The following is a 57066-nucleotide window of genomic DNA, read 5'->3' as shown; positions in this document are numbered from 1 at the left end:
AGCAGGGTGTTGTCGTGCCCCGGCAGGGTGTCGATGATAAAGTCTTCATCCGGGGTGTTGTCGTAGGTGCACGCTGCGCCGTAAAGCAACCCGCCTACGCCCGGCAGGATATTACGCAGGAACGTGAAGGCTTCGGAACCATCCTGCGGATAAGCTCCGTACGGTTTGCGTTCTTCCGCAGAGGAAATTACCTGCCCGCCGTTATGTTTGCCAATCTTGAGCGCGTCTTTTTCCGAGGGGAAACCGTAGAACTGGTCGCCATTAGGTAACTCGCCTGTAAACGCCGGGAATTTGTTCTGACTGCTGTAACGCCCGTCAGACTGGAACCAGGAGAAGACTTTGCGCACCGGCTGGATGGGCAGGTCCGGCAGCAGTTTCGTCACCCACGTTCCCGCACTCACCAGCAGACGCGTGGCGGTATAATCACCTTCAGACGTGGTGACGGTTGAACCCCCGGCATGGTGGGTGATGCCCGTGACCGGACAGTTAAACAACTGTGCGCAGCCCGCTTTGGCGGCGAGATCAATCCAGGTCTTAATGGCCGTTTCGCTGTGCAGTACGCCAGAGTTGGCTTCAAACAACCCAATGTAGTCTTCAGGGACAGAAATTTCCGGCCAGCGCGCCATGATGCCGTTCGCATCCAGACGTTCGACGTCCAGGCGGTAGGCTTTCGCGCTCTCCTCGACGGTCGCCAGAAACGTGGAGCTGGCTGGCCCCAGGTTAACGACCCCGGTGCGCTCAAAAATGCGTTCTTCAGTGAGGGCGGCCAACTCATCCCACAGCGTCTGAGCCCGAAGCACCAGCGGTACATAGCGCTCACCTTCGCCATAAGCGTGACGGATCAGACGGGTATCGCCGTGATGGCTTCCTTCAGAGTGGGGGGGACGATGGGCGTCAATCATCAGCACATTCAGACCCGCCTGCGTGGCGTAATAACCGGCGGCAGATCCTACGGAGCCGCTTCCGATAATGATCAAATCGTATTTCATAGGCTTCTCTTTACTAACGCTTTGTTAGCAGAGTAATTAACTATGTAGGCTTATACAAGAACGAAATAAATAAGGCACCGCGAGGGTGCCTGTTGAGTGAAGAGGCATAAGTTTAATGCCGTTTATACTCATTTTCCTGGTATTCGCCAGATTCTATTTTTGCGATGCCTGCTTCCAAAATAGAGATAAACTGACGGGCGACGTCTGTTGTAAGCCACAGCGTCTGTCCAACTTCCGCTTCATCACGGTTTAGCTGATTTGGGGTCTGGTAGTGCAAACGCAGCATCAGCGCATCGTAGCTGTCTACGGTGCTGATATCCCAGCCAACAAGCGGATGGGTCTGGATCACTTCACTATTCTTTTCCATTATAACCCCCTTAATGCGTGTTAGAAGACAACGACTTTGAGGTTCAATGCATGTTTTTCTGAAAGCAATTTCAGTATATCAATTAATAAGGGTTCAGCAGGAAAAAATAAACGGGTAGCAACACATTTTTCTGCTTTTTAGGATTGTTCGAGCAATAAAACGCCATCTTGTTCACGATTTTCTAAGAAGATGCTGAAATATTTTGAACTTTCAGGAGACGAAACGAAAAAAAGCCGGGGCGACCCGGCAAAAAACACAATGAGGGAGCAAATTTTAATCAGTGATGAACCAGTCGTCGGCGCTTTCCCATGTTTCCTGCAAAATTTCGCTGATGCGTTCTTTGTCTTCTTTCGCACCGCCGATGACGGAAAGATGGTTTGCTGTCGCATAACGTACCGTTACGGCGCCATCGTTTTCAGGAAAAGTGCTGTTAATACGTCGGGATAGTTCACCCGCCAGAGCGTCGAGTGCGCCAGCAGGCAGGACGGTGGATTTGGCAATGGTGACTTCAATACGCATAAATGCCCCCTGTGTAATATACTGTTTATTTATACAGTTATATTGTCGGTTTGACAACAGGGGGCGACACTTTTTTAGCGTTTTACCGTCCAGTTTACGGTTTCACCGGCCAGGAAGGGGATCAGCGTATCGTCGGTGAGCGCAATCGACGCTTCAACCTGGCTTTCTTTGCGCTCCAGCTCAATGAACGTGTCATTGATCGGCAGACCGTAGAAACGCGGGCCGTTAAGGGAGCAGAAGGCTTCGAAATGGTCTAACGCATTCATCTCTTCAAACACGGTTGCGTAACTTGCCAGGGCGGTCGGGGCGTTAAAGCAGCCTGCACAGCCGCAACTCGCCTCTTTACGGTGACGGGCATGCGGGGCGGAATCTGTGCCGAGGAACGCGCGCGGGAAGCCGCTGGCGACCAGCTCACGTAGCGCCTGCTGGTGGATGTTGCGCTTGAGGATCGGCAGACAATACAGATGTGGGCGAACGCCGCCCACCAGCATGTGGTTACGGTTAAACATCAGGTGCTGCGGGGTGATGGTGGCGGCAATCAGCTCGTTTCCATCCCGGACATACTCTGCGGCATCTTTAGTCGTAATGTGTTCAAACACCACTTTCAGCCCCGGAAGACGCTGGCGCAGCGGCTCCATGACCGTTTCGATAAAACGTGCTTCGCGATCGAAAATATCAATGTCAGCGTGGGTCACTTCCCCGTGCACCAGCAGCGGCATGCCCAGTTTTTGCATACGCTCCAGAACGGGCATGATGGCGTCGATACTGGTCACCCCATGGCTGGAGTTGGTGGTGGCATTCGCCGGGTAGAGCTTCGCGGCGGTGAACACACCTTCGTTAAACCCGCGCTCAACCTCATTGGGATCCAGCGAGTCCGTCAGGTAGCAGGTCATCAACGGGGTAAAATCGTGCCCGGCCGGAACGGCGTCAAGGATACGCTGGCGATAGGCAATCGCGGCCTCGACGGTAGTGACTGGCGGAACCAGGTTAGGCATAACAATCGCACGGCCATAAATTTCGCTGGTATACGGCACGACGGTTTTCAGCATGTCGCCATCACGAAGATGGATATGCCAGTCGTCTGGGCGGCGGATTTTGAGAACCTGGGATTGTACAGTCATGGAAGCTCCGGCTTGAAAGAGATCAGTCATAAGATGGCTGTTTTTGCCGGACACAAATCATAAGCGGAAACGTTTTCGTTTGCACACTATTCCGTTAAAAAAAACGGGCGCCTGAGCGCCCGGAGTATTTAGTCGGTGAAAGGGATGATGATTTCACCCGGTTTCACCTCTATCCCTTTGGCATATTTTTTCGCCAGAGATTCACCTTTGCTTTTGTCTTCGCTCAGAACATAGGCAGGCTGTTGGTTAAAGTAGTTCTGCAACGACTGGTTGAGATACGGCATCAGCGTTTGCAGCACCGGTTTCATTTTATCCGGCGTTACAACCGCATCGACGATTTCCATCTCTTGCAGGAAAATTGCCCCTTTCTCTTTATTAAAGACCGGCAGCGCCTTGAGCTTCAGCTTGATATCCGCTTTCTGATTGCCGAAGAGCGAGGTCATATCGAGGCTGGCATCGCCGGAAAGGGTGACTTTGTTAGGCTCCTCGCGACCAATCTGGCTGGCGAGATTCGTCAGGACGATATGCGCATCCGCAAGGCCGGGCACGCCGATATCTTTTGAAAAGTTATTATGTTTTTCCAGCGCCTGATTAATTTCCTGCTCACTGACGGTGTACTGCGTAAGCTGGTTACATCCCACCAGCAGACCACTGACAATTAACGCAGCGGCAATAACGATCTTTTTCATGGCGTTCCTCAACATAAAATCGGCGCATCTGTCCTGATACGCCAGTATGTCAGGGTGATCCTACAGAAACCAGCAGAAAAAACTGATAATGCAAGAGGTCAGGCGCCAGGCTCCAGCATCCCGCGGGTGCTGCGTTTATCACTGAACTGCCACCAGAGGGCAATCAGCGTCATAAAGCCGACCATGCCGAGCATGACCCACGGCAGCTCCGGCTGATGGAGCGCTTTTCCGGCATCAAACAGCCAGCCGCCACCGGTGTAACCCAGCGCGCCGCCAAGCGCCAGCCCGAGACGGCTGAAGCCCATGTAGCTGCCCCGGGCCCGGGCGTCGGCAAGTGACGCGCTCAGCGTTTCACGGGCTGGCTCGGCAATGATTGAGCCAATATAGAAGGTGCAGATCAGCATAAACAGCTGCTGAAGCGAACTTACCAGACCGATGGGCATCATGCTCAGCGTCATCAGCAACAGCCCGGCCATCAGACGGTGCTCAAGCCGGAAACGGCGCTCGCTCCAGCGGGCAATTGGATAGAGCAGAGTCAGTGAGAGGCAGGCCTCTATGGCATACATCCATTTCACCGCTGCCGGCGTGCCGGCAATATCGTTAACCATAATGGGCAGCATCAGCATGACCTGCACGGCGAGCATGTAGTAGCCGGTCAGGGTTAACACATAGGTGACGAAGCGTTTATCGCTCAACACACGGTCAAGCCCTTCCCGCACAGGTGCTTTCACCGTCGACAGCTTCCATGCGGGCAGAAACAGACCGTTAAACAGCGCGCAGAGAATAAACAACACCGCGCCGGTGGCGCAAACCAGGCGGAAATCGTATTGCAGCAGCCAGCTTCCCAGCAGGGCGCCCACTACCGCGCCAGCGCTGTCCTGCATCATCAAAATCGAGAAGAAGCGCCCCCGATGTTGCGGACGGATAAGCTTAACCACCAGCGCGGTACGCGGTGGGTCGAAAAGGGTGCCGCCAATCCCGGAAAGGAAACAGGAGAACCACAGCAGCCAGGGTTCATGAGCGATTGCCATGGTGGCGAATCCCGCCGCACGTAACAGCATGCCGGTGACGATCATCGGTTTCGCGCCGAAGCGGTCAGCTATTGCGCCGCCAAACACGCCCAGACCCTGTTGTACAAACTGGCGTAGACCCAGCGCGATCCCGACCATCAATGCCGCCCAGCCCATTTGATCGACAAAACGAATTGATATAAGCGGAAAAACGACAAAAAAGCCGAGCACGACCAGCATGTTATCGACGAGCAGGAAATATTTACCCAGGCTCCTGGCCTGTGATACGCGGGACATTTTCCCTCCAGGGAAAATAAAAGGTGAGCACGCTAACATTCTGCGGTGTCGCCGCTCTTTTTCCCATACCCGCTGGCGACAATATTTTTTTATCAAAAAGGTGCTTTGATAGAGAGTTCTCATCGAAAAATGTGAAAAGCGATCAAAATGGTATGTCACTGTTTTCACAGAAGGCGCAGGCACAGGTATAGTAAAGCTAACAGGCAGAGCAGAAGCGACGGGAAGGAGTGGTAACGATGTTTGGCTATCGCAGTAATGTGCCAAAAGTGCGTCTGACGACGGACAGGCTGGTCGTTCGTCTGGTGCATGAGCGTGATGCCTGGCGTCTGGCGGATTATTACGCCGAGAATCGCCAGTTTTTAAAACCCTGGGAACCCGTTCGGGACGAGAGCCACTGCTACCCCTCTGGCTGGCAGGCGCGCCTCAGTATGATTGCGGAATTTCATAAACAGGGAAGTGCGTTTTATTTCGCGCTTCTCGATCCGGAAGAGAAAGAGATCGTTGGCATTGCCAATTTTTCAAACGTGGTACGCGGGTCGTTTCACGCCTGCTATCTCGGGTATTCCATCGGCCAGAAATGGCAGGGACAGGGGCTCATGTTTGAGGCGCTGACGGCGGCGATTCGCTACATGCAGCGCACGCAACATATCCATCGCATTATGGCTAACTACATGCCGCACAATAAGCGCAGCGGCGATCTGCTGGCCCGCCTGGGGTTTGAGAAAGAAGGCTATGCCAAAGATTATCTGCTGATTGACGGCGAGTGGCGGGACCATGTGCTCACCGCGCTCACCACACAGGAGTGGACCGCGGGTCGTTAAGGAGAAAAGATGAAATATCAGTTAAATGGCGCCGAAGCGCGCGTGATCGGCTGCCTTCTGGAAAAGCAGGTCACCACGCCGGAACAGTATCCTCTGTCCGTGAATGCCGTCACGATGGCCTGCAACCAGAAGACGAACCGTGAGCCGGTGATGAACCTTGGCGAGCACGAGGTGCAGGATATCCTTGATGAGCTGGTGAAGCGCCACTACCTGCGCACCGTCAGCGGCTTCGGTAACCGCGTCACTAAATATGAACAGCGCTTTTGTAATTCTGAATTTGGCGATTTAAAACTCAGCGCTGCGGAAGTGGCTGTTATCACCACGTTGCTGCTGCGCGGGGCGCAGACGCCGGGGGAACTGCGCACACGCGCCTCCCGCATGCATGAGTTTCAGGATATGCAGGACGTTGAACAGACGCTGGAGGGATTAGCCTCACGCGAGGACGGTCCCTACGTGGTGCGTCTGCCCCGCGAACCGGGCAAGCGTGAAAGCCGCTACATGCACCTGTTTAGCGGCGACGTGGAGCCCTCTGCGCTGGCCGTCGTATCCGACACGCCAGCATCAAACGAAAGCCTGACCGCGCGCGTGGCAGCCCTGGAAGACGAGGTTGCCGCGCTGAAGCAGCGTCTGGATGCGTTACTCGCACATCTGGGAGATTAATCGTGACAACATTACGCATTGGTGTTGTGGGGCTGGGAGGGATTGCGCAAAAAGCCTGGCTGCCCGTTTTAGGCGCCGCGTCAGACTGGACGCTGCAAGGGGCGTGGTCTCCCACCCGCGAGAAAGCAGAGCGCATCTGCAAAACCTGGCGCATCCCTTATGCCGGTTCGCTACAGGATTTAGCCCGTGAATGTGATGCGGTATTTGTGCATACCTCAACCGCGACGCACTACCAGGTGGTGAGCGAGTTGCTGAATGCAGGCGTTCACGTCTGCGTGGATAAACCCCTGGCGGAAAATGTACAGGATGCTGAGCGACTGATTGAGCTGGCCGCGCGTAAAAAGCTGACGCTGATGGTCGGCTTCAACCGCCGTTTTGCGCCGCTCTATCAGCAGCTTAAAGCGCAGTCCGGCTCGTTCGCCTCTCTGCGTATGGATAAGCACCGTACCGACAGCGTGGGGCCGAGCGATCTGCGCTTCACGCTGCTGGATGATTATCTCCACGTCGTGGATACGGCCCTGTGGCTGAGTAACGGAAAAGCCCAGCTGCAAAGCGGCACGCTGTTGACCAACGAGCAGGGTGAGATGGTTTACGCCGAACATCATTTTGCCGTTGAGCATTTGCAGGTGACGACCAGCATGCATCGTCGGGCGGGCAGCCAGCGCGAGTCCGTGCAGGCCGTTACGGATGGCGCGCTGTATGACGTCACCGATATGCGAGAGTGGCGGGAAGAGAAGGGCAATGGCGTGGTTGCGTTACCCGTTCCCGGCTGGCAGAGCACCCTGGAACAGCGTGGCTTTGTGGGCTGCGCGCGTCACTTCATCACCTGCGTGCAGAATCAGACGGTTCCTGAAACGTCCGGGGAGCAGGCCATTCTGGCGCAGCGCATCGTGGAACGACTCTGGCGCGAAGCCATGTCGGAATAACTCGCTGTAACATCTGCCGATAGTAATTCGTTGAAATCCGGTTAGACTAAGCGCCGCTTGTTGGCTTTGCCGGGTGGCGCTTTCGCTTATCCGTCCTGGAAATCCGTAGGGTTGTGGAACTTCACGTTAATGAACTTATTAAAATCGCTGGCGGCCGTCAGCTCGATGACCATGTTTTCCCGCGTGCTTGGCTTTGCGCGCGATGCCATTGTGGCAAGGGTTTTTGGCGCAGGGATGGCGACTGACGCCTTTTTCGTTGCGTTCAAGCTGCCGAACCTGCTGCGCCGTATTTTTGCCGAAGGGGCTTTCTCACAGGCATTTGTCCCGATCCTTGCGGAATATAAAAGCAAGCAGGGCGAAGATGCCACCCGCGTCTTTGTGGCTTACGTTTCCGGTTTACTGACGCTGGCGCTGGCGATCGTGACCGTCCTGGGCATGCTGGCAGCGCCCTGGGTAATCATGGTAACGGCACCGGGCTTTGCCGACACGGCGGATAAATTTGCCCTGACGACGCAACTGCTGCGGATAACCTTCCCCTATATTCTGCTGATTTCGCTGGCGTCGCTGGTGGGTGCCATCCTGAATACCTGGAACCGCTTCTCCGTGCCGGCCTTTGCCCCCACGTTCCTTAATGTCAGCATGATTGGCTTTGCGCTGTTCGCCGCGCCGCATTTTAACCCACCGGTGCTGGCGCTGGCCTGGGCCGTGACCGTCGGCGGGGTGTTACAGCTTGCTTACCAGCTTCCGCACCTGAAAAAGATCGGCATGCTGGTTCTGCCGCGCATTAGTTTCAAAGATGCGGGCGCAATGCGCGTTATTAAACAGATGGGACCGGCGATACTCGGCGTGTCCGTCAGCCAGATCTCGCTGATCATCAATACCATCTTCGCCTCTTTCCTGGTGTCGGGCTCGGTGTCCTGGATGTACTACGCCGATCGTCTGATGGAGTTTCCATCAGGGGTGCTGGGCGTGGCGCTGGGGACTATTCTGCTGCCGTCGCTGTCGAAAAGTTTCGCCAGCGGCAACCACGATGAATACTGCCGCCTGATGGACTGGGGACTGCGTCTCTGTTTTCTGCTGGCATTGCCAAGCGCGGTGGCGCTGGGGATCCTGGCAAAACCGCTGACGGTGTCGTTGTTCCAGTATGGAAAATTCACCGCCTTTGATGCCGCCATGACCCAGCGTGCACTGGTAGCCTACTCGGTGGGGCTGATGGGGCTGATCGTCGTGAAGGTGCTTGCGCCCGGTTTCTATTCACGTCAGGACATCAAAACGCCGGTTAAGATTGCCATTGTGACGCTGATTATGACGCAGCTGATGAACCTCGCGTTTATTGGACCGCTGAAACACGCGGGGCTGTCATTGTCGATTGGTCTGGCAGCCTGTCTGAACGCCGGGCTGCTGTACTGGCAGCTGCGCAAGCAGGATATCTTCACACCGCAGCCGGGCTGGGCAAGCTTCCTGCTGCGTCTGGCGATCGCGGTAGTGGTGATGGCGGCCGCGCTGGTTGGCATGTTGTATGTCATGCCTGAATGGGCGCAGGGCACCATGCCTTACCGCCTGATACGTCTGATGGCCGTGGTGGCGGTCGGGGTGGTGGCGTACTTTGCCACGCTGGCGGTGCTTGGCTTCAAGGTGAAAGAATTCACCCGCCGCACGGTATAAACGTCAAAAGGGGAGTTCACCAGAAGGTGCTCCCCGCTTCATGACGTGCCGCTACTGCGTCAAATCGAAATCTTTTTCCCGCCCGTGATACGTGCCGTGGCCGTCTGACCATCCGCACCGTACAGCCCCGGCTCTTTATAGGGCTTTAACACCTCAAGCGCCTGCTGATTACGGATAATCTGACCTTCCAGCAGCCAGCCGTTATGCTGGTTGAGATCGCGAAGATGCTGGGTTTTTTCTGTAATGGTCTGCCAGCGTTCGTTGATCTCATCATTGGCGCTGCGTTTCGCGTCTTGCTCAGCGCGTCGCTGTTTTTCCAGATAATCCAGGGTCGCCAGCAGCGAGCTTTTATCTTCAGTTATGCGTTGCAACGCGCTGCCGTTGATTTGACCAGAAGAGAGGTGGTGCTGTTCGGCATCCATCACCGTTTTCAGGTCGTTCAGGACCACCGTCATCTGATCCAGTATTTCTGACAGTCGACTCATACGGTTAGTTACTCTGGAGGAAACTCTGTGCGTCCTGAATCAGCGCATCAGCGATTTTGCTGGTATCCATTTTCAGTTCGCCGTTACGGATAGCCGTTTTCAGCGCTTCAACACGTTCCATGTTGATATCGCTGCTGCCTGGCTGCATCAGCTTCGACTGCGCATCGCTCAGCGTGACGCTGGTGCTGTTAGCCGTCGACGTTTTTTCCAGACGCGTTTTTTGCGGGGCAGCCTCATTCGTTTCGCGAGGTTGTACAGTGCTAACCGGCTTCAGGGCTGATGTACGATCAATGCTCATAGTGTTGTCCTCATCGAGGGTTCGCGGCGTTTGCGCCTGACATCATCATTTGTTGAATATTTATCGGCAGTCGCCGCGAAATCTTTAAAAAGATTACAGGTTAATCAGAATATTCCCATCAGGACCGACCGTGCCGCTGACCACCTGGCCTGAGGACATTCTGACCCGGGCATTTTGCGCCACTGCGGCATTATTCAGCGCTTTTCCTTCGCTGTTGATACTAAAGCCTTCGCCATTGGCGACCACCATCACCTGTTGTCCCGCTTTCACCCGCCATGCCTGGCGCAGCATGGATAGCTGTATCGCCTGTCCAGGGGCGACATCGCGCAGGCTGACCGCCTCCTGAGCCTGGTTAATGTCCAGCATCGTCCGCGGTGGAAGCTGATCCAGACGGCCTCGCTTCAGCGTTACGCTGTCAGGTTGCAGCAGGCTGCCTCGCGGAATCGGAACGGCGGCGACAACATAATTGCCCGTCGCCTGTACCGCAACCTGTAAATACCGTTTTTCATTGGCGCAACGCGCCAGCACGTTCACGTTACCCCATAACTTTGTGCTGCCGGTCACGCTAAATGACGGGGCTTCGCAGGAAGGGTAAAGGTTAGGCGGGGTGCGCACGGTCACGCGTACGTCATCGCTGAAACCGGCCAGCTTCTGCGCAAAGAATGCATTGAGCTGGTCCTCTAACCCCTCAGCCTGCACCAGAGGGCTCAAAAGCAGTAGGGTCGCCGCCAGGCCACGTTTAAAAGTCCGCATCGCACGTTCCACCATGTCCAGAATTAAGCAAATTCTACCCGCAGTGGTTTTCCATCAACGCAACAAATAGCGACGCATTTTGCGCTTATTCCGTCGATAAGGGAGACGCCTTGAGATTTAAGCTGTGAACTGAAATTTTCTCATCAGCGGAGGAGACATGCTCGATAAACTCGACGCCGCGTTACGTTTTCAGCAGGAAGCGCTCAATTTACGCGCCCAGCGGCAGGAGATTTTAGCCGCCAATATCGCCAACGCGGATACCCCCGGGTATCAGGCGCGCGATATTGATTTTTCCAGTGAACTCAAAAAAGTGATGGAGCGTGGACGTGCCGAAGGAACGGGTGTCTCACTGGCCCTGACATCCTCACGTCATATTCCCGCTCAGGCGATGACCGCGCCAACGACCGACCTGCTTTACCGTATTCCCGATCAGCCCTCGCTTGATGGTAACACCGTCGACATGGACAGGGAGCGCACACAGTTTGCCGATAACAGCCTGCAATACCAGACAGGCCTGACGCTACTCGGCGGGCAAATTAAAGGCATGATGACCGTCCTACAGGGGGGCAATTAGTAAATGGCCTTGCTGAATATTTTTGATATCGCCGGTTCGGCATTAACGGCGCAGTCTAAACGACTGAACGTGGCCGCCAGTAACCTGGCCAACGCCGACAGCGTGACCGGCCCTGACGGGCAACCGTATCGCGCTAAACAGGTTGTCTTCCAGGTTGATGCTGCACCGGGTGCGGCAACGGGCGGCGTAAAAGTGGCGGACGTGGTTGAGAGCCAGGCACCCGACAAGCTGGTTTACGAGCCAGGCAACCCGCTCGCGGATGCCAGCGGCTACGTGAAAATGCCGAACGTGGATGTGGTCGGGGAAATGGTGAACTCCATGTCCGCGTCGCGCAGCTACCAGGCAAACGTCGAAGTGCTTAATACCGTGAAGAGCATGATGCTCAAAACACTCACTCTCGGCCAGTAAAGGAGACACGCATGTCCATCGCCGTATACGTGAATGACCCGACAAATACCGGCGTCAATAGCACCAGCAGTGCGACCGGTTCCAGCTCTCTCACCGGGAGCAATGCCTCCGATTTACAGAGCAGCTTCCTGACCCTGCTGGTGGCGCAGCTGAAAAATCAGGACCCGACCAATCCGATGCAGAACAACGAACTGACCACGCAGCTTGCGCAGATCAGTACCGTCAGCGGCATTGAGAAACTGAACACCACGCTCGGCTCGGTCTCCGGTCAAATCGATAATAGCCAGTCCTTGCAGGCCGCCAACCTGATCGGGCACGGGGTGATGATCCCGGGGACCACGATTCTGGCGGGCACCAGCACCACCGATGGCACGTCCACCACCACCACGACGCCGTTTGGCGTTGAGTTGCAGCAGCCGGCCGACAAAGTCACCGCCACCATCAAAGACGCCAGCGGCAACGTGGTGCGCACGATTGAGATTGGCGAGCTTAAAGCGGGCGTTCATACCTTTACCTGGGATGGCAGCCTGACCGACGGCACTAAAGCGCCTAACGGCTCGTATCAGGTTGCGATTAGCGCCAGCAACGGCACCACTCAGCTGGTGGCTCAGCCGCTACAGTTTGCCCTGGTTCAGGGCGTCATCAAAGGTAGCGATGGTAACAAACTGGATTTGGGTACCTCCGGTACCACCACACTCGACGAAGTTCGGCAGATTATCTAAGCCTTCATACTTATCAGGAGTAAGTCATGGCCTTTTCTCAAGCGGTCAGCGGCCTGAATGCTGCGGCCACCAACCTGGACGTCATTGGCAACAACATCGCCAACTCCGCGACCTATGGTTTTAAATCCGGTTCTGCGTCTTTTGCAGATATGTTTGCAGGCTCTAAAGTGGGCCTGGGCGTGAAGGTGGCGGGTATCACCCAGGACTTCACCGACGGGACGACCACCAACACCGGTCGCGGTCTGGACGTCGCCATCAGCCAGAACGGTTTCTTCCGTATGGTGGATGCCAACGGTTCCGTATTCTACAGCCGCAACGGCCAGTTCAAGCTGGATGAAAACCGTAACCTGGTGAACATGCAGGGGCTTCAGTTAACCGGTTATCCGGTTGCCGGCACGCCACCTACGGTGCAAACCGGTGCGAATCCGCAGGCGATCTCCATCCCAACGACGCTGATGGCGGCGAAGTCCACCACCACGGCCTCTCAGCAGATCAACCTGAACTCCACCGATACCGCACCAACCGTCGCCTTCGACCCGGCCAACCCTGACTCTTACAACAAGAAAGGCACCGTGACGGTGTTTGACAGCCAGGGTAATGCGCACAACATGAACCTGTTCTATGTCAAAAACGCGACGCCAGCTAACTCCTGGAAGGTGTATTCCCAGGACGGCAGCGTAGCAGGAGATGCCGCGAAACTGGCAACCACGCTGACCTTTAACGCGAGCGGCGTGCTGACGGGTGGCGATGATATCAAGATCACTACGGGCACCGTTCCGGGCGCGACGCCAGCCACGTTTGACATGAGTTTCGCCAACTCCATGCAACAGAATACCGGTGCGAACAACATCGTGGCGACGAGCCAGAACGGTTATAAGCCGGGCGATCTGGTGAGCTACCAGATCAACGATGACGGTACCGTTGTCGGTAACTATTCGAACGAACAGACCCAGGTGCTGGGCCAGATCGTGCTGGCAAACTTCGCCAACAACGAAGGCCTGAAATCCGAAGGGGACAACGTCTGGTCTGCCACGCAGTCTTCCGGTGTTGCCCTGCTGGGTACTGCGGGTTCCGGTAACTTCGGCACGCTGACCAACGGCGCGCTGGAAGCCTCTAACGTCGATCTGAGTAAAGAGCTGGTGAACATGATCGTCGCGCAACGTAACTACCAGTCCAACGCGCAGACCATCAAAACCCAGGATCAGATCCTTAACACGCTGGTTAACCTGCGTTAAGCAGCTGACGGGAAAGCGCAATGGATCACGCAATATATACAGCGATGGGCGCAGCAAGCCAGACGCTCAACCAGCAGGCTGTTACCGCCAGCAACCTGGCGAACGCCTCCACGCCAGGTTTTCGTGCGCAGCTCAACGCGCTGCGTGCGGTGCCGGTAGAAGGGCTGTCATTGCCCACGCGTACGCTGGTCACCGCTTCCACGCCGGGCGCCGACATGACGCCAGGCCAGATGGATTACACCGCGCGTCCGCTGGACGTTGCCCTTCAGCAGGACGGCTGGCTGGCGGTGCAAACGGCTGACGGCGGGGAAGGGTATACCCGCAACGGTAATATCCAGGTGAGCGCCACCGGGCAGCTGACGATTCAGGGGCATCCGGTGATGGGCGAAGCCGGTCCGTTGACGGTGCCGGAAGGGTCAGAGCTGACCATTGCGGCAGACGGGACGATTTCGGCGTTAAACCCGGGCGACCCGGCTAACACCGTTGCGCCTGTCGGTCGTCTGAAGCTGGTGAAAGCGGAAGGCAACGAAGTGCAGCGTGGCGATGACGGGATGTTCCGTCTGACCCAGGCGGCGCAGGCCACGCGTGGCGCCACGTTACAGGCCGACCCGACCATCCGCGTGATGTCCGGCGTGCTGGAAGGCAGTAACGTCAAACCGGTAGAAGCCATGACCGACATGATCGCCAGCGCCCGCCGCTTCGAAATGCAGATGAAAATTATCAGCAGCGTCGTTGAAAACGCAGGCAAGGCTAACCAACTTCTGGCTATGAGTTAACAGGAATCCCTATGATCAGTTCTTTATGGATCGCGAAAACCGGTCTGGACGCACAGCAAACCAATATGGATGTGATTGCCAACAACCTGGCAAACGTCAGCACCAATGGTTTCAAGCGCCAGCGTGCGGTTTTCGAAGATTTGCTTTATCAAACGATTCGTCAGCCAGGGGCGCAGTCTTCTGAGCAAACCACGCTGCCGTCCGGTCTGCAAATTGGTACCGGCGTGCGCCCGGTTGCCACCGAGCGTCTGCACAGCCAGGGCAACCTGTCCCAGACCAACAACAGTAAAGACGTTGCCATCAAAGGTCAGGGTTTCTTCCAGGTGCAGCTGCCTGACGGGACCTCCGCCTATACCCGCGATGGTTCGTTCCAGGTGGATCAGAATGGTCAGCTGGTGACAGCGGGCGGCTTCCAGGTTCAGCCTGCGATCACCATCCCGGCGAACGCGCTGAGTATCACCATTGGTCGTGACGGTATCGTCAGCGTCACTCAGCAAGGTCAGGCCGCGCCGGTCCAGGTTGGACAGCTCAATCTGACGACCTTCATGAACGATACCGGACTGGAAAGCATCGGTGAGAACCTCTACACCGAAACGCAGTCTTCCGGCACGCCAAATGAAAGTACCCCGGGCCTGAACGGGGCGGGGCTGCTGTATCAGGGGTATGTGGAAACCTCGAACGTTAACGTGGCGGAAGAGCTGGTGAATATGATCCAGGTCCAGCGCGCCTATGAAATTAACAGTAAAGCAGTGTCGACGACCGACCAGATGCTGCAAAAACTGACGCAACTCTAAGGTGTAGCCCGGTGCGGTAAACGTCGCACCGGCTCCCTGTTTTCGAAGATGAAGGCAATGCAAAAAAACGCGGCGTTTCGTTATCCGATCCTGACTGTTCTGGCCGTCACCCTCAGCGGGTGTGCCTGGATCCCGTCTAAACCATTGGTACAGGGTGCGACTACCGCCCAACCCGTTCCCGGCCCCGCGCCGGTGGTGAACGGTTCTATTTTCCAGACCGCGCAGCCGATTAACTACGGTTATCAGCCGCTGTTTGAAGACCGTCGTCCGCGTAACGTCGGCGATACGCTGACCATTGTGTTGCAGGAAAACGTCAGCGCGAGCAAGAGCTCGTCGGCGAACGCCAGCCGCGACGGCAAAACCAATTTTGGCTTCGACACCGTACCGCGCTATCTGCAAGGGCTGTTCGGCAACGCCCGTGCGGATGTGGAAGCCTCCGGCGGCAACACCTTTAACGGTAAAGGTGGCGCGAACGCCAGCAATACCTTCAGCGGAACGCTGACGGTAACGGTTGACCAGGTTCTGGTGAACGGCAACCTGCACGTGGTGGGCGAAAAACAGATCGCCATTAACCAGGGTACGGAATTCATTCGTTTCTCCGGTGTGGTTAACCCTCGCACTATCAGCGGCACCAACACCGTACCGTCCACCCAGGTGGCGGATGCGCGCATTGAGTACGTCGGCAACGGCTACATCAACGAAGCGCAAAATATGGGCTGGCTGCAACGCTTCTTCCTTAATCTATCGCCGATGTAAGCGAGGTGACCTATGTATAAATTTCTCTTCGCCGTGGCGCTGTCGTTGGTCGCTACCGTTGCGCAGGCCGATCGCATACGCGATCTCACCAGCGTGCAGGGCGTGCGCGAAAACTCCCTGATTGGCTATGGCCTGGTGGTGGGGCTGGATGGGACGGGTGACCAGACGACCCAGACGCCGTTCACCACCCAGAGCCTGAACAACATGCTCTCGCAGCTCGGTATTACCGTACCGGCCGGGACCAACATGCAGCTGAAAAACGTGGCGGCCGTGATGGTGACCGCGTCTTATCCGGCCTTTGCGCGTCAGGGGCAGACCATCGACGTGGTTGTCTCGTCGATGGGTAATGCCAAAAGCCTGCGTGGCGGTACGTTGCTGATGACGCCGCTGAAAGGCGTCGACAGCCAGGTGTATGCTCTGGCGCAGGGCAACATTCTGGTTGGCGGAGCAGGTGCGTCGGCGGGCGGCAGCAGCGTGCAGGTGAACCAGCTGAACGGGGGACGTATTACCAACGGCGCGATCATCGAACGTGAGCTGCCGACCCAGTTCGGCACCGGCAACACCATTAACCTGCAACTGAATAACGAAGACTTTACGATGGCGCAGCAGATCGCTGACACCATCAACCGCAGCCGGGGCTACGGCAGCGCCACCGCGCTGGATGCCCGCACCGTGCAGATCCGCACGTCAACCGGCAGCAGCAACCAGGTGCGAATGCTGGCCGATATCCAGAATATGGAAGTGAACGTGCCGGTTCAGGATGCGAAAGTCATTATCAACTCCCGAACCGGCTCGGTGGTGATGAACCGCGAAGTGACGCTGGACAGCTGCGCCGTGGCGCAGGGCAATCTCTCCGTCACGGTTAACCGCTCGGCCAACGTCAGCCAGCCGGATACCCCGTTTGGTGGCGGTCAGACGGTAGTGACCCCGCAAACGCAGATTGATTTACGACAGAGCGGCGGTTCGTTGCAGAGCGTGCGCTCCAGCGCCAACCTGAACAGCGTGGTGCGTGCTCTGAACGCGCTGGGTGCAACGCCAATGGATCTGATGTCCATTCTGCAATCCATGCAAAGTGCAGGCTGCCTGCGCGCTAAACTGGAAATCATCTAAATGCTGACCGATAGCAAACTGTTGACCAGTGCCGCCTGGGATGCCCAGTCGCTCAACGAGCTGAAAACCAAAGCGGGCAAGGATCCGGCGGCGAATATCCGCCCGGTTGCCCGTCAGGTGGAAGGCATGTTCGTGCAGATGATGTTGAAAAGCATGCGTGAAACTCTGCCGAAAGATGGCATGTTCAGCAGTGATTCCACGCGGCTTTACACCAGCATGTACGATCAGCAGATTGCCCAGCAAATGACCGCCGGAAAGGGGCTCGGCCTGGCGGACATGATCGTGAAGCAGACCGCAGCCGCTCAGGGACTCCCGCCTGAAGAGGCTCCGCCGCAGGTGCCGCTGAAGTTTGATCTGGAAAAGGTGACCAGTTATCAAAATCAGGCGCTAACGCAGATGGTGCGTAAGGCGATGCCGAAGCCGGCAGAAACGCGTGACGAGCCGCTCTCCGGCGACAGCAAAGACTTCCTGGCGCAGCTCTCCCTGCCGGCGCGTCTTGCCAGTGAAGAGAGCGGCGTGCCGCACCATCTGATTCTGGCGCAGGCGGCGCTGGAGTCGGGCTGGGGGCAACGTCAGATCCGCAGGGAGAACGGCGAGCCGAGCTTCAACATCTTTGGCGTGAAGGCCACCTCCAGCTGGAAAGGGCCGACCACTGAAATCACCACCACCGAATATGAAAACGGTGCGGCAGTGAAGGTGAAAGCCAAATTCCGCGTCTACAGCTCGTATCTGGAAGCGTTGTCGGATTATGTCGGGCTGCTGAGCCGGAACCCGCGCTACACTGCGGTGACCCAGGCCGCCACGCCAGAGCAGGGCGCTCAGGCATTGCAGAATGCCGGCTACGCGACCGATCCAAACTATGCACGCAAGCTGACCAGCATGATCCAGCAGCTGAAATCCATGTCTGAGAAGGTCAGTAAAGCGTATAGCACAGATCTCGAAAATCTGTTCTGAAAGTTCTCAAGTCCCGGAGGAGGTTGCCGATAACCTTCATCAGGACTCGTGTCTGAACGTATAAAAGGAACCCCCATGTCCAGTTTGATTAACAGCGCCATGAGTGGCCTCAGTGCTGCGCAGTCGGCACTCAATACCGTCAGTAATAATATTTCAAGCTACAACGTGGCAGGTTATACCCGCCAGACCACCATTCTGGGGGCATCAAACAGCACCCTGACCGGTGGTGGCTGGGTGGGTAACGGGGTCTATGTCTCCGGCGTTCAGCGTGAATATGATGCGTTTATCACCAACCAGCTGCGTGCGGCGCAGAACCAGAGCAGTGGGCTGACCACGCGCTACCAGCAGATGTCAAAAATTGACGACGTGCTGTCGGATACCACGAACTCGCTTTCTGCCAACCTCCAGGATTTCTTTAAAAGCCTGCAAACGCTGGTGAGTAACGCAGAAGATCCGGCTGCACGCCAGACGGTGCTCGGTAAGGCGGATGGTCTGGTAAACCAGTTTAAAACCAACGATCAATATCTCCGCGATCAGGATGCGCAGGTCAATACGGCGATTTCTACCAGCGTCGATCAGATCAATAACTATGCGAAGCAGATTGCTAACCTTAACGATCAGATCTCCCGGCTGACTGGCGTAGGGGCGGGCGCATCCCCGAACGAACTGCTCGATCAGCGCGATCAGCTGGTGAGTGAACTGAACAAGATTGTCGGTGTGGACGTTACCGTACAGGACAGCGGCACGTATAACATCTCTATCGCCAACGGTTACACCCTGGTACAGGGCAGCAACGCAAGTCAGCTGGCGGCGGTGAAATCCAGTGCGGACCCAGCGCGTACAACGATTGCGTATGTGGATGCCGCAGCAGGCAACGTGGAGATCTCAGAAAAACAGATCACCACGGGGTCGCTTGGAGGGCTGTTAACGTTCCGTTCTCAGGATCTGGATCAGGCGCGAAACACCCTCAACCAGATGGCGCTGGCGTTTGCGGATGCCATGAATACCCAGCACCAGGCGGGCTTTGACGCCAACGGAGATAAAGGCGGCAAGCTGTTTGATTTTGGCTCCCCGGCAGTGCTGAGTAACGGCAAAAACACCGGAAGCGCGTCCGTTACGGCAACGATGACGGACAGTACCAAGGTCCAGGCGACAAATTACAAAGTTGAGTATAACGGTACTGACTGGACAATCACGCGTCTGTCGGACAACACCAGCTTCACGGCCAAGCCTGACGCCAGCGGTAATCTTTCGTTTGATGGTCTTAACGTTAAGATTAGCGGCTCAGCCAATAATAAAGACAGTTTCATCGTCAAACCGGTGAATGACGTCATTGTGAATATGGACGTTGCGATCAGCGACGAATCCAAACTGGCGATGGCCTCCGCGCAAGGAAGCGGCGAAAGTGACAATACCAATGGCCAGAAGCTGCTGGATTTGCAGAGCGCTAAGCTGGTGGGGGGGAACAAAACCTTTAACGATGCTTATGCCGCGCTGGTCAGTACGGTGGGCAGCACCACGGCGTCGCTGAAAACCAGCAGCGAAACCAAAGTTAACGTGGTGACGCAGCTGACCAAACAACAGCAGTCAATCTCCGGGGTTAACCTGGATGAAGAGTATGGCAACCTGCAACGCTATCAGCAGTACTATCTGGCGAATGCGCAGGTGCTGCAAACGGCGAGCACGCTGTTTGATGCATTGATCAATATCCGCTAAGGCTGAGGCATAAAAAATGCGTATTAGTACTCAAATGATGTATGAGCAAAGCATGCGCGGCGTGACGAACTCACAAAGTCTCTGGCTCAGCTACGGCGAGCAGATGTCTACGGGGAAGCGCATCAACCGTCCATCTGACGATCCGATTGCCGCCTCGCAGGCCGTTGTGCTCTCTCAGGCTCAAACGCAAAACAGTCAGTATGCGCTGGCGCGCTCCTTCGCTACGACGAAAGTCTCGCTGGAAGAGAACGTGTTATCGCAAGTGACAACCGCTATCCAGGCTGCTCAGGAAAAGATTGTCAATGCGGGCAACGGTACGTTAAGTGACGATGACCGCGCTTCGCTGGCCACGAACCTGCAAGGTATTCGCGATCAGCTCATGAACCTGGCTAACAGCACGGACGGTAACGGCCGCTATATTTTTTCCGGTTACAAGACCGAAGCGGCGGCTTTCGACCAGGCTACGGGTGATTATAAGGGCGGCGGAACGCCAATCAGCCAGCAGGTTGACTCCGCGCGCACGATGCAAATCAGCCATACGGGCACTGAAGTTTTCGATAGCTTCACCAGCAATGCGAAGCCAGAGCCAGATGGTAGTAAACCGGAAACGAATTTGTTCAAGATCCTCGACTCCGCAATTGAAGCGCTGAATACGCCGATTGGGGAGGATGAAACGAAAGCCGAGGCGTTTACGGCGGCTATTGATAAAGCCACCCGTGGCCTGAGCAACTCCCTCAACAACGTGCTGACCGTGCGCGCCGACCTCGGCATCAAGCTGGATGAGCTGGGCAAGCTGGACGCTCTGGGTGAAGACCGCGCGCTGGGTCAGACCCAGCAGATGAGTAACCTGGTTGACGTGGACTGGAACTCGGTGATTTCGTCCTACACCATGCAGCAGGCGGCGTTGCAGGCCTCGTATAAAGCCTTTAGCGATATGCAGGGTATGTCTTTGTTCCAGATGAACAGATAAGACTCTGACCTGTTTAACATGTCTTGAAACTGGGCATGTTTTGACTGCCCAACCCGTCCGGGTTGGGCATTTTTTTTTAAACACTTTCTGCCTGTGCGGACAGCACCCGGGCGCTTTCAATCACTCTGATAGCCAGCGCAATGGCACCACACAGGGTTGCCAGAGCCACCACGCCAGACCAGCCTGCCAGCGTGTAGATATTGCTGCCTAATGCCGAACCCAGCGCCATTCCGATGAAAATGACGGTAAACAGCAGGGCGTTCAGGCGTCCGCGGGCCTGCGGCTCAAGGCTGTAGACCAGATTCTGGTGGGCCACGAGGCTGGACTGCAAGCCGAGATCGAAACCGACCGCGGAGAGGGCAATCAGGATCAACTGACCGTGTATATCCAGTGCCGGCATCAGGAACATCAGGGCAAACGAGAGGGTCACCAGCGCGGCACCCAGTTGGGTGACTTTACCGGCGCCCAGCTTATCTGCCAGACCACCTGCCAGCGGTGCGGCCAGCGCGCCAGCGGCTCCGGCAATACCAAATCCACCCGCCACAGCGCTGCCAAGGTGATACCGTTCCAGCAGCATGACCGCCAGCGTTGACCAGAATGCGCTAAAGGCAATCGACAGAAACCCCTGGGCCAGCGCGGCCCGACGCAGCGCCGGGTAGCGGCGCCAGAGGTGTTCCATGGAGCGCATCAGCGCCGGGTAGCTCAGCGTGGAGTGAACGGCGAAGCGGGGAAGCACGGCCCACATGACCACGCCGACAAAGGCAATACTTGCGGCGGCCAGCTGATACATCACCCGCCAGCCAAAGGCTTCACCCACCACGCCGCTCACGGTTCTGGAGAGCAAAATCCCCAGCAGCAGGCCGGTCATCACCGTGCCGACCGTTTTTCCCTGTTTGCCTTCCGGTGCGAGGATCGCTGCGGCCGGGACAATATCCTGCGCCATGGTGGCGGCCATGCCAATCAGCAGGCTGGTGAGCAGCAGGGAGTGCAATTGTCCGGTCAGGCTACAACCCAGCAGGAACAGCGCCAGAGCCGCACTTTTTATCAGGATCAGCGTTCTGCGATCATGACGATCGCCGAGCGGCAGCAGAAACAGGATACCTAAGGCATAACCCGCCTGGGTAAGCGTCGGGACCATGCCCATGCCTTCGATGCTCAGGTTCAGGTCTGAGCCCATCAGCGGCAGCAGAGGCTGGGCATAATAGATGGATGCCACGCTAAAGCCCGCACCGAGCGCCAGCATTAAGATTACCCAGCGGCTTACAGCCCGGGTGGTAGTTGTGTTCATAAGATGTTCCTCATTCGTCGTGTGCGGCTATTTTTTATCAGTACGCCTTGCGACGGTAGCGGGCGCGGTGGTAAAACGCTTATACGTGTAGCGTATGGATGGAAATGATATGAAAAGGCCTGAGCGTATAGATCGGGTAGAACTGATGCGAACGTTTGTTCGCATTGTGGAGGCGGGGTCTCTTTCTGCGGCAGCACGTCAGCTGGCAACAACCCAGGCCACGGTGAGCCGACGGTTGCAGTCGCTTGAGACCATGCTGGGAGTACGCCTGATGCTGCGCACAACCCATACGACCCGGCTGACCGATGACGGCGAACGCTGCTATCAGCATGCCCGACGGGTGATTGACAGCTGGCTGGCACTGGAAGACGAGGTAGGGCAGACGGAAGATGAACCGGTTGGGGTGCTGAGGGTGCGCGCCCCGCACGCGTTTGGCCAGGATCAGCTTCTGAAACCGTTAACCGAATTTTTGCAGCGCTATCCCCAGCTTTCTGTTGAGTGGATGCTCAACGATCGCTCGGTTGATTTCCTCGGCGACAACCTTGACTGTGCTATTCGGGTGGGTGTGGAAGTCGATCCGGCAACCGTGTCCGTGCTGCTGGCTGAAGTGCCGCGCTCGGTGGTGGCTTCACCGGAATTACTGGCCCGTTATCCCGCGGTTAAAACGCCGGAAGATTTGCAACAGCTTCCCTGGATTGCCATCAGCTCTTTTTATCAACGCCATGTGGAGCTTTTCCACGATGCATCATCTGCCCCGACGCGGGTTACCATTACGCCACGCCTGAGTACCGACAGCCTGTATGTGGCGCGCAATACGGCACTCACCGGGCTAGGCGTTGCGGTGGTATCCAGCTGGACAGTACAGGATGATATTCAGGAAGGACGACTGGTGCATCTACTGCCAGAGTGGCAGCCGGCAGCGCTACCGGTACATCTGGTTTACCCCTGGTCTCGTTATTATCCGGCGCGCTTGCGGCGTTTTCTGGAGCTGATGCGGCAGATAATGCCGGAGGTTACCGGAATGAGAAAGCCCCTGCAACAGCCATAAAAAAGCCGACCCGAAGGTCGGCTTTCAGTATTAGCGTGCGTTATTCAACAGGCTGAGGACGAGTAGCTGGCGCAGTAGCCATGTGCGTTGCACTGTGACCACCGGCAGCACCTTTGCCTTCGAAGTTGAATGCCGGACGAACCCAGTCGCTATGGCGTGGCGCTTCAGGTACATACTCAGGTGCCGGGGCGCGAGTCATCGGCGCGGTAGCAACGTGAGCAGGCGCTACAGCTGCAACGACCTCAATCGGCTCTGATTTCACTTCAGGCGCTTTGACCTCTTCGACAACAGGTTCAACCTGAATCTCGACGTCCTGAACAACCTCTTCAGTCACCGTTTCGACGGCAACGTCTGCGGTCTCTTCTGCTGCGGAGACTGGCTCAGCGTCTTCCGCGACTTCTTCAGCCACCACGGTATCTTCTTCGGCAATGATCTGCGGAGCGGCATCAACCGGCGCAGCAATGACTTCAGGATGAGTCGTTTCCACTTCCACAGCCTGCGGTGCCGCCGTGTCAACAACCTGCGGTTCAACCACGGTTGCCGCTTCAGTCACGACGTCTTCCACCGCTGCTACCGGTGCAATCACCTCTTGGGTCACAGCCTGTTCTTCAATAGCCTGCTCCGGGCGAGCAACCGGATAACGGATCCAGACTTTACCGGATGCCATCTCTGGTGACGCACACGCCACGGTCAATGGCATTGGCGACTGAGTTGGGTAACGCTCGTCACGGTAACGACGACGACGCTGACCGCTCACGCGCAGATGACGCGGAGAACGACGGGAGCGACGCGGCATACCTGCGTTGTCACGGTTTTCGCTGCTTTCGTCCTGCTCAACCTGATTTTCTACTACGGCTGGCAGGTCAACTTTCGCAACCTGTGTACCCGTTGTGCTTTCTGCTGCTTCAACCGCGATAACGTCGTTTTCTTCCGCCTGAACAGCACCCACACGCACTTTCTGGGTCAGCTGACGCTGCTTACGACGCGGCATAACCTGAGTACGCTCTTCCTGCTCCGTGTCCTGCTGTTCAACAGGCGCTTCGCGGTTCAGGTTTTTGACTTCCTGCTGGGCCTGGCGTTTCTCGTCGTTACGACGACGGTTACGCTCGCGGCGAGGTTGCTGCTCGTCACGCTGTTTGCTCTTCTCGGACTCATCGCCCGCCTGCTGGCGAATCTCACGATCTTCAACGTTCTGCTGTTGCTTCTCGCGACGGTTGCGACGGTTGTCCTCGCGTTGTTCACGACCTTCGTTGTTCTCGGAACGATTATCACGGCGCTCGTTACGATCGCTACGGTCGTTGCGGTCATTACGATCGCGACGATTGTTCTGACGCTTACGACGGTCCTGCTGACGCTCTGGTTTCGCTTCTTTTGGCGCTTCTTTCGGCTGCTCAGGCTGAACTTCTTCGCCAGCGAACATTTTTTTCAGCGCGCCGAAGATGCGGCTCAGGAGACCCGGCTGCTCAGGCTGCGCTTTTGGCACGGCAGGGGCCGCCTTTTGCACGGCAGGTTTTGCCGCTGGTTTTTCCAGCGTCGCTTCCGGCGGGGCTTCCGGCATGATGAAGGTTGCTAATGCAGGCTGCTCAGGCAGTTTACGCTCGGCAGGCTCTTCATCCGATGGCAGCGCCATTTCTTCTTCATGCAGCTTCGGTAGCAGGTAGCTGAGGGTGCTTGTCTCTTCACCTTTACGCACGCGCAGCACGTGATAGTGCGGGGTCTGCATCTCGTCGTTTGGCACGATGATGCAGCGAACGCCGCCCTGTCGCGCTTCGATTGCGCTCACCGCTGCACGTTTTTCGTTCAGCAGGTAGGAGGCAATCGGCACCGGAACAATGGCGTGAACCTCTTTGGTGTTCTCTTTCAGCGCTTCTTCTTCAATCAGACGCAGAATAGAGAGGGAGAGCGATTCATTGTCACGCACGGTACCTGTCCCGGAACAGCGCGGGCAGACGTGATGGCTGGACTCGCCGAGTGACGGGCTCAGACGCTGACGGGACATTTCCAGCAGGCCGAAGCGCGAGATATGGCTAATCTGGATACGCGCGCGATCCTGGCGCACCGCTTCACGCAGACGGTTTTCAACCGCACGCTGGTGGCGAACCGGGGTCATGTCGATGAAGTCGATAACAATCAGACCACCCAGGTCGCGCAGGCGGAGCTGGCGGGCGATTTCATCAGCGGCTTCTAGGTTGGTGTTGAAGGCGGTCTCTTCGATGTCGCCGCCGCGGGTTGCACGCGCGGAGTTGATGTCGATAGCGGTCAGCGCTTCGGTGGTATCGATAACGATAGAACCGCCGGACGGCAGACGCACTTCACGCTGGAAGGCAGACTCGATCTGGGATTCAATCTGATAGTGGCTGAACAGCGGGATTTCACCGGTGTACAGTTTAATTTTGCTGGTGAAATCCGGGCGACCCAGCGCGGCGATGTGCTGGCGAGCCAGCTCAAGCACTTTCGGGTTATCAATCAGAATTTCACCGATGTCCTGACGCAGATAATCACGGAAGGCACGCACAATGACGTTGCTTTCCTGGTGGATCAGGAACGGAGCAGGACGGCTTTCAGCCGCTTTCTTGATGGCTTCCCAGTGCTTCAGACGGAAGCTCAGGTCCCACTGCAATGCTTCGGCAGATTTGCCGACGCCTGCGGTGCGCACGATAAGGCCCATGCCGTCTGGTAGCTCAAGACTTGCCAGCGCTTCTTTCAGCTCTGTACGGTCATCACCTTCGATACGGCGAGAGATGCCACCCGCACGCGGGTTGTTTGGCATCAACACCAGATAGCTTCCTGCCAGACTGATAAAGGTGGTCAGTGCGGCACCTTTGTTGCCACGCTCTTCTTTATCGATCTGGACGATAACTTCCTGACCTTCACGCAGAACATCTTTAATGTTCGGACGGCCATGGGAGTTGTAGTTTGCAGGAAAATATTCGCGGGCGATTTCTTTGAGAGGAAGGAAACCGTGACGCTCAGCACCGTAATCGACAAATGCAGCTTCAAGGCTTGGTTCAATGCGGGTGATTTTGCCTTTGTAAATGTTCGCTTTTTTCTGTTCGTGTCCAGGACTTTCGATATCCAGATCGTACAGGCGCTGCCCATCCACAAGGGCGACACGCAACTCTTCTTGCTGAGTTGCGTTGATTAACATTCTTTTCATCGTAACTTACTCGTTATTCTTACATTGACGACAAAGCTGCGGGCAAGGTGACGCTTTCCGGGGTATGAACCGATGGCCTCGTGTCTATTCACGTCGCCAACCTCACGGTTGTCGCTCGCTTAAGAGGCGCAGAGTGTCGGTTGCCTGTGTTTCATACGGAAACACAGCGCAATTATCAGGGGAATTGCCTGGGAAAACTCTCCAGAGAACAATCCTTATACCGGGAAGTACTGCAACCCGCAGCCCGCTAACTGCCTGAAAGATCAATACGTCTTACGCCATTGCTGCGTGGATGATCGGTCAGACAAAATTGGTCATTCCGTCGACATCCTTACAAAACCCGGATTTAACGCGGAAAACGGATTCATTATTCCACTGCTCGCCGGGTTATAGCAAGATGACTTTTACCAATTATCACCCGGTTACTCACAGTTTCTTCACTTCAACAGGGTGATTGGTTTAATAACCACCAAATCGATTGCGCGAAAGGGGAGCGGTCCGGATAAAAGTAAATATAAGCATAGAAAAATGAGTGGCGCTAATGCCTGACGCTATTTAGAATCGCCAACCATGAAAACAGAGACTCCAGCCGTAAAAATGGTTGCCATCGCCGACGACGAGGCGGGGCAACGTATCGATAATTTTTTGCGCACCCAGCTGAAGGGTGTGCCAAAAAGCATGATTTATCGCATCTTGCGTAAGGGCGAGGTGCGGGTGAACAAAAAACGCGTGAAGCCAGAGTATAAGCTCGAGGCGGGCGATGAAGTCCGCATTCCACCGGTACGTGTTGCAGAGCGTGAAGAAGAGGTCGTTTCTCCGAAGCTGCAAAAAGTCGCGGCCCTGAGCGACGTTATCCTTTATGAGGACGACCACATTCTGGTGCTGAATAAACCGTCCGGAACGGCGGTACACGGGGGGAGCGGCCTGAGCTTCGGCGTGATTGAAGGGTTACGCGCGCTGCGCCCGGAAGCGCGTTTCCTCGAACTGGTTCACCGTCTTGACCGTGATACCTCTGGCGTGCTGCTGGTGGCGAAAAAACGTTCTGCGCTGCGTTCACTGCATGAACAGCTGCGCGAAAAAGGGATGCAGAAAGATTATCTGGCGCTGGTGCGCGGCCAGTGGCAGTCCCACGTTAAAGTGGTGCAGGCGCCGCTGCTGAAAAATATTCTGCAAAGCGGCGAGCGCATTGTTCGTGTTAATCAGGAAGGGAAACCGTCTGAGACGCGCTTTAAAGTTGAAGAGCGCTACGAATTCGCCACGCTTGTGCGCTGTAGCCCGGTGACGGGGCGTACTCACCAGATTCGCGTCCATACCCAGTTTGCGGGCCATCCGATTGCGTTTGATGACCGCTATGGCGATCGCGAATTTGATAAGCAGCTGGCGGGGACGGGGCTATCGCGTCTGTTCCTGCATGCGGCAGCGCTGAAGTTCACCCATCCTAATACCGGTGAAGTTATCCGTATTGAAGCGCCGCTGGATGAGCAGCTCAAACGCTGTCTGAAAGTTCTGCGCGGCTGATTTTGTGCCGGGTAGCGCTGCGCTTACCCGGCCTACATGTTTTTCTCCCTCTCCCACAGGGAGAGGGCCGGGGTGGGGGCATCAGGCCGCAACGGTCACATCGTCAGCGGATTACACTCTTCTCGCCTTAACATCTGGCACAGCGCAATCAGCGGCAACCCCACCAGCGTGTTGGGATCGCGGCCATCGAGCTTGTCGAACAACGCAATCCCTAGTCCTTCACTTTTAAAGCTCCCTGCACAGTTCAGCGGACGTTCCCGACGCACATAATCCATAATCTCCTGTTCGCTAAGATGACGGAAGTGCACATCAAACGGCTCGCACTCGGTTTGCAGATGACCGCAAGCCGAATTATAAAGCGCCAGGCCGGTATAAAAGGTCACGATACTGCCTCGCGCACGCAAAAGCTGCTGGCAGGCGATTTCTTCCGTATACGGTTTGCCGGTGATTTCGCCGTCCAGCACACAAACCTGATCGGAGCCTATAATCAGATGAGCGGGGTAACGTACGGCCAGCGACTGTGCTTTCTCTTTCGCGAGACGGGTCACCAGATGACGCGGTGACTCGCCCGGCTGTGGCGTTTCATCCACCTCCGGCGCAGCGCATTCAAACGGGATCCCGAGCTTTTCCAGCAGCATTCGGCGATAAGGTGAAGTGGAAGCAAGGACGAGATTTGGCATATTTTTATCACCAGATATAGCGTATCGATGCCAGCCATTTTAAACTACAGGCCGCAATGTGTGCGAATAATTGGCAAAAGGCAGCTCTGGTTGCCTTTTTCTTTGACTCTATGACGTTACAAAGTTAATATGCGCGCCCTATGCAAAAGGTAAAATTACCCCTGACTCTTGATCCGGTTCGTACGGCTCAAAAACGCCTCGATTACGAAGGAATCTATTCTTCCGATCAGGCTGAGCGTATTGCCGAATCTGTAGTCAGTGTGGACAGTGATGTAGAATGCTCCATGTCGTTCGCTATCGACAACCAGCGTCTCGCCGTGTTAACCGGTGATGCAAAGGTGACGGTAACGCTCGAATGTCAGCGTTGCGGGAAACCGTTTGTACAGCATGTTCACACAACGTATTGTTTTAGTCCGGTTCGTTCTGACGAACAGGCTGAAGCACTCCCGGAAGCGTACGAGCCGATTGAGGTTAACGAATTCGGTGAAATCGATCTTCTGGCGCTGGTTGAAGATGAAGTCATCCTCTCCCTGCCAGTCGTTCCGGTGCATGATTCTGAACACTGTGAAGTGTCCGAGGCGGACATGGTCTTTGGGGAACTGCCTGATGAAGCGCAAAAACCAAACCCATTTGCCGTATTAGCCAGCTTAAAGCGTAAGTAATTGAGGAGTAAGGTCCATGGCCGTACAACAAAATAAACCAACCCGTTCCAAACGTGGCATGCGTCGTTCCCATGACGCGCTGACCGCAGTTACCAGCCTGTCTGTAGACAAGACTTCTGGTGAGAAACACCTGCGTCACCACATCACCGCTGACGGTTTCTACCGCGGCCGCAAGGTTATCACTAAGTAATCACGCGTCAGCGTGATTAGGCTTAGTGAGGAACTTCCCCGTGCAAACGGGGAGTTTACCGAACCAGGCTGCGACGATACCTTGACACGTCTAACCCTGGCGTTAGATGTCATGGGGGGAGATTTTGGCCCTACCGTGACAGTGCCTGCAGCATTGCAGGCACTGAATTCTAATTCGCAACTCACACTTCTTTTAGTCGGTAATCCCGACACAATCACGCCATTACTTGCAAAAGCTGACTTTGAACAACGTTCGCGTCTGCAGATTATTCCTGCGCAGTCAGTTATTGCCAGTGATGCCCGGCCATCGCAGGCTATTCGTAATAGCCGCGGCAGCTCTATGCGAATGGCGCTGGAGCTGGTGAAAGAAGGGCGAGCACAGGCTTGCGTCAGCGCGGGAAATACTGGCGCGCTGATGGGGCTGTCGAAATTATTGCTCAAGCCGATTGAGGGCATTGAGCGTCCGGCGCTGGTGACGGTGTTACCGCATCAGCAGAAGGGCAAAACGGTGGTGCTGGATCTGGGCGCTAACGTGGATTGTGATAGTACAATGCTGGCTCAGTTTGCCGTTATGGGGTCGGTGCTGGCAGAAGACGTGCTCGGGATTAACAATCCCCGCGTTGCGTTATTGAATATTGGTGAAGAAGAGACCAAAGGTCTGGACAGTATCCGCGACGCTGCGGAAATACTCAAACAGGTCCCCTCCATCAACTATATTGGTTATCTCGAAGCCAATGAGTTGCTGACGGGCAAAACGGATGTATTAGTGTGTGATGGCTTCACCGGAAACGTGACGTTGAAGACCATGGAAGGGGTCGTACGAATGTTCCTTTCTCTGCTGAAATCGCAGGGAGACGGTAAAAAAAGGTCCTGGTGGCTGATTATATTAAAGCGTTGGTTACAAAAAAGCCTGACGCGGCGATTCAGTCACCTCAACCCCGACCAGTATAATGGCGCCTGTCTGTTAGGATTGCGCGGCATCGTGATTAAGAGTCATGGCGCCGCCAATCAGCGAGCATTTACCGTCGCGATTGAACAGGCAGTGCAGGCGGTGCAGCGTCAAGTCCCTCAGAGGATTGCCGCTCGCCTGGGATCTGTATTAGCTAAAAGTGACTGAGCGTACATGTATACGAAGATTTTAGGTACCGGCAGCTACCTGCCAAAACAAGTGCGTACCAACGCCGATCTTGAAAAAATGGTAGATACGTCTGACGAGTGGATTGTCACGCGCACAGGTATCCGTGAACGTCGTATCGCCGCGCCAGACGAAACTGTGTCCACCATGGGCTACGAAGCCGCTCAGCGAGCGCTTGAGATGGCTGGCATTGATAAAGAACAGATCGGGCTTATTGTGGTGGCGACCACCTCTGCCACGCATGCCTTCCCAAGCGCAGCGTGCCAGGTGCAGAACATGCTCGGCATCAAAGGCTGCCCGGCATTTGATGTTGCAGCAGCATGCGCGGGTTTCACCTATGCACTGAGCATCGCCGATCAGTATGTAAAATCGGGCGCCGTAAAATATGCGCTGGTGATCGGCGCTGACGTGCTGGCGCGTACCTGCGATCCAACCGATCGCGGCACGATCATTATTTTTGGCGATGGCGCGGGCGCGGTGCTGCTGGGGCAGTCCGAAGAGCCGGGCATCATCTCCACGCACCTGCATGCCGATGGCCGCTACGGCGAGCTGTTAACGCTGCCTAACGCCGATCGCGTTAATCCGGACAGTTCAATTTACCTGACAATGGCAGGTAACGAAGTGTTTAAAGTGGCCGTGACTGAACTGGCTCACATCGTTGATGAGACGCTGGAAGCGAACAATCTGGACCGCGCCGCACTCGACTGGCTGGTACCGCATCAGGCTAACCTGCGTATTATCAGCGCGACGGCGAAGAAGTTGGGCATGTCTATGGATAACGTTGTGGTGACGCTCGATCGCCACGGCAACACCTCTGCGGCATCGGTACCGTGCGCATTTGACGAAGCGGTACGCGATGGACGAATTAAACGGGGCCAACTGGTCTTGCTTGAAGCCTTTGGTGGCGGGTTCACCTGGGGTTCCGCGCTGGTTCGTTTCTAGGATAAGGATTAAAAAATGACGCAATTTGCTTTTGTGTTCCCGGGACAGGGCTCGCAAACTGTTGGGATGTTGTCTGAAATGGCAGCAAACTATCCGGTTATTGAAGAGACTTTCCGTGAAGCTTCTGACGCGGTGGGTTATGATCTGTGGGCGCTGACCCAACAGGGCCCTGCTGAAGAGCTGAACAAAACCTGGCAGACTCAACCGGCACTGCTGGCGGCATCCGTCGCATTGTGGCGCGTATGGCAGCAGCAGGACGGCAAAGCGCCGACGCTGATGGCGGGTCATAGCCTCGGTGAATACTCTGCGCTGGTCTGCGCTGGCGTGATTGCCTTCGCTGACGCGGTACGCCTGGTTGAATTGCGTGGTAAATTCATGCAGGAAGCGGTGCCAGAAGGCACGGGCGGCATGTCTGCCATCATTGGTCTGGATGATGATTCTATCGCTAAAGCCTGTGAAGAATCTGCTGAAGGTCAGGTCGTTTCTCCGGTAAACTTTAACTCGCCAGGCCAGGTGGTAATCGCGGGTCATAAAGAAGCGGTTGAGCGTGCAGGCGCTGCCTGTAAAGCTGCGGGCGCAAAACGTGCACTGCCCCTGCCGGTGAGCGTGCCGTCTCACTGCGCGCTGATGAAGCCCGCAGCCGATAAGCTCGCGGTTGAGCTGGAAAAAATGACCTTTAACGCACCGACGATTTCCGTTGTGAATAACGTCGATGTGAAGTGCGAAACCGCGCCGGAGGCTATCCGTAACGCGCTGGTTCGCCAGCTCTACAGCCCGGTTCAGTGGACTAAAACTGTTGAATTTATGGCGTCTCAGGGCGTGGAACATCTGTATGAAGTCGGTCCAGGTAAAGTACTTACCGGTCTGACAAAACGTATTGTAGATACCCTGACTGCCTCGGCGATTAACGAGCCGGAAGCCATGAAAGCGGCACTCTCGCAATAAAAGAGGAATACCATGAGTTTTGAAGGAAAAATTGCCCTGGTGACCGGCGCAAGCCGCGGTATTGGGCGCGCTATTGCTGAAACACTGGTTGCGCGCGGCGCAACGGTGATCGGGACTGCGACCAGCGAGAATGGCGCACAGGCCATCAGCGACTATCTGGGTGCGAACGGTAAAGGTCTGGTACTGAATGTGACTGAACCAGCATCTATCGAATCTGTTCTGGAAAATATTCGCGCAGAGTTTGGCGAAGTGGATATTCTGGTCAATAATGCCGGGATCACTCGCGACAACCTGCTGATGCGAATGAAAGACGACGAGTGGAACGATATTATCGAAACCAACCTGTCATCTGTATTCCGTCTGTCAAAAGCGGTAATGCGCGCTATGATGAAAAAGCGTCATGGTCGTATTATCACTGTAGGTTCTGTGGTTGGTACCATGGGAAATGCTGGTCAGGCTAACTACGCTGCGGCGAAAGCAGGTCTGATCGGTTTCAGTAAGTCGCTGGCGCGTGAAGTCGCGTCCCGCGGAATTACTGTAAACGTTGTTGCTCCGGGCTTTATTGAAACGGACATGACGCGTGCGCTAACTGATGAGCAGCGTGCGGGTACGCTGGCGGCAGTTCCAGCGGGTCGTCTTGGCGACCCTAAAGAAATCGCCAGCGCGGTTGCATTTTTAGCCTCTGACGAAGCGGGTTACATCACTGGTGAAACCCTCCACGTCAACGGCGGGATGTACATGGTTTAATCACGATCGAAAATATTTGCGTTATTTGGGCAAATGGCCTCAAAATAACGTAAAATCGTGGTAAGACCTGCCGGGATTTAGTTGCAAATTTTTCAACATTTTATACACTACGAAAACCATCGCGAAAGCGAGTTTTGATAGGAAATTTAAGAGTATGAGCACTATCGAAGAACGCGTTAAGAAAATTATCGGCGAACAGCTGGGCGTTAAGCAGGAAGAAGTTGTGAACTCCGCTTCCTTTGTTGAAGACCTGGGCGCAGATTCTCTTGACACCGTTGAGCTGGTAATGGCTCTGGAAGAAGAGTTTGATACTGAGATTCCGGACGAAGAAGCTGAGAAAATCACCACCGTTCAGGCTGCCATTGATTACATCAACGGTCACCAGGCGTAAGTGAACATCTCCAGGCGGTCATTCGACCGCCTGAGTTTTATCTTTTGTTGTCCCACGAATCTCTTTTTTTATCCCTCCCTGGAGGACAAGCGTGTCTAAGCGTCGTGTAGTTGTGACCGGACTTGGCATGTTGTCTCCTGTCGGCAATACCGTAGAGTCCACCTGGAAAGCTCTCCTTGCCGGTCAGAGCGGCATCAGCCTAATCGACCATTTCGATACTAGCGCCTATGCAACGAAATTTGCTGGCTTAGTAAAGGATTTTAACTGTGAAGAGATCATCTCGCGCAAAGAACAGCGCAAGATGGATGCCTTCATTCAATATGGAATTGTCGCTGGCGTTCAGGCCATGCAGGATTCTGGCCTTGAGATTACGGAAGAGAACGCGACCCGTATCGGCGCCGCTATCGGCTCCGGGATTGGCGGTCTTGGTCTGATTGAAGAAAACCATACATCTCTGATGAATGGCGGCCCGCGTAAAATCAGCCCGTTCTTCGTTCCGTCTACGATTGTCAACATGGTGGCAGGTCACCTGACCATTATGTTCGGCCTGCGTGGCCCAAGCATCTCAATCGCGACAGCCTGTACGTCTGGCGTGCATAACATCGGCCAGGCCGCGCGTATCATTGCGTACGGCGATGCAGATGCTATGGTTGCGGGCGGCGCTGAAAAAGCCAGTACCCCACTGGGCGTCGGTGGTTTCGGTGCAGCGCGTGCGCTCTCTACCCGAAACGATAATCCTCAGGCGGCGAGCCGTCCGTGGGATAAAGACCGTGATGGTTTCGTGCTGGGTGACGGTGCAGGCATGATCGTACTGGAAGAGTACGAACACGCGAAAAAACGTGGCGCGAAAATTTATGCTGAAGTTGTTGGCTTTGGCATGAGCAGCGATGCTTATCACATGACGTCTCCTCCAGAGAATGGCGCAGGTGCTGCGCTGGCGATGGAAAACGCCATCCGTGATGCGGGCATTACGCCGGCACAGATTGGCTACGTTAACGCGCACGGGACGTCTACCCCTGCGGGCGATAAAGCAGAAGCGCAGGCTGTTAAGTCTATCTTCGGCGAATCTGCCAGCCGTGTGCTGGTGAGCTCCACGAAATCCATGACCGGTCACCTGCTGGGCGCTGCGGGGGCAGTAGAGTCAATCTACTCTATTCTCGCGCTGCGCGATCAGGCTGTACCACCAACCATCAACCTGGATAACCCGGATGAAGGTTGCGATCTGGACTTCGTTCCTCACGAAGCGCGCCAGGTTAGCGGTATGGAGTATACCCTGTGTAACTCCTTCGGCTTCGGTGGGACTAACGGTTCTCTGATCTTCAAAAAGGTCTGAGTCTGGTTAGTCGCTGACGATAAAAAAGGTCCGCTTGCCGGGCCTTTTTTATTAGGCGAAATCCCCTTGTCCGGCTGTTCACATCCTGCCAGACTGAGCCTCCACGCATAAGGAGCCACTATGTTTTTGATTAATGGCCTTGAGCAAGACACGCTGCCGGCAAGCGACAGGGCGACCCAGTTTGGCGATGGCTGTTTCACGACTGCGCGTATTCTCGACGGTGACGTGTGCCTGCTCGGGGCCCATATCCTTCGTTTACAAAAAGCCTGCGAAACATTACTGATTCCCTTCTCGCAGTGGGACATTCTTGAAAGTGAGATGCGTCGGCTGGCGTCAGAAAAAGCAAGCGGCGTCCTGAAAGTCATTATCAGCCGCGGGAGCGGTGGCAGGGGCTATAGCGGTTCTGCCTGTCTGCATCCTACGCGGATCCTTTCCGTTTCAGATTATCCTTCCCATTATGCGCACTGGCGTGAAGAGGGCGTAGCCCTGGCGCTAAGTCCGGTACGTCTGGGAAGAAACCCGATGCTCGCTGGCATAAAACATCTCAACCGCCTTGAACAGGTGCTAATTCGTACTCATCTTGAGCAGACGGAGGCCGGGGAGGCGCTGGTTCTTGACAGCGAAGGGTACATTACGGAATGCTGTGCGGCTAATTTACTCTGGCGGAAGGGTAGTGACGTGTTCACGCCTTCGCTGGAGCAGGCCGGCGTCAACGGCATTATGCGGCAGTTTTGTATGCACCAGCTGGCACGCGCAGGCTTTCGTGTTGTCGAAGTCAACGCTAAGGAAGAGGCGCTGTTGGCTGCCGATGAAGTTGTTATCTGCAATGCGCTGATGCCCGTTGTCCCCGTTCGCGCTTATGGCCGCAAATGCTGGTCATCCCGCGAGCTGTTCCAGTTTCTGGCCCCGTTATGTGAGCAAACCAGGTAGTCATGAAGAAAATGTTACGCTTTGTCCTCCTTCTGATCGTTACGTTAGGTATCGCTGGCGGAGCAGGAGTGTGGAAAGTCCGTCAGCTGGCGGAGAGTCAGATCCTGATAAAAGACGAGACGATTTTTACCCTGAAAGCGGGGACCGGGCGGCAGGCGCTTGGTCAGCAGCTGTATGACGACAAAATTATCAATCGCCCACGCGTATTCCAGTGGCTGCTGCGTATTGAACCGGACCTGTCCCATTTCAAGGCCGGTACCTATCGCTTTACCCCTGGCATGACCGTGCGCGAGATGCTGCAACTGCTGGAAAGTGGTAAAGAAGCCCAGTTCCCGCTGCGTTTCGTGGAAGGTATGCGTCTGAGCGATTACCTCAGGCAGCTGCGTGACGCGCCGTACATCAAGCATACGCTGAAAGATGACCGCTACCAGACCGTGGCAGACGCCTTAAAATTCGAACATCCCGAGTGGGTGGAAGGCTGGTTCTGGCCCGATACGTGGATGTATACGGCAGGCACGACGGATGTGGCCATTCTGAAGCGCGCGCACAACAAAATGGTCGCGGCGGTAGACGCTGCCTGGAAAGGGCGAGCAGAAGGCCTGCCTTATAAAGATCAAAACCAGTTCATGACGATGGCCTCGATCATCGAGAAAGAGACGGCCGTTGCTGCCGAACGTGACCAGGTTGCCTCGGTGTTTATTAACCGTCTGCGCATCGGCATGCGTTTGCAAACCGATCCTACCGTCATCTACGGCATGGGCGAAAACTACAACGGCAGGATTTCCAGAAAAGATCTGGAGACGCCAACGGCGTATAATACCTACGTGATTAGCGGCCTGCCGCCTGGACCGATTGCGACGCCGAGTGAAGCATCGTTGAAGGCCGCCGCGCACCCGGCCAAAACGCCGTATCTCTATTTTGTGGCTGACGGAAAAGGGGGGCACACGTTCAATACCAACCTGGCCAGCCACAATCGCTCCGTTCAGGACTATCTGAAGGCACTTAAGGAAAAAAATGCGCAGTAAATACATTGTCATTGAGGGACTCGAAGGGGCGGGCAAAACAACTGCCCGTAACGTGGTGGTGGATACGCTTACGTCACTTGGCGTTGCCGACATGGTCTTCACCCGCGAGCCGGGCGGTACGCAGCTGGCGGAAAAACTGCGCAGCCTGGTTCTGGATATCAAATCCGTTGGCGATGAAGTTATTACCGACAAAGCGGAAGTGCTGATGTTCTATGCGGCGCGCGTTCAGCTGGTGGAGACGGTGATCAAACCCGCTCTGGCAGAAGGGAAATGGGTGATTGGCGATCGCCACGATCTCTCAACCCAGGCATATCAGGGCGGTGGCCGGGGTATCGACCAGACCATGCTGGCTACGCTTCGCAACGCGGTTCTGGGCGATTTCCGTCCTGACCTGACGCTGTATCTGGACGTGACCCCTGAGGTGGGCCTGAAGCGCGCCCGTGCCCGCGGCGAACTGGACCGCATTGAACAGGAATCTTTTGATTTCTTTAACCGCACCCGTGCGCGTTATCTGGAGCTGGCCGGGCAGGACAAGACCATTCGTACCATCGATGCGACGCAATCCCTTGAAGACGTTACGCGTGATATTCAGCAGACTGTTACGCAGTGGCTACAGGAGCAGCAGGCATGAAATGGTATCCATGGTTGCGCCCACACTTTGAACAGCTGATCGGCAGCTATCAGGTTGGTCGGGGGCATCATGCGTTACTGATCCAGGCGCTTCCGGGAATGGGTGATGATGCGTTGATTTACGCCATCACCCGCTTTCTGATGTGCCAACAGCCGGAAGGACATAAAAGCTGCGGTAAGTGCCGGGGTTGCCAGCTCATGCAGGCGGGCACGCATCCTGACTATTACACCCTCGAACCCGAGAAAGGCAAAAATACGCTCGGTATCGACGCGGTGCGTGAGGTCAGTGAGAAACTGTACGAATATGCGCGTCTGGGCGGGGCGAAAGTGGTGTGGCTGAAAGACGCCGCGCTGCTCACGGAAGCCGCAGCCAACGCCCTGTTAAAAACCCTGGAAGAGCCGCCAGAGAACACCTGGTTTTTCCTCTCCTGCCGCGAGCCGGAACGCTTGCTGGCGACGCTGCGCAGTCGCTGCCGTCTTCACCACCTCGCTGTCCCTCAGGAATCCTGGTCGCTCGCCTGGCTTGAGCGAGAAGTGACGGTGTCACAAGACGCGGCGCGCTCGGCGTTGCGCCTGTGCAGCGGTGCGCCTGCGGCTGCGCTGGCCTTATTGCAGCCGGAGGTGTGGTCCCAGCGTGAAACGCTGTGTCGTGCGGTTGAATCAGCCCTCGACAGCCATGACTGGCTGAGCATGCTGCCAGCGCTGAACAGCGATCAGGCTCCGGAACGGCTGCACTGGCTGGCCGCACTGCTGCTGGATGCGCTCAAAATCCAGCAGGGGGCTACGCTTCTGACTAACCCTGACGTGTGGGCGTTGGTCACCACACTTGCGAATCGCCTGTCAGGGCAGTCGCTGCACGCTATCCTTCATGATATCTGCCAGAGTCATGAACAACTTTTGACGGTAACCGGTCTCAATCGCGAGCTTTTACTGACCGACCAGTTAATGCGTATCGAACACTACCTGCAACCGGGTGTCATACCGCCGGTTTCCCACCTCTGAGAGAGACATTATGTTTTTAGTCGACTCACACTGCCATCTCGATGGCCTGGATTATCAATCCCTGCATAAAAATGTGGACGACGTGCTGGCGAAAGCCGCCGCGCGCGATGTGAAATTTTGCCTGGCCGTGGCGACCACGCTGCCGGGTTACCGCTCCATGCGTGAACTGGTAGGCGAGCGCGATAATGTCGTCTTCTCCTGCGGCGTGCATCCGCTGAATCAGGATGAAGCTTACGACGTTGAGGATTTACGCCGTCTTGCCGCAGAAGAGGGCGTAGTGGCGATGGGCGAGACCGGTCTGGACTATTTCTACACCCCCGAAACAAAACCTCGCCAGCAGGAATCCTTCCGCAACCACATCCGTATTGGCCGTGAGCTGAATAAGCCGGTTATCGTTCATACCCGCGATGCGCGCGCCGACACGCTGGCGATCCTGCGGGAAGAAAAGGTGACGGATTGCGGTGGCGTACTACACTGTTTCACAGAAGACAGAGAAACGGCGGGTAAGCTGCTTGATTTAGGCTTTTATATTTCATTCTCGGGGATTGTCACGTTCCGCAATGCTGAGCAACTGCGTGATGCGGCGCGCTATGTTCCGCTGGATCGTATTCTGGTGGAAACCGATTCCCCGTACCTGGCGCCGGTGCCTCATCGCGGCAAAGAGAATCAGCCAGCGATGACCCGGGATGTCGCTGAGTATATGGCCGTTCTGAAAGGTGTCAGTATCGAAGAACTGGCTCGCGTGACAACGAAAAACTTCGCCAGCCTGTTCCATATCGACCCCGCCCGCCTGCAATCTGTCTGATACACCTGTTATTTTTAGGCTCGTAATTAATAAGTAAAACGAGTAAAGTTCACCGCCTCATTTGGGGCGGTGATGGCGTTTTTAGACACATCCAGACATGCTTTATGTAAATATCTGCAAGTTTTTTGGCCGTCTTGAACTGAAACGTGATAGCCGTCAAACAAACTCAGAGGGAATTATTTTACTCTGTGTAATAAATAAAGGGCGCTTAGATGTCCTGTCCACGGCGCGGTACTCCCCCCGGGCCAATGCGTGAAAACGTAAAAAAAGCACAAATACTCAGGAGCACTCTCAATTATGTTTAAGAATGCATTTGCTAACCTGCAAAAGGTCGGTAAATCGCTGATGCTGCCAGTATCCGTACTGCCTATCGCAGGTATCCTGCTGGGTGTCGGTTCTGCAAACTTCAGCTGGCTGCCAGCCGTAGTTTCCCACGTGATGGCCGAAGCAGGCGGTTCTGTTTTTGCTAACATGCCGCTGATCTTCGCTATCGGTGTTGCTCTGGGCTTCACCAATAACGACGGTGTATCTGCTCTGGCGTCCGTTGTTGCTTACGGCATCATGGTGAAAACCATGGCTGTGGTTGCGCCGCTGGTCCTGCATTTACCTGCTGAAGAGATTGCCGCTAAGCACCTGGCAGACACCGGTGTTCTCGGTGGTATCATCTCCGGTGCGATTGCAGCGTACATGTTTAACCGCTTCTATCGCATCAAGCTGCCTGAGTATCTGGGCTTCTTCGCGGGTAAACGTTTTGTGCCGATCATTTCTGGTCTGGCCGCGATTTTCACCGGTGTTGTCCTGTCCTTCATCTGGCCACCAATCGGTACGGCAATCCAGACCTTCTCTCAGTGGGCGGCTTACCAGAACCCGGTTGTGGCGTTCGGTATCTACGGCTTCATTGAGCGCTGCCTGGTACCATTTGGTCTGCATCACATCTGGAACGTTCCATTCCAGATGCAGATTGGTGAATACACCAACGCAGCAGGCCAGGTATTCCACGGCGACATCCCACGCTACATGGCGGGTGACCCAACGGCAGGTAAACTGTCTGGTGGCTTCCTGTTCAAAATGTACGGTCTGCCAGCTGCCGCAATTGCGATTTGGCACTCTGCTAAACCAGAGAACCGTGCAAAAGTGGGCGGTATCATGATCTCCGCAGCGCTGACCTCGTTCCTGACCGGTATCACCGAGCCGATCGAGTTCTCCTTCATGTTCGTTGCGCCGATCCTGTACATCATCCACGCGGTACTGGCAGGTCTGGCATTCCCAATCTGTATCCTGCTGGGTATGCGTGACGGTACGTCCTTCTCTCACGGTCTGATCGACTTCATCGTTCTGTCCGGTAACAGCAGCAAGCTGTGGCTGTTCCCAATCGTGGGTGCAGGCTACGCAGTGGTGTACTACACCGTCTTCCGCGTGCTGATCAAAGCACTGGACCTGAAAACGCCGGGTCGTGAAGATGCAACGGAAGACAGCAAAGCCGGTGCGACCAGCGAAATGGCGCCTGCTCTGGTAGCTGCTTTCGGCGGTAAAGAGAACATCACTAACCTGGACGCGTGTATCACTCGTCTGCGTGTGAGCGTTGCCGACGTTGCGAAAGTAGACCAGCCGGGTCTGAAAAAACTGGGCGCAGCGGGCGTCGTTGTTGCAGGTTCTGGTGTTCAGGCAATCTTCGGTACTAAATCCGATAACCTGAAAACTGAAATGGATGAGTACATCCGCAACAACTAAGCTGTGACCTGGGGAGACTAAGGCAGCCGAATGGCTGCCTTTTTTATTATTGCGGCTTGTGGTGCCGGGTGGCGGCTGCGCCTTACCTGGCCTACGTGATGGGTAGGCCCGGTAAGCGCAGCGCCACCGGGCTTCTGTCACTCAGAAATCGTAGCTCGCGCTCACCGAGACGTTCAGCGGCGCGCCATACACCGCATACGATCCGACGTAGTCGTAATACTCTTTGTCGAACAGGTTGTTGACGTTAGCCTGTACCGCAAAATCTTTGGTGACCTGATAACGGCTGAACAGGTTCACCAGCCCATAGCTGCCTTGCTCCGCGCGGGAACGTCCTGCCGGGCCGCCTTCCACGTCCGTCCACACTTTGTTCTGCCAGTTTACGCCACCGCCCACGGTCAGTTCCGGCAGCATTGGCAACTGATAGCGGGTGAAGAGCTTCATGGTTGTGCGCGGCTGATCGGAGCTGACGGCGTTGCCATTCTTATCTTCTGCGATGTAACGCGTCGCGCCGAAGGTCAGCTGCCAGTTATCGGTCAGGGCACCGTTAAGCTCGAACTCGACCCCTTTGCTGACCACCCCGTCCAGCGATTCATAGATCGACTCACCGCTCGGCATGTAGGTGTAGGTATTGCTGGCGACGTTATCCTGCTCAATGCGGAAAATCGCCAGTGAGGTGGTGAGGCGGGTATTAAACCAGTCTGCCTTCACCCCGGCTTCGTAGCTTTTGCCCGTGGTAGGGTCGAGATAACGTCCGCTGGCATCGCGCTTATCCTGCGGCTGGAAGATAGAGGTATAGCTGACGTAGGTCGACCAGTCCTCATTGATGTCATACACCAGGCCAGCGTACGGCGTGACATCATCTTTGGTGCTTTCCAGACTGGTATTCGGCGATCCTGCCGGGTTATAACGAATATTGTATTGGGTGTAGCGCGCGCCCAGGATCAGGTGCAGCGGATCGGCCAGCGAGAAACGAGCCGAAGAATAGGCTGAAGACTGGCGAATATCATCCTTGCTGTAGAGTTTCCACGGCGTCCACTGCGGATCGGCGATGTTCCCGTTCCAGTTCTTAAAGTTGCCGACATCCACCATGCCGTATACCGCATCCGGCATGGAGTTGTCGTAATGGTTACGTTGACGGCTGAAGCTGCCGCCGAACATCATTTCATGTTGACGACCAAAGAGATCGAAGCCGCCGCGCAGGAAGGCGTCGACCGCATCCTGTTTACGTTCCCCGCGGTTCCAGCCGCCGTAACCCACCAGGCCCGCGCCGGTCTCTTTATCCGGATAGCCGGACATATACATCAGCTTAGAGTCAAAGTTGGTTTCAGCATGCATGCCGTTGATGTGCGCTTCCCAGCCATTATCGAAACGCTGGGTCAGGTTAGCGAAGATGCGGGTGCTGTCTTTATCCGAATAGGCCCAGTCAGGCGCGACGGTCTGGCTGCGATTGTAGTTAGTCTTACTTCCGTCGCTGTACCAGGTCGGCAGTCCGCCCCAGGTTGGGTCGGCGGTATGGCTTTCCTGATACTCATACCCTACCGAGAGAGTCGTGCTGTCAGTGACATCCGCGTCCATCACGCCGTAGAGGAATTTCTTCCGGTAGTGGTAGTTATCCACGAAGCTGTCGTTGTCCTGATAACCGGTGATCAGACGACCCCGTACCTTACCTGACTCTACCAGCGGCGCCTGGAGATCCAGCACGTAGCGCTGCTTGTCCCAGCTGCCGTAGCTGGCGGAGACGTTACCTTTAAATTCCGGGCTGTCCGCGTGCTTACGCACCATATTAACGTACGCCGCCGGGTTCCCCGTGCCGGACATCAGGCCGGTGGCGCCGCGAACCACTTCAATGCGGTCATAAATCGCGGTATCGGCGGCGGTATCACCAAAGTTCCACACTTCACTGATGGAGGTTGGCAGGTCGTCATAGGCGTAGTTGCTGACGAAAAAGCCGCGTGAGTAAAACACGGTACGGTCGCTGTCCTGCACCTGGGCCGTAATGCCCGTGGTGTTCGTCAGCACCTGTCCGATGGATTGCAGATTCTGGTCAGCCATACGTTGCTGGCTGATAACGCTGACGGACTGTGGGATGTCGCGGGGAACCAACAACAGTTTGGTGCCGGTGGTGGTGGTTTTTACGCTGTAATCCTGATCCTGGCTGGCAGAAAGATCCTGTGTGTTGTCAAAACCCCCGTCAACGACAACGGTATCTTCGGTGGTTGAAGCAGCGAAAGCGGCGGTTGGCGTCAATGCCATAGCAATGCAGGCGGCCAGCAACGAAGGTGTTGCGGCAGGCTGACGTTGCCCATCCCTGGTGTGATTAATGAAAGACATCATCAAACCCTTAGTGAATGGTGAAGGTATTTCGCGACAGTCCCGCTAGCACGGGCTGACGTCGTTTTCTATGTTAAAAATGCGCATGAAAATGCAAATGCGAAATATACGCATTGTGATTAACGCTGTAAACAGATGTTTCGGGATGAACTGAAATAAGGTTTCAGAAAAGAAATGTCCTAAAGCGATGCCTCTTCAGCCAGATGGGGGACAATCAGGAAAGAAATCACGGGAGAAGGTTGAAAGGACAGGAGAAACTCGCTCATACTCTTGTCTTGTGTCACGCAGTAAATCAGACAATGTGTGTTAACAACGGACGCACGACGCCAGATTAAACTTAAAAGGAAAAGGTCATGGCTGAAGAAACGATTTTCAGTAAAATTATCCGCCGCGAAATTCCGTCGGATATTGTCTATCAGGATGAACTGGTCACGGCTTTCCGCGACATTTCTCCCCAGGCGCCGACGCACATCCTTATTATTCCCAATATTCTGATCCCGACCGTTAATGACGTTAAAACCGAGCATGAAGTGGCGCTGGGCCGTATGCTGACGGTGGCCGCGAAAATCGCTGAGCAGGAAGGGATTGCTGAAGACGGATACCGTTTGATCATGAACTGTAATCGCCATGGCGGCCAGGAAGTCTATCATATTCATATGCATCTGCTGGGTGGACGTCCACTGGGACCGATGCTGGCACATAAAGGTCTTTAATATGTTAACTGGGCGTATTGCAGCGCTGATCGTGACGCTGGTAATGGTTGGGTGCAGCGCGCGTCCAGCCATCCCGGTCAGTGAAGAACAGACGCTGGTGATGGAGTCCTCAGTGCTTGCTGCGGGCATCACGGCGGAGAAGCCTTCGCTGACCATAAGCGAAATCCAGTCTTCAGCCTCTTCTACGCTCTATAACGAAAGGCAAGAGCCAGTGACGGTGCATTATCGCTTCTACTGGTATGACGTGAGAGGTCTTGAGATGCACCCGCTTGAGGCGCCGCGCAGCGTGACCATCCCGGCAAGATCGTCGGTCACGCTCTACGGCAGCGCCAGCTATCTGGGTGCACATAAGGTGAGACTTTATCTTTATTTGTAAGGAGTGAACCTTGATTAAAACAATGAGCCGTTATGCGCTCCTGAGTGCCTTTGCACTCTTTCTGGCGGGTTGTGTGACGCGAACGGAAGAACCTGCACCGGTGGATCAGGCGAAGCCGGGAACGGAACAGCCAACAACGCCAGCGCAGCCTGTTCCAACCGTGCCGTCTGTACCGACCATTCCGGCGCAGCCTGGCCCGATCGAACATCCGGACGACACCGCACAGCCTGCGCCGCGAGTACGCCACTATGACTGGAATGGCGCAATGCAGCCGATGGTGGGCAAAATGTTGCAGGCACAGGGTGTTACGCCCGGCAGCGTGCTGCTGGTGGACAGCGTGAACAACCGTACAAACGGTTCCCTGAATGCGGGAGAAGCGACGGAAACCCTGCGCAACGCGCTGGCAAACAACGGTAAATTTACGCTGGTCTCTGCTCAGCAGCTCGCGGTCGCAAAGCAGCAGCTTGGTCTGTCGCCTCAGGACAGCCTGGGTTCGCGCAGTAAAGCGATTGGTATTGCCCGCAACGTTGGCGCGCAGTATGTCCTTTATTCAAACGCGACAGGCAACGTGAACACGCCGTCGTTGCAGATGCAGTTAATGCTGGTTCAGACCGGCGAAATTATCTGGTCAGGTAAAGGTGCCGTTACGCAACAATAAGCGCACGCGTCATGAGGTCCTGACGCGTTATTTCCCTCAATACCATGTTATCGCGCCGCAAGCCCCCGCCGGGCTTGGCGGCGCGAGTTGCATTATTGAGCATGGCGACCATCGGCTGGTTTTACGTCAGCATCACGATGCCGCCGCGCCTGCCTCCCATTTTCGTCGCCAGTTCCGCGCCCTGAAGCGCCTGCCCGCCGACCTTGCGCCACAACCTCATCTCTTTATCAGAGACTGGATGGCGGTGGCGTTTATTGCGGGTGAGATCAAAAGCGAGCTTCCCGATACGCCTGCGCTGGCAGCCATGCTGTATCATCTGCATCGCCAGCCGCGTCTGGGCTGGCGGGTAACGTTACTTCCTTTGCTGGATCACTACTGGCAGCAGGCTGCGCCTGGACGACGCACGCCCTACTGGCTGGCGCAGCTTAAGCGGTTGCGTAAAGCGGGAGAGCCGCAGGCGTTACGTCTGGCGCCGCTGCATATGGATGTCCACGCGGGGAATATCGTTCATACCACGGCAGGCGAGAAACTTATCGACTGGGAATATGCCGGAGACGGTGACGTGGCGCTCGAACTTGCTGCGGTCTGGATGCCTGATGAGGCGTCGCGCGAGCAGCTGATAACCGCCTATGCCCGAAACGCCAACATCAATTCGCTCACCCTTGCGCGGCAGGTCGCGCGCTGGCGTCCGTGGGTGTTGATGCTGATGGCGGGATGGTTTGAAATGCGCCTTCAGCAGACAGGTGACAAACAATTTATTGCGCTGGCAAATGATGCCTGGCGTCAGTTACAAACGAAAGGATAAGAGAGGTTGGTGTGGGTCCAGTAATGTTGGATGTCGAAGGGTTTGAGCTGGATGCGGAAGAGCGCGAAATTCTGGCACATCCGCTGGTAGGGGGGCTGATTCTTTTCACCCGCAATTATCATGATCCGGAGCAGTTGCGTGAGCTGGTTCGCCAGATCCGTGCGGCGTCGCGCAATCACCTGGTGGTGGCCGTAGACCAGGAAGGTGGGCGTGTGCAGCGTTTCCGCGAAGGGTTTACCCGTTTACCCGCCGCGCAATCTTTTGCTGCGCTGCTGGGGATCGAAGAGGGCGGTCAACTGGCGCAGGATGCCGGCTGGCTGATGGCCAGCGAGATGATCGCCATGGATATCGACATCAGCTTCGCCCCGGTGCTGGACGTAGGACACATTAGCGCGGCAATTGGTGAGCGTTCGTATCATGACGATCCGCGTATTGCGCTGGCAATGGCGACGCGCTTTATTGACGGTATGCATGCTGCGGGCATGAAAACCACCGGCAAACATTTCCCGGGCCACGGGGCGGTGACGGCGGATTCCCATAAAGAAACCCCGCGCGATCCGCGCCCGGAAGCAGACATTCGCGCTAAAGATATGTCGGTTTTCCGCTCGTTGATCGCTGATAACAAGCTGGATGCCATCATGCCTGCGCACGTCATCTACAGTGAGGTCGATCCGCGTCCGGCCAGCGGCTCTCCACACTGGCTTAAAACCGTGCTGCGTCAGGAGTTAGGCTTCAATGGCGTAATTTTCTCTGACGATTTATCCATGGAAGGGGCGGCGATTATGGGTAGCTATGCCGAACGTGGGCAGGCTTCGCTGGATGCGGGTTGCGATATGATCCTCGTCTGCAATAATCGTAAAGGGGCGGTGAGCGTGCTGGATAACCTGTCGCCGATCAATGCTGAACGTGTTACACAATTGTATCATAAAGGTTCATTTAGTCGTCAGGAGCTGATGGACTCGGCGCGCTGGAAAACGGTAAACGCCCGGCTTGAAGCCCTGAACGAGCGCTGGCAGGCACATAAAGCAGCCCTTTAATTCATCCCGGAAGGCGTAGCGTGGTGAGACGATGATCATCTATTTACACGGTTTTGACTCAAACAGTCCTGGTAATCATGAGAAAGTGCTGCAATTGCAGTTTATCGATCCGGATGTCCGGCTGATCAGTTACAGCACACGTCATCCGAAGCATGACATGCAGCATCTGCTTAAAGAAGTGGATAAAATGTTGCAGCTCAATATCGACGATCGCCCGCTGATCTGCGGCGTGGGGTTAGGAGGATACTGGGCAGAGCGCATCGGTTTTTTGTGCGATATCCGTCAGGTCATTTTTAATCCTAACCTGTTTCCGAACGAAAACATGGAAGGCAAAATCGATCGCCCGGAGGAGTACGCCGACATCGCAACCAAATGCGTGAGCAATTTCCGTGAAAAGAACCGCGATCGGTGTCTGGTGATCCTCTCCCGCAACGATGAAGCGCTGAACAGCTCCCGCGCCGCCGAGCTTCTGCACCATTACTACGAAATTGTCTGGGACGAAGAGCAGACCCACAAGTTCAAACACATTTCCCCGCACTTGCAGCGTATTAAAGCCTTTAAAACGCTGGGCTGATCTCCCTGAACCTGATAAAGGCTCGGTACGTGAAAGCGTACCGGGCCTCTTTTTTGTCAGAGTTGTCTACTTTTAAACCATCAAAACTTGATACATATCAATTTTGGTATGACCAATGCGCCTGACGTGCTATTCTCAATGAATCTGAATGGTTTCAGTGCAGTAACCTGTTGTTAATTAAGGGTTATTTATATAACTTTTAATTAACAATTGGTTAATAATTTGAGGGGGTCACGTTGACTACGCCATTGAAAAAGATAGTGATTGTCGGCGGTGGTGCTGGCGGACTGGAGCTGGCGACGCAGCTGGGTAAGAAACTGGGTCGCGGTAAGAAAGCCAAAATCACGCTGGTGGATCGTAACCACAGCCATCTGTGGAAGCCGTTACTGCACGAAGTGGCGACCGGGTCGCTGGATGAGGGCGTGGATGCGCTCAGCTATCTGGCGCATGCGCGTAACCACCACTTCCAGTTCCAGCTGGGTTCGGTGGTGGATATCAATCGTGAAAACAAAACCATCACGCTGGCTGAGCTGCGTGATGATAAAGGCGAGTTGCTGGTTCCTGAGCGCAAGCTGGCCTATGACACGCTGGTGATGGCCCTGGGCAGTACCTCCAATGATTTCAACACCCCAGGCGTAAAAGAGCACTGCATCTTCCTGGATAACCCGCATCAGGCGCGTCGTTTCCATCAGGAGATGCTTAACCTGTTCCTGAAGTACACCAACAACATGGGTGCTAACGGCAAGGTCAACATTGCTATCGTGGGCGGCGGCGCAACGGGCGTTGAATTATCGGCGGAGTTGCACAATGCGGTCAAACAGCTGCACAGCTACGGCTACAAAGGGCTGACTAACGAAGCGCTGAATGTGACGCTGGTGGAAGCAGGTGAACGCATTCTGCCTGCGCTTCCGCCGCGTATTTCCGGCGCGGCGCACAACGAGCTGACTAAACTGGGCGTGCGCGTGCTGACCCAGACCATGGTGACGAGCGCGGATGAGGGCGGCCTGCATACCAAAGACGGCGAGTACATCCAGGCCGACCTGATGGTCTGGGCTGCGGGGATCAAAGCGCCTGATTTCATGAAAGATATCGGTGGGCTGGAGACAAACCGCATTAACCAGCTGGTGGCAGAGCCGACGCTGCAAACCACGCGCGATCCGGACATCTTCGCCATCGGCGACTGTGCCTCCTGCGCACGTCCGGAAGGCGGATTTGTACCGCCTCGCGCTCAGGCTGCGCACCAGATGGCAAGCCTCGTGCTGCATAACATCCTGGCGCAGATAAAAGGCAAACCGATGAAAGCCTATGTCTACAAAGACCACGGCTCTCTGGTGTCGCTCTCAAACTTCTCCACCGTGGGCAGCCTGATGGGTAACCTGATGCGCGGCTCCATGATGGTGGAAGGGCGCATCGCCCGCTTCGTGTACATTTCTCTGTACCGTATGCACCAGATTGCGCTGCACGGCTACTTCAAAACCGGCCTGATGATGCTGGTTGGCCGCATCAACCGCGTGATCCGTCCACGCCTGAAGCTGCACTAATTTCTCTCTCCCTCCGGACCCTCCGGAGGGAATTCTTAGCACATCATGCTGTGCATTTCCCTCCTGACGCTTAAGAGTTCTCTTAAACCCACGTTGTCCCGGCCAACAACCCTGATTTTGATCCTTTATCTTATTGGCGAAGCGTTTATTGCGCTGCAAAATTGCTACCAATTGCAACAAAGGAGGAAGTCCCGTGAATAAATCAATGTTGGCGGGTATAGGGATTGGCGTCGCAGCTGCGTTAGGTGTGGCTGCCGTTGCCAGTCTGAACGTACTTGATCGTGGCCCGCAGTATGCGCAGGTGGTTTCCGCTACACCGATCAAAGAGACGGTCAAGACGCCTCGTCAGGAGTGCCGTAATGTTTCTGTCACCCATCGTCGTCCAGTTCAGGATGAAAACCGTATCGCTGGCTCCGTGCTGGGCGCGGTTGCTGGTGGGGTGATTGGTCATCAGTTTGGTGGCGGCCGTGGTAAGGATGTCGCGACGGTGGTTGGTGCGCTGGGTGGCGGTTATGCCGGTAACCAGGTACAGGGCGCGATGCAGGAAAATGATACCTACACCACAACGCAGCAGCGCTGTAAAACCGTGTATGACAAGTCTGAAAAAATGTTGGGCTACGACGTAACCTACAAAATTGGCGATCAGCAGGGCAAAATCCGCATGGATAAAGATCCTGGTACGCAGATCCCTCTCGACAGCAATGGTCAGCTGATACTGAATAACAAAGTGTAAAAAAGATGTTCTCTGAACTTAGCTCCTCATGCGCTCAGGCTGAGGAGCTTTTTTTTGCGTCAGAGTTTAAGAAGTTCAGGCCACAGGCGCAGCGTTGTGTGCGTAATCCCCTGCAATTTTTCCAGCGTCGCGCCTTCACGGGCGCTGATGGACATCCCCTGTAAAATACAGCTCAGATACTGGGCCAGCTCCTGCGGACGGCAATGCGCCGGGATTTCGCCGCGCAGCTGACGCTGAGCCAGAAACGTGCTGAGCGTCTCCTCCTGCATCGCATGTCGCGATTTGACCGTGTTGGCAATCTCTTTAGACGATGCCGCGAGGGTCGCGGAGGTGTTGATCATAAAACACCCCGCAGGCGTGTCCTTGCTGGTATAGCAGGTCGCGATTGCCGTGAAATAATCCTGTAATGCCTGCTCAACCGTTTTTTCTTCACAGAATAGCTGGGCTTCATGTTTTGCCGCGAAGCGCGAGATGTATCTGTCCAGAACGGCCCGGAATAAGCCTTCTTTGTTGGTGAACTCTGCGTACAGGGTAGGGGCTTTAGCACCCGTAGCTTCCACGAGATCGGAAAGCGACGTTGCTTCATACCCATGCTGCCAGAAGAGCGTCATGGCCTTATCGAGCGCCGCATCCCTGTCGAACACTTTTGGTCGGCCACGGCTTTTCTTTGCGCAACGCGTGACATCGGTTGTCATGTGCCGTTGGTCCTCTGTTGTTTTGTTGAATAGTCATTATAAAAATAAACGTCTGCAACGACCAGCGGTGATTTCTGAAAAATAATTTAATTTTATCTTTTTGAAATATAAGGCAAATGAAATTAATTTAACGATCATTATAAAAATGAGTTGACGTGTGACCTGGATCACATCTATCATTTACCTATCGATCGTTAACTAAATAACTAACGACCACTACATCATCTGCCTAAAGGTATAAAATCATGAAAAACGTTAAAACCCTCATCGCTGCCGCCGTTCTGAGTTCACTCTCTTTCGCAAGCTTCGCTGCTGTTGAAGTACAATCCACTCCAGCAGACCAGCAGAAAGTCGGTACCATCTCTGCCACTGCCGGGACTAACCTGGGCTCTCTGGAAGATCAGCTGGCGCAAAAAGCTGACGAAATGGGTGCGAAATCATTCCGCATCACCTCTGTGACCGGTCCTAACACCCTGCACGGTACCGCAGTTATCTACAAATAAGCGTAACGCAACCCTCCGTTATGCCACTGCAATAAAAAACGCCCTGCTGATGCAGGGCGTTTGTCGTTATTGCTGCTTTACATTGACTGCTGAGCAACCTCATGATGCCGCGTAACATCGGTTGGCATCCCCGAACGTGCTTCCATCGCCCGCTCCATCACTGCGCCATCGGTGTTGGCATTCGTTTTAAAGCTCACCATTGAGGCATTCAGATTAATCGGCAGCGTCTGCGGATCGTCATTGATGTTTTTCGATAGCGGCTGGTGGATCTCAACCAGACGGACGCCACCTGGCTCTTCAGACACTTTAATCGGCGTATTAATGATATTCACTTTCGTGCCAGGGGCGATCACGCGGTAGAGCGTTTTGATATCGTCATCGCGCAGGCGAATGCAGCCGGAGCTGACGCGCATCCCGATCCCGAAATCCGCATTCGTTCCGTGCAGAAGATAAACCCCACCATATGCCGCCAGGCGAATTGCATGATGTCCCATCGGATTATCCGGGCCAGCAGGTACCACGGCGGGCAGGTCGATACCTTGAGCTTTATAACGGGCGCGAATGTTTGCCGTCGGGGTCCAGGTAGGATTAGCGCGCTTATCAGAGACGGTGGTGACCATGGTAGGTGTGAGCGTATCGCCCCCCAGTTGACCAATACCGATAGGGTAGACGGTCACTTCGTTCTTGCCCGGCGGGTAGTAATACAGACGTAGCTCGGCGAGGTTAATCACAATGCCCTGACGCGGCGCGTCCGGCAGGATGGTTTGCAGCGGAATCGTCAGTACGCTGCCCGCCCGGGGCACGTACGGATCTACGCCCGGGTTGGCCTGCAACAGCGCCAGGAACCCGACGTTATATTTTTTGGCAATCGCTTCCAGCGAGCCGCCATCGTTTTCAACCACGTGAAAGCGGTTTTCACCTACGACGTTGCTGCCGGCGGGCGGAAGAGGCCAGGTATTGGCGCGAGCAGGGAGCGCGACGGCAACCGTCGCGGCCAGCGCAACCAGAGTTAACCAGCGGGTAAAACGCGAAGAAATCATCATTATGATAATCCATACAAATTATAAGGCTATTGTTTTATAAGGCGTTAATGATAATTATGGCGAATGTATAGTCGGGAAGATCGGGCGAAGTGCAAAGAGTTTGTAAATTGTCCCCCACCAGCCGGGCGCTGGCGGGGGAAACCGTTATGCGATGGCGTTCTCTTCCAACTGACGCATAAAGTTACGCACCCAGTCCATGCGGGTTTTACGTTCCGTCAGATCCTGAGTAAATTTCAGACGCGTAGGGCCATCAAGACGGAAATGCTGCGGCTGTTTTTGCAGGAGGCCAATCAGCCACATCGGATCGACGTGGTTCTTTTCGGCAAACTCAATTACGCCGCCTTTCTCATTGCCTTCAAGTTTGCGAATGCCCAGCTTCTGCGCCTGCTGACGCAGGCGGGCAATATCCAGCAGGTTGCGCGCCGCATCGGGCAATATCCCAAAACGGTCAATCAGTTCGACTTTGATCTCTTCCAGCTCGCCTTCGCTTTTCGCGCTGGCAATGCGTTTGTAGAACGACAGACGGGTATTCACGTCAGGAATAAAATCATCCGGCAGCAGGGAAGGCATGCGCAGTTCCACTTCGGTCTGCTGGCTGGTGAGATCTTCCAGAGACGGTTCACGTCCGGCTTTAAGCGCGTCGACGGCATTTTCCAGCAGCTCCATATACAGCGAGAAACCGATGGTTTCCATGGAGCCGCTCTGGTCTTCACCCAGCAGCTCACCGGCGCCGCGGATCTCCAGGTCGTGGGTCGCCAGCGCAAAGCCAGCGCCCAGATCTTCCAGCGAGGCGATCGCTTCCAGACGCTTTTGCGCGTCGGTGGTCATTGCCTTCGGATGCGGCGTCAGCAGCCAGGCGTAGGCCTGATGGTGCGAACGCCCGACCCGCCCGCGCAGCTGGTGCAGCTGAGCCAGGCCGAAGTGATCCGCCCGTTCGATGATGATGGTGTTCGCCGTCGGAATGTCGATTCCGGTCTCAATGATGGTGGTACACACCAGCACGTTAAAGCGCTGGTGGTGGAAATCGTTCATTACCCGCTCCAGCTCGCGCTCGCGCATCTGGCCGTGACCAATGGCGATGCGCGCTTCCGGCACCAGCTCTGCCAGCCTGTCGGCGGCTTTCTGAATATTTTCAACGTCGTTGTACAGGTAATAGACCTGGCCACCGCGCAGCACTTCACGCAGGATCGCCTCGCGCACCACCAGATTGTCGTACTCGCGAACAAAGGTTTTCACCGCCAGACGGCGCGCCGGTGGGGTAGCGATTATCGACAGATCGCGCATGCCGCTCATCGCCATGTTCAGGGTGCGCGGGATCGGCGTTGCGGTCAGGGTCAGAATGTCGACGTTGGCGCGCATCGCTTTGATGCGCTCTTTGTGGCGCACCCCGAAGCGGTGCTCTTCGTCAACGATCAGCAACCCCAGATCTTTCCACTTCACGTCACTTTGCAGCAGCTTGTGAGTGCCGATCAGAATATCAATTTTGCCTTCACTTGCCTGTTCCAGGATCTGCGTCTGCTCTTTGGCACTGCGGAAGCGGGACAACATTTCGATACGTACCGGCCAGTTGGCGAAGCGGTCGCGGAAGTTGTCGAAGTGCTGCTGGGCAAGAAGGGTGGTCGGCACCAGCACCGCCACCTGCTTGTTGTTCTCAACCGCCAGGAAAGCGGCGCGCATCGCCACCTCGGTTTTACCGAAGCCCACGTCGCCGCAGACTAAGCGATCCATCGCCAGCGGCTGGCACATGTCGCTCAGCACGGCGTTGATGGCCTGGGCCTGATCCGGCGTAGTTTCAAACGGGAAGCTGTCGCAGAACAGCTGGTACTGCTCTTTATCATGCTTAAACGCATACCCCTCTTTGGCCGCACGCTGAGCGTAAATATCCAGCAGCTCGGCGGCCACGTCGCGCACTTTTTCCGCCGCTTTCTGGCGTGCACGCGCCCAGGCATCGCCGCCCAGCTTGTGCAGCGGCGCATTCTCTTCCGCGCCCCCGGCGTAGCGGCTGATCAGATGCAGGGACGACACCGGAACATACAGCTTGGCGTCGTTAGCGTAGGTCAGCATCAGGTATTCACCTTTGATGCCACCTGCTTCGAGGGTAGTCATCCCCTGATAGCGACCCACACCGTGTTCCAGGTGAACAATCGGCTGACCGGGGTGCAGTTCGGCCAGGTTGCGGATCAGGGTGTCCGGGTTGATGGTGCGACGGCTGTCCTGACGACGGCGCGCGACGCGCTCGCCCAGCAGGTCGCTTTCACATATCAACGCCAGGTTATTGAGCGTATCAATGAATCCGTGCTCGGCGGCGCCGATCATCAGGTAACGGCCATTTCCGGTCGCTTCGCTCAGGCGAAGAATACGCTTTGGCGCGACTTTGATCCTTCCCAGCAGTTCGCCCAGCGCTTCACGGCGACCTTCACTTTCAACGGAGAAGACCACCGGCCCGGTGAAGGACTCAAGAAACTTGCGCAGATTATCGAGCGGGGATTTCTGCTGCGCCTGAACGGCCAGGTCAGGCAGCATCCGGAAGGCGAGGTTAGTGTTGGCGGCCTTATCGGCAAGCGAATCGGTTTTGAGCTGCATACGCGGCCAGCGTTTCAGCTCGGCGTTGAGCTCGTCGGTACGCAGCCACAGCATTTCCGGCGGCAGCAGCGGACGCATCGGGTCAACGCCCCGGTTTTCAAAGCGGGCACGCGTTTCGCTTTCAAAGCGGCTGGCGCTGGCGTCGATATCCCCGGTGTTAACAATCAGCGTATTTGCCGGGAAGTAGCTGAACAGCGCCGGCAGCGGTTCGTTAAAGAACAGGGGCTGCCAGTACTCGATCCCGGCCGGAAGGGTGCCTTTGCTGACCTGCTGGTAGATATGTTCGGCATCACGCTTCACGTCGAACCTGTCGCGCCACTGGCTGCGGAACAGTTCGATGGCGGTTTTATCCGTCGGGAACTCATGGGCGGGCAGCAGATTAATAGAGTCCACTTCCTCCAGCGTGCGCTGGGTGTCGGCGTCGAACACGCGCAGGCTGTCGATCTCATCATCGAAGAAATCCAGACGGTACGGCCGATCGCTGCCCATCGGATAGAGATCAAGCAGCGCACCGCGCGTCGCGTATTCGCCGTGCTCCATCACCTGATCGACATGTCGATAGCCGGCTCCATCCAGCTGCACGCGCAGGGCATCGCGCGACAGGCGCTGGCCTTTTTTCATCACCAGCGCATGGCCGTGCAAATAGCTGTGCGGGCAGACGCGCTGCATCAGGGTATTCACCGGCACAATCAGCACGCCGCGCTGCATGGTGGGGAGCTGATACAGCGTCGACAGGCGCGAGGAGATGATCTCCTGGTGCGGAGAGAAACTGTCGTAGGGAAGCGTTTCCCAGTCGGCCAGGCTGAATACCAGACTGTCGGTGAACTGACGAATTTCGTCGTGCAGGCGCAGGGCGTTTTGCATGTCCGGGGCAACCAGCACCACCGGCCCTGGATGCCGCTCGGCAATTTCCGCCACCAGCGTGGCGCAGGCCGCGCCTGTCAGTTCGCCCAGCTGGCGTTGGTCACCTGCTTTTACAGGCAAGGAAAAACGATAGTGTTCAGGCATGGCTATGTCAGAGTCTCTTGGGGATATACCAACAGTATTGGGGCATATCACTGATACGCAATGTCTTTATTATCCTCGATCGTTTTACATAAGCAAATCGTAACCGCACAAGAGGGAAAGTGCCCCCGGATGGGTAGAGGGTTCCTCAGTAATTTGAAAGCAGAAGCAATAACGTTGTCTTCAGACTAACTGAGGGCTTTCAGCGATGCCCTGGTCCGGCTGTAAATCGCTGAGGCGTTTCCTGAAGGCCGGGGCGAGGCGCAGGGATGCGCCGAGAGGGCGTGGCCTGCATGGATGCAGGCTCATGCCCGACCCGATAGCCGGAAGGAATAAGCCGAGGGTATCGCGAAGCGACGATTTACCGCCGGGAGCCCGGGTTGCCAGGGTGGTGGCGACTGAGCCACCCTGGCACGTTCACCGCTCGTGCGGTTATAGAATAGCAAGGAATATAAGGTGAACGGAACGAGCACCACAGCTGTATGTTCACCCTCACCCCAGCCCTCTCCCATAGGGAGAGGGAGCCGTCTGTGCAGGCCTTATTTTGTAGTCCGCATGGGACAGGGTTAGTTAGCGGGTCGTGGGCACGGGCGAAAGCCGCGCGGGAGGGGAGAAGAAAAGGTCGCCAAAGAGGGCGGTTGAGAGCTTACGTGCCCCCAGCCCAACCAGCGTGCAGACGAGCAGGCTGATAAACGGATAGACCAGAATCAGCGTTAACTCCGCCCAGATCGGCCAGTACGCCGCATTCATTTCGCGAATCAGGAGCAGGCTAAACGCCTCAATTAAAATGCGGTGGGTGGTATAAATCGCGATGGTGTTTGAACCGATGACGTTCAGCAGATTATTGGGATGAACGGCATAACGCTGCTCGAAGCTGTAAAAGAGCTTCATGATGACTACGATCGACAGCAGTGAGAGCGGCAGAGGAACATTAGCGAACCACAGCACTACCGACACCGCGCCAGAGGCGATAAGTACCAGCCAGCTGCGGCGCAAATTCATCCCTTTCATCCACGCCATCAACTGCGCGCCGTACCATGCGCCGAGGCTGTAGTAGATCATGTTGCGCACCACGCTGTTCATTCCCCACCACGGTAACGGCAGGAAGTTGATGGCGATGCTTGCCAGCGCCAGAATCCCCAGCATCGGCAGTTTCCAGCGGCTCAGCAGCTTACAGAGCGTAAAGTAGACCACTAACGCGTACAAATACCACAGGCTGGTGCTGGCCGTGAGCATTCCCAGTACAAACCCTGAAACGGAATCGGCGTAGGCCGCATTGGATGCTGTCGCCAGTTCTCGCTCGGGGGCGAGCCAGGCATTCAGATGGGTCAGCGCCTGCCATTGCAGGACGCCCCACAGGGCCAAAACCCAGACGATGCTCCAGATCCGCTTGTCGAGACTGGTGCGCCAGTTCACCTCGTCGATATAACGACGGATCAAATAGCCGGAGATAAAGAAAAACACCGGCATACGGAACGGGGCAAGGTAAAGATTAAAGTAGACCCAGCATTTGGCGAGCAGGCCCGATAACGGATGCTGTAGCCCGTCAAGGTGAGGATAAAAGGTGATCACCGAGTGGTAAATTACCACCAGGTAGATGCACAGGCCTTTTATCTGGTTAATCCATAATGCTTTTTGTTTCATGGTGCGTGACGACCTTGTTGCCATAAACGAAACGCCGATTGTTGTAAAATGA

General features: G+C 55.6%; 57 protein-coding genes (1 of these 57 cut by a window edge). 40 read left to right on the top strand and 17 right to left on the bottom strand.

Annotation, left to right across the window (positions count from 1 at the left end; all coding sequences use genetic code 11):
- The 6 genes from solA to mdtH all read right to left on the bottom strand — a co-directional run.
- On the bottom strand, nucleotides 1-989 hold the 5' portion of the coding sequence (gene solA, locus ACOTXL_RS17680) for an N-methyl-L-tryptophan oxidase (protein WP_045350129.1). The gene continues 130 nt to the left of window position 1, outside the view; only the first 989 of its 1119 coding nucleotides appear in the window; its start codon is at nucleotides 987-989; the stop codon falls past the left edge of the window.
- A 112-nt stretch (nucleotides 990-1101) separates the two neighbouring features.
- The gene (gene bssS, locus ACOTXL_RS17675) at nucleotides 1102-1356 is read right to left on the bottom strand and encodes a biofilm formation regulator BssS (protein WP_045350127.1); all 255 of its coding nucleotides are present in this window, start codon (nucleotides 1354-1356) and stop codon (nucleotides 1102-1104) included.
- Nucleotides 1357-1629: 273 nt separating this feature from the next.
- A complete protein-coding gene (gene dinI / locus ACOTXL_RS17670) occupies nucleotides 1630-1875 on the bottom strand; it encodes a DNA damage-inducible protein I (protein ID WP_003858011.1) in 246 nt (81 codons plus the stop codon).
- A 74-nt stretch (nucleotides 1876-1949) separates the two neighbouring features.
- Entirely contained in the window at nucleotides 1950-2996 is a 1047-nt protein-coding gene (gene pyrC, locus ACOTXL_RS17665) for a dihydroorotase (RefSeq protein WP_023315804.1), read from the bottom strand.
- A 128-nt stretch (nucleotides 2997-3124) separates the two neighbouring features.
- Nucleotides 3125-3685: a lipoprotein gene (locus ACOTXL_RS17660; RefSeq protein WP_023305855.1), complete on the bottom strand. Its 561-nt coding sequence runs from the start codon at nucleotides 3683-3685 to the stop codon at nucleotides 3125-3127.
- 98 nt (nucleotides 3686-3783) lie between these two features.
- On the bottom strand, nucleotides 3784-4992 hold the full coding sequence (gene mdtH / locus ACOTXL_RS17655) for a multidrug efflux MFS transporter MdtH (RefSeq protein WP_003858008.1): 1209 nt from the start codon (nucleotides 4990-4992) through the stop codon (nucleotides 3784-3786).
- 236 nt (nucleotides 4993-5228) lie between these two features.
- Between mdtH and rimJ the strand changes: the two genes are divergently transcribed.
- The 4 genes from rimJ to murJ all read left to right on the top strand — a co-directional run bounded on the left by rimJ (nucleotide 5229) and on the right by murJ (nucleotide 9064).
- Nucleotides 5229-5813 carry a ribosomal protein S5-alanine N-acetyltransferase gene (gene rimJ / locus ACOTXL_RS17650; protein ID WP_003858007.1) on the top strand — a complete coding sequence of 195 codons (585 nt, stop codon included), beginning with the start codon at nucleotides 5229-5231 and terminating at the stop codon, nucleotides 5811-5813.
- Between the two features lie 9 nt (nucleotides 5814-5822).
- Nucleotides 5823-6473: a YceH family protein gene (locus ACOTXL_RS17645; RefSeq protein WP_045350125.1), complete on the top strand. Its 651-nt coding sequence runs from the start codon at nucleotides 5823-5825 to the stop codon at nucleotides 6471-6473.
- A gap of 2 nt (nucleotides 6474-6475) precedes the next feature.
- Nucleotides 6476-7399, top strand: a complete 924-nt coding sequence (locus ACOTXL_RS17640) for a Gfo/Idh/MocA family protein (protein ID WP_032658019.1) — start codon at nucleotides 6476-6478, stop codon at nucleotides 7397-7399.
- A gap of 129 nt (nucleotides 7400-7528) precedes the next feature.
- The gene (gene murJ / locus ACOTXL_RS17635; protein ID WP_045350122.1) at nucleotides 7529-9064 is read left to right on the top strand and encodes a murein biosynthesis integral membrane protein MurJ; all 1536 of its coding nucleotides are present in this window, start codon (nucleotides 7529-7531) and stop codon (nucleotides 9062-9064) included.
- A gap of 59 nt (nucleotides 9065-9123) precedes the next feature.
- Here the strand turns inward: murJ and flgN are convergent, their stop codons facing one another.
- From flgN to flgA, 3 genes are all read right to left on the bottom strand, one after another.
- The gene (gene flgN / locus ACOTXL_RS17630) at nucleotides 9124-9549 is read right to left on the bottom strand and encodes a flagella biosynthesis chaperone FlgN (RefSeq protein ID WP_003858003.1); all 426 of its coding nucleotides are present in this window, start codon (nucleotides 9547-9549) and stop codon (nucleotides 9124-9126) included.
- Nucleotides 9550-9553: 4 nt separating this feature from the next.
- Nucleotides 9554-9847 (bottom strand): flagellar biosynthesis anti-sigma factor FlgM, encoded by a 294-nt coding sequence (flgM, locus tag ACOTXL_RS17625; RefSeq protein ID WP_003858002.1) that lies wholly within the window; start codon nucleotides 9845-9847, stop codon nucleotides 9554-9556.
- 93 nt (nucleotides 9848-9940) lie between these two features.
- Nucleotides 9941-10600, bottom strand: a complete 660-nt coding sequence (gene flgA / locus ACOTXL_RS17620; protein WP_003858001.1) for a flagellar basal body P-ring formation chaperone FlgA — start codon at nucleotides 10598-10600, stop codon at nucleotides 9941-9943.
- 157 nt (nucleotides 10601-10757) lie between these two features.
- Here flgA and flgB point away from each other — a divergent pair, with 157 nt between their 5' ends.
- From flgB to flgL, 11 genes are all read left to right on the top strand, one after another.
- On the top strand, nucleotides 10758-11174 hold the full coding sequence (gene flgB / locus ACOTXL_RS17615; protein ID WP_003857999.1) for a flagellar basal body rod protein FlgB: 417 nt from the start codon (nucleotides 10758-10760) through the stop codon (nucleotides 11172-11174).
- 3 nt (nucleotides 11175-11177) lie between these two features.
- The gene (gene flgC, locus ACOTXL_RS17610; protein ID WP_003857997.1) at nucleotides 11178-11582 is read left to right on the top strand and encodes a flagellar basal body rod protein FlgC; all 405 of its coding nucleotides are present in this window, start codon (nucleotides 11178-11180) and stop codon (nucleotides 11580-11582) included.
- Between the two features lie 11 nt (nucleotides 11583-11593).
- Complete coding sequence (gene flgD / locus ACOTXL_RS17605; protein WP_045350119.1) at nucleotides 11594-12304, top strand: flagellar hook assembly protein FlgD; 711 nt, start codon at nucleotides 11594-11596, stop codon at nucleotides 12302-12304.
- A 26-nt stretch (nucleotides 12305-12330) separates the two neighbouring features.
- On the top strand, nucleotides 12331-13539 hold the full coding sequence (gene flgE / locus ACOTXL_RS17600) for a flagellar hook protein FlgE (protein ID WP_003857992.1): 1209 nt from the start codon (nucleotides 12331-12333) through the stop codon (nucleotides 13537-13539).
- A gap of 20 nt (nucleotides 13540-13559) precedes the next feature.
- Nucleotides 13560-14315, top strand: a complete 756-nt coding sequence (locus ACOTXL_RS17595) for a flagellar basal body rod protein FlgF (protein ID WP_045350117.1) — start codon at nucleotides 13560-13562, stop codon at nucleotides 14313-14315.
- An 11-nt stretch (nucleotides 14316-14326) separates the two neighbouring features.
- Nucleotides 14327-15109, top strand: a complete 783-nt coding sequence (gene flgG / locus ACOTXL_RS17590; protein WP_000625853.1) for a flagellar basal-body rod protein FlgG — start codon at nucleotides 14327-14329, stop codon at nucleotides 15107-15109.
- A gap of 57 nt (nucleotides 15110-15166) precedes the next feature.
- On the top strand, nucleotides 15167-15865 hold the full coding sequence (gene flgH, locus ACOTXL_RS17585; RefSeq protein ID WP_003857987.1) for a flagellar basal body L-ring protein FlgH: 699 nt from the start codon (nucleotides 15167-15169) through the stop codon (nucleotides 15863-15865).
- A gap of 12 nt (nucleotides 15866-15877) precedes the next feature.
- On the top strand, nucleotides 15878-16975 hold the full coding sequence (locus ACOTXL_RS17580) for a flagellar basal body P-ring protein FlgI (protein ID WP_003857984.1): 1098 nt from the start codon (nucleotides 15878-15880) through the stop codon (nucleotides 16973-16975).
- Nucleotides 16976-17929 (top strand): flagellar assembly peptidoglycan hydrolase FlgJ, encoded by a 954-nt coding sequence (gene flgJ, locus ACOTXL_RS17575; protein WP_017384732.1) that lies wholly within the window; start codon nucleotides 16976-16978, stop codon nucleotides 17927-17929.
- Nucleotides 17930-18004: 75 nt separating this feature from the next.
- Nucleotides 18005-19645 (top strand): flagellar hook-associated protein FlgK, encoded by a 1641-nt coding sequence (gene flgK / locus ACOTXL_RS17570; protein ID WP_003857979.1) that lies wholly within the window; start codon nucleotides 18005-18007, stop codon nucleotides 19643-19645.
- A gap of 16 nt (nucleotides 19646-19661) precedes the next feature.
- Nucleotides 19662-20615, top strand: coding sequence for a flagellar hook-associated protein FlgL (gene flgL, locus ACOTXL_RS17565; RefSeq protein WP_045350115.1), 954 nt, complete (start codon nucleotides 19662-19664; stop codon nucleotides 20613-20615).
- A gap of 76 nt (nucleotides 20616-20691) precedes the next feature.
- Here flgL and ACOTXL_RS17560 read toward each other — a convergent pair whose 3' ends face one another.
- Nucleotides 20692-21903: an MFS transporter gene (locus ACOTXL_RS17560; RefSeq protein WP_045330545.1), complete on the bottom strand. Its 1212-nt coding sequence runs from the start codon at nucleotides 21901-21903 to the stop codon at nucleotides 20692-20694.
- A 109-nt stretch (nucleotides 21904-22012) separates the two neighbouring features.
- Between ACOTXL_RS17560 and ACOTXL_RS17555 the strand changes: the two genes are divergently transcribed.
- Nucleotides 22013-22951, top strand: a complete 939-nt coding sequence (locus tag ACOTXL_RS17555) for a LysR family transcriptional regulator (RefSeq protein ID WP_086598422.1) — start codon at nucleotides 22013-22015, stop codon at nucleotides 22949-22951.
- A gap of 40 nt (nucleotides 22952-22991) precedes the next feature.
- Here the strand turns inward: ACOTXL_RS17555 and rne are convergent, their stop codons facing one another.
- Nucleotides 22992-26108 carry a ribonuclease E gene (gene rne / locus ACOTXL_RS17550; protein ID WP_045350113.1) on the bottom strand — a complete coding sequence of 1039 codons (3117 nt, stop codon included), beginning with the start codon at nucleotides 26106-26108 and terminating at the stop codon, nucleotides 22992-22994.
- 570 nt (nucleotides 26109-26678) lie between these two features.
- On the opposite strand from rne, the gene rluC reads away from it, so the two are divergent.
- Entirely contained in the window at nucleotides 26679-27626 is a 948-nt protein-coding gene (rluC, locus tag ACOTXL_RS17545) for a 23S rRNA pseudouridine(955/2504/2580) synthase RluC (RefSeq protein WP_003857970.1), read from the top strand.
- Nucleotides 27627-27721: 95 nt separating this feature from the next.
- On the opposite strand, the gene ACOTXL_RS17540 is transcribed toward rluC, so the two are convergent.
- A complete protein-coding gene (locus ACOTXL_RS17540; RefSeq protein ID WP_045350111.1) occupies nucleotides 27722-28306 on the bottom strand; it encodes a Maf family protein in 585 nt (194 codons plus the stop codon).
- A gap of 140 nt (nucleotides 28307-28446) precedes the next feature.
- On the opposite strand from ACOTXL_RS17540, the gene yceD reads away from it, so the two are divergent.
- The 14 genes from yceD to ptsG all read left to right on the top strand — a co-directional run bounded on the left by yceD (nucleotide 28447) and on the right by ptsG (nucleotide 40773).
- Entirely contained in the window at nucleotides 28447-28968 is a 522-nt protein-coding gene (gene yceD, locus ACOTXL_RS17535) for a 23S rRNA accumulation protein YceD (RefSeq protein WP_003857966.1), read from the top strand.
- 16 nt (nucleotides 28969-28984) lie between these two features.
- Entirely contained in the window at nucleotides 28985-29158 is a 174-nt protein-coding gene (gene rpmF / locus ACOTXL_RS17530) for a 50S ribosomal protein L32 (protein WP_003857964.1), read from the top strand.
- Nucleotides 29159-29239: 81 nt separating this feature from the next.
- A complete protein-coding gene (gene plsX, locus ACOTXL_RS17525) occupies nucleotides 29240-30274 on the top strand; it encodes a phosphate acyltransferase PlsX (RefSeq protein ID WP_003857962.1) in 1035 nt (344 codons plus the stop codon).
- Nucleotides 30275-30280: 6 nt separating this feature from the next.
- Nucleotides 30281-31234 carry a beta-ketoacyl-ACP synthase III gene (locus ACOTXL_RS17520; RefSeq protein WP_003857960.1) on the top strand — a complete coding sequence of 318 codons (954 nt, stop codon included), beginning with the start codon at nucleotides 30281-30283 and terminating at the stop codon, nucleotides 31232-31234.
- A gap of 15 nt (nucleotides 31235-31249) precedes the next feature.
- Nucleotides 31250-32179 (top strand): ACP S-malonyltransferase, encoded by a 930-nt coding sequence (gene fabD, locus ACOTXL_RS17515; protein WP_045350110.1) that lies wholly within the window; start codon nucleotides 31250-31252, stop codon nucleotides 32177-32179.
- 12 nt (nucleotides 32180-32191) lie between these two features.
- Nucleotides 32192-32926 carry a 3-oxoacyl-ACP reductase FabG gene (gene fabG / locus ACOTXL_RS17510; protein ID WP_003857956.1) on the top strand — a complete coding sequence of 245 codons (735 nt, stop codon included), beginning with the start codon at nucleotides 32192-32194 and terminating at the stop codon, nucleotides 32924-32926.
- A 154-nt stretch (nucleotides 32927-33080) separates the two neighbouring features.
- Complete coding sequence (acpP, locus tag ACOTXL_RS17505) at nucleotides 33081-33317, top strand: acyl carrier protein (RefSeq protein ID WP_003857954.1); 237 nt, start codon at nucleotides 33081-33083, stop codon at nucleotides 33315-33317.
- A 91-nt stretch (nucleotides 33318-33408) separates the two neighbouring features.
- On the top strand, nucleotides 33409-34650 hold the full coding sequence (gene fabF, locus ACOTXL_RS17500; RefSeq protein WP_003857950.1) for a beta-ketoacyl-ACP synthase II: 1242 nt from the start codon (nucleotides 33409-33411) through the stop codon (nucleotides 34648-34650).
- 120 nt (nucleotides 34651-34770) lie between these two features.
- Nucleotides 34771-35580, top strand: a complete 810-nt coding sequence (gene pabC, locus ACOTXL_RS17495; RefSeq protein ID WP_045350108.1) for an aminodeoxychorismate lyase — start codon at nucleotides 34771-34773, stop codon at nucleotides 35578-35580.
- A 2-nt stretch (nucleotides 35581-35582) separates the two neighbouring features.
- Nucleotides 35583-36605 carry a cell division protein YceG gene (yceG, locus tag ACOTXL_RS17490; RefSeq protein ID WP_045350107.1) on the top strand — a complete coding sequence of 341 codons (1023 nt, stop codon included), beginning with the start codon at nucleotides 35583-35585 and terminating at the stop codon, nucleotides 36603-36605.
- Nucleotides 36595-37236: a dTMP kinase gene (tmk, locus tag ACOTXL_RS17485; protein WP_045336685.1), complete on the top strand. Its 642-nt coding sequence runs from the start codon at nucleotides 36595-36597 to the stop codon at nucleotides 37234-37236. The genes yceG and tmk overlap by 11 nt, the downstream gene beginning before the upstream one ends.
- Nucleotides 37233-38237, top strand: coding sequence for a DNA polymerase III subunit delta' (gene holB, locus ACOTXL_RS17480; protein ID WP_045350106.1), 1005 nt, complete (start codon nucleotides 37233-37235; stop codon nucleotides 38235-38237). Before tmk ends, holB begins: the two co-directional genes overlap by 4 nt.
- A gap of 10 nt (nucleotides 38238-38247) precedes the next feature.
- Nucleotides 38248-39042: a metal-dependent hydrolase gene (locus tag ACOTXL_RS17475; RefSeq protein WP_003857943.1), complete on the top strand. Its 795-nt coding sequence runs from the start codon at nucleotides 38248-38250 to the stop codon at nucleotides 39040-39042.
- A gap of 297 nt (nucleotides 39043-39339) precedes the next feature.
- Nucleotides 39340-40773: a PTS glucose transporter subunit IIBC gene (gene ptsG, locus ACOTXL_RS17470; RefSeq protein ID WP_003857942.1), complete on the top strand. Its 1434-nt coding sequence runs from the start codon at nucleotides 39340-39342 to the stop codon at nucleotides 40771-40773.
- A gap of 141 nt (nucleotides 40774-40914) precedes the next feature.
- On the opposite strand, the gene fhuE is transcribed toward ptsG, so the two are convergent.
- Entirely contained in the window at nucleotides 40915-43104 is a 2190-nt protein-coding gene (gene fhuE / locus ACOTXL_RS17465; RefSeq protein ID WP_086532019.1) for a ferric-rhodotorulic acid/ferric-coprogen receptor FhuE, read from the bottom strand.
- 353 nt (nucleotides 43105-43457) lie between these two features.
- On the opposite strand from fhuE, the gene hinT reads away from it, so the two are divergent.
- From hinT to ACOTXL_RS17425, 8 genes are all read left to right on the top strand, one after another.
- Nucleotides 43458-43817: a purine nucleoside phosphoramidase gene (gene hinT / locus ACOTXL_RS17460; RefSeq protein WP_006809243.1), complete on the top strand. Its 360-nt coding sequence runs from the start codon at nucleotides 43458-43460 to the stop codon at nucleotides 43815-43817.
- 1 nt (nucleotide 43818) lies between these two features.
- Entirely contained in the window at nucleotides 43819-44193 is a 375-nt protein-coding gene (locus tag ACOTXL_RS17455; RefSeq protein ID WP_003857939.1) for a YcfL family protein, read from the top strand.
- Nucleotides 44194-44206: 13 nt separating this feature from the next.
- A complete protein-coding gene (gene lpoB, locus ACOTXL_RS17450; RefSeq protein WP_085929697.1) occupies nucleotides 44207-44851 on the top strand; it encodes a penicillin-binding protein activator LpoB in 645 nt (214 codons plus the stop codon).
- Nucleotides 44832-45656 (top strand): thiamine kinase, encoded by an 825-nt coding sequence (gene thiK / locus ACOTXL_RS17445; RefSeq protein ID WP_032609005.1) that lies wholly within the window; start codon nucleotides 44832-44834, stop codon nucleotides 45654-45656. The genes lpoB and thiK overlap by 20 nt, the downstream gene beginning before the upstream one ends.
- Before the next feature lie 11 nt (nucleotides 45657-45667).
- Nucleotides 45668-46693 (top strand): beta-N-acetylhexosaminidase, encoded by a 1026-nt coding sequence (gene nagZ / locus ACOTXL_RS17440; RefSeq protein WP_003857934.1) that lies wholly within the window; start codon nucleotides 45668-45670, stop codon nucleotides 46691-46693.
- A 31-nt stretch (nucleotides 46694-46724) separates the two neighbouring features.
- The gene (gene ycfP, locus ACOTXL_RS17435; RefSeq protein WP_032658040.1) at nucleotides 46725-47267 is read left to right on the top strand and encodes an alpha/beta hydrolase YcfP; all 543 of its coding nucleotides are present in this window, start codon (nucleotides 46725-46727) and stop codon (nucleotides 47265-47267) included.
- A gap of 236 nt (nucleotides 47268-47503) precedes the next feature.
- Nucleotides 47504-48808: an NAD(P)/FAD-dependent oxidoreductase gene (locus tag ACOTXL_RS17430; protein ID WP_045350102.1), complete on the top strand. Its 1305-nt coding sequence runs from the start codon at nucleotides 47504-47506 to the stop codon at nucleotides 48806-48808.
- 193 nt (nucleotides 48809-49001) lie between these two features.
- Nucleotides 49002-49541, top strand: a complete 540-nt coding sequence (locus ACOTXL_RS17425; RefSeq protein ID WP_017384715.1) for a glycine zipper 2TM domain-containing protein — start codon at nucleotides 49002-49004, stop codon at nucleotides 49539-49541.
- A 59-nt stretch (nucleotides 49542-49600) separates the two neighbouring features.
- Here the strand turns inward: ACOTXL_RS17425 and comR are convergent, their stop codons facing one another.
- Entirely contained in the window at nucleotides 49601-50236 is a 636-nt protein-coding gene (comR, locus tag ACOTXL_RS17420; protein ID WP_022650790.1) for a TetR family copper-responsive transcriptional repressor ComR, read from the bottom strand.
- A gap of 245 nt (nucleotides 50237-50481) precedes the next feature.
- Here comR and bhsA point away from each other — a divergent pair, with 245 nt between their 5' ends.
- Nucleotides 50482-50739, top strand: coding sequence for a multiple stress resistance protein BhsA (gene bhsA, locus ACOTXL_RS17415; protein WP_006809234.1), 258 nt, complete (start codon nucleotides 50482-50484; stop codon nucleotides 50737-50739).
- 77 nt (nucleotides 50740-50816) lie between these two features.
- Here bhsA and ldtC read toward each other — a convergent pair whose 3' ends face one another.
- The 3 genes from ldtC to ACOTXL_RS17400 form a co-directional block, all read right to left on the bottom strand.
- Entirely contained in the window at nucleotides 50817-51782 is a 966-nt protein-coding gene (gene ldtC, locus ACOTXL_RS17410; protein WP_022650791.1) for a L,D-transpeptidase LdtC, read from the bottom strand.
- 144 nt (nucleotides 51783-51926) lie between these two features.
- Nucleotides 51927-55373 carry a transcription-repair coupling factor gene (mfd, locus tag ACOTXL_RS17405; protein WP_045350100.1) on the bottom strand — a complete coding sequence of 1149 codons (3447 nt, stop codon included), beginning with the start codon at nucleotides 55371-55373 and terminating at the stop codon, nucleotides 51927-51929.
- Nucleotides 55374-55940: 567 nt separating this feature from the next.
- Entirely contained in the window at nucleotides 55941-57014 is a 1074-nt protein-coding gene (locus ACOTXL_RS17400; RefSeq protein WP_045350098.1) for an acyltransferase family protein, read from the bottom strand.
- Between the last annotated feature and the right edge of the window lie 52 nt (nucleotides 57015-57066).

The organism is Enterobacter cloacae complex sp. IR5402 (genome assembly GCF_049238125.1).
GTDB classification, from domain to species: domain Bacteria; phylum Pseudomonadota; class Gammaproteobacteria; order Enterobacterales; family Enterobacteriaceae; genus Enterobacter; species Enterobacter hormaechei_C.
The sequence above is the reverse complement of the archived record's forward strand: the minus strand, read 5'-3'. Positions and strand labels throughout refer to the sequence as shown.

Coding starts and splice junctions, on each gene's coding strand:
- flgB (WP_003857999.1), top strand. CDS start 10,758: ATGCTCGATAAACTCGACGCCGCGTTACGTTTTCAGCAGGAAGCGCTC.
- yceD (WP_003857966.1), top strand. CDS start 28,447: ATGCAAAAGGTAAAATTACCCCTGACTCTTGATCCGGTTCGTACGGCT.
- flgA (WP_003858001.1), bottom strand. CDS start 10,600: ATGCGGACTTTTAAACGTGGCCTGGCGGCGACCCTACTGCTTTTGAGC.
- mfd (WP_045350100.1), bottom strand. CDS start 55,373: ATGCCTGAACACTATCGTTTTTCCTTGCCTGTAAAAGCAGGTGACCAA.
- fabD (WP_045350110.1), top strand. CDS start 31,250: ATGACGCAATTTGCTTTTGTGTTCCCGGGACAGGGCTCGCAAACTGTT.
- bhsA (WP_006809234.1), top strand. CDS start 50,482: ATGAAAAACGTTAAAACCCTCATCGCTGCCGCCGTTCTGAGTTCACTC.
- ACOTXL_RS17660 (WP_023305855.1), bottom strand. CDS start 3,685: ATGAAAAAGATCGTTATTGCCGCTGCGTTAATTGTCAGTGGTCTGCTG.
- flgC (WP_003857997.1), top strand. CDS start 11,178: ATGGCCTTGCTGAATATTTTTGATATCGCCGGTTCGGCATTAACGGCG.
- tmk (WP_045336685.1), top strand. CDS start 36,595: ATGCGCAGTAAATACATTGTCATTGAGGGACTCGAAGGGGCGGGCAAA.
- ACOTXL_RS17455 (WP_003857939.1), top strand. CDS start 43,819: ATGTTAACTGGGCGTATTGCAGCGCTGATCGTGACGCTGGTAATGGTT.
- pabC (WP_045350108.1), top strand. CDS start 34,771: ATGTTTTTGATTAATGGCCTTGAGCAAGACACGCTGCCGGCAAGCGAC.
- rpmF (WP_003857964.1), top strand. CDS start 28,985: ATGGCCGTACAACAAAATAAACCAACCCGTTCCAAACGTGGCATGCGT.
- hinT (WP_006809243.1), top strand. CDS start 43,458: ATGGCTGAAGAAACGATTTTCAGTAAAATTATCCGCCGCGAAATTCCG.
- flgD (WP_045350119.1), top strand. CDS start 11,594: ATGTCCATCGCCGTATACGTGAATGACCCGACAAATACCGGCGTCAAT.
- ACOTXL_RS17400 (WP_045350098.1), bottom strand. CDS start 57,014: ATGAAACAAAAAGCATTATGGATTAACCAGATAAAAGGCCTGTGCATC.
- ACOTXL_RS17560 (WP_045330545.1), bottom strand. CDS start 21,903: ATGAACACAACTACCACCCGGGCTGTAAGCCGCTGGGTAATCTTAATG.
- acpP (WP_003857954.1), top strand. CDS start 33,081: ATGAGCACTATCGAAGAACGCGTTAAGAAAATTATCGGCGAACAGCTG.
- pyrC (WP_023315804.1), bottom strand. CDS start 2,996: ATGACTGTACAATCCCAGGTTCTCAAAATCCGCCGCCCAGACGACTGG.
- ACOTXL_RS17555 (WP_086598422.1), top strand. CDS start 22,013: ATGAAAAGGCCTGAGCGTATAGATCGGGTAGAACTGATGCGAACGTTT.
- flgE (WP_003857992.1), top strand. CDS start 12,331: ATGGCCTTTTCTCAAGCGGTCAGCGGCCTGAATGCTGCGGCCACCAAC.
- ACOTXL_RS17595 (WP_045350117.1), top strand. CDS start 13,560: ATGGATCACGCAATATATACAGCGATGGGCGCAGCAAGCCAGACGCTC.
- ACOTXL_RS17475 (WP_003857943.1), top strand. CDS start 38,248: ATGTTTTTAGTCGACTCACACTGCCATCTCGATGGCCTGGATTATCAA.
- flgH (WP_003857987.1), top strand. CDS start 15,167: ATGCAAAAAAACGCGGCGTTTCGTTATCCGATCCTGACTGTTCTGGCC.
- comR (WP_022650790.1), bottom strand. CDS start 50,236: ATGACAACCGATGTCACGCGTTGCGCAAAGAAAAGCCGTGGCCGACCA.
- holB (WP_045350106.1), top strand. CDS start 37,233: ATGAAATGGTATCCATGGTTGCGCCCACACTTTGAACAGCTGATCGGC.
- flgG (WP_000625853.1), top strand. CDS start 14,327: ATGATCAGTTCTTTATGGATCGCGAAAACCGGTCTGGACGCACAGCAA.
- ACOTXL_RS17580 (WP_003857984.1), top strand. CDS start 15,878: ATGTATAAATTTCTCTTCGCCGTGGCGCTGTCGTTGGTCGCTACCGTT.
- rimJ (WP_003858007.1), top strand. CDS start 5,229: ATGTTTGGCTATCGCAGTAATGTGCCAAAAGTGCGTCTGACGACGGAC.
- ACOTXL_RS17540 (WP_045350111.1), bottom strand. CDS start 28,306: ATGCCAAATCTCGTCCTTGCTTCCACTTCACCTTATCGCCGAATGCTG.
- ldtC (WP_022650791.1), bottom strand. CDS start 51,782: ATGATGATTTCTTCGCGTTTTACCCGCTGGTTAACTCTGGTTGCGCTG.
- yceG (WP_045350107.1), top strand. CDS start 35,583: ATGAAGAAAATGTTACGCTTTGTCCTCCTTCTGATCGTTACGTTAGGT.
- dinI (WP_003858011.1), bottom strand. CDS start 1,875: ATGCGTATTGAAGTCACCATTGCCAAATCCACCGTCCTGCCTGCTGGC.
- rne (WP_045350113.1), bottom strand. CDS start 26,108: ATGAAAAGAATGTTAATCAACGCAACTCAGCAAGAAGAGTTGCGTGTC.
- fabG (WP_003857956.1), top strand. CDS start 32,192: ATGAGTTTTGAAGGAAAAATTGCCCTGGTGACCGGCGCAAGCCGCGGT.
- flgK (WP_003857979.1), top strand. CDS start 18,005: ATGTCCAGTTTGATTAACAGCGCCATGAGTGGCCTCAGTGCTGCGCAG.
- ACOTXL_RS17645 (WP_045350125.1), top strand. CDS start 5,823: ATGAAATATCAGTTAAATGGCGCCGAAGCGCGCGTGATCGGCTGCCTT.
- bssS (WP_045350127.1), bottom strand. CDS start 1,356: ATGGAAAAGAATAGTGAAGTGATCCAGACCCATCCGCTTGTTGGCTGG.
- flgM (WP_003858002.1), bottom strand. CDS start 9,847: ATGAGCATTGATCGTACATCAGCCCTGAAGCCGGTTAGCACTGTACAA.
- mdtH (WP_003858008.1), bottom strand. CDS start 4,992: ATGTCCCGCGTATCACAGGCCAGGAGCCTGGGTAAATATTTCCTGCTC.
- rluC (WP_003857970.1), top strand. CDS start 26,679: ATGAAAACAGAGACTCCAGCCGTAAAAATGGTTGCCATCGCCGACGAC.
- ycfP (WP_032658040.1), top strand. CDS start 46,725: ATGATCATCTATTTACACGGTTTTGACTCAAACAGTCCTGGTAATCAT.
- flgJ (WP_017384732.1), top strand. CDS start 16,976: ATGCTGACCGATAGCAAACTGTTGACCAGTGCCGCCTGGGATGCCCAG.
- fhuE (WP_086532019.1), bottom strand. CDS start 43,104: ATGTCTTTCATTAATCACACCAGGGATGGGCAACGTCAGCCTGCCGCA.
- ptsG (WP_003857942.1), top strand. CDS start 39,340: ATGTTTAAGAATGCATTTGCTAACCTGCAAAAGGTCGGTAAATCGCTG.
- ACOTXL_RS17520 (WP_003857960.1), top strand. CDS start 30,281: ATGTATACGAAGATTTTAGGTACCGGCAGCTACCTGCCAAAACAAGTG.
- murJ (WP_045350122.1), top strand. CDS start 7,529: ATGAACTTATTAAAATCGCTGGCGGCCGTCAGCTCGATGACCATGTTT.
- flgL (WP_045350115.1), top strand. CDS start 19,662: ATGCGTATTAGTACTCAAATGATGTATGAGCAAAGCATGCGCGGCGTG.
- flgN (WP_003858003.1), bottom strand. CDS start 9,549: ATGAGTCGACTGTCAGAAATACTGGATCAGATGACGGTGGTCCTGAAC.